We start from the raw sequence: 55,886 nt of genomic DNA, 5'->3' as shown, positions 1-55,886 counted from the left end.
CGCGACGCGCGCCGCGGGTGGCTGCGGCGTGGCGGTCTGCCGCATGTGCGGCAATATGGCGCGTCGCATCACGGGAACGGTGCACCGGTGCGGAGTGTGTGCGCCGTGCCGGTGGTGCCCGGATCGGGCGGTGCGATGCATCGGCAAGCGCTGCGCGAATTGCGTACACTCTGAGTCTCGTTTCGGCAGGGCCGGGCGTATCGGTTCCGGTCCGCGTTCACTCAGGGCACGAAGATGATCGATTTACGCAGCGATACCGTGACACGTCCGAGCCAGGCGATGCTGGCCGCGATGACTGCCGCCGAAGTCGGCGACGACGTATGGGGCGACGACCCGACCGTGCTGCGCCTGCAGGCGGTGACGGCCGAGCGGGCCGGCAAGGAAGCCGGCCTGTTTTTCCCGAGCGGCACGCAGAGCAACCTGGCCGCGCTGATGGCCCATTGCGAACGCGGCGACGAATACATCGTCGGTCAGCTCGCGCACACGTACAAGTACGAAGGCGGCGGTGCGGCCGTGCTTGGCAGCATCCAGCCGCAGCCGATCGAGAACGCGCCCGACGGCACGCTGCCGCTCGCGAAGATCGCCGCGGCGATCAAGCCGCTCGACAATCACTTCGCCCGCACGCGCCTGCTCGCGCTCGAAAACACGATCGGCGGCCAGGTGTTGCCGGAAGGCTATGTCCAGGAAGCCGTCGCGCTCGCGCGCGCCCGCGGGCTGGCCACGCACCTCGACGGCGCGCGCGTGTGCAATGCGGCCGTTGCGTCCGGCCGTCCGATCGCTGAACTGTGTGCGTCGTTCGATACCGTGTCGATCTGCTTCTCGAAAGGGCTCGGCGCGCCGGTCGGTTCGGTGCTGGTCGGCAATCGCGCGCTGGTCGAACGCGCGCAGCGCTGGCGCAAGGTGCTGGGCGGCGGGATGCGCCAGTCGGGCATTCTCGCGGCGGCCTGTCTGTATGCGCTCGACCACAACGTCGAACGGCTGGCCGACGATCACGCGAACGCCGCGCATCTCGCCGCGGGCCTCGCGCGCATCGAGCCGGTGAAGGTGCTGTCGCATGCGACGAACATGGTGTTCGCGCAATTCCCCGAAGCCGATTGCGCGCCGCTCGAAGCGTGGCTCAAGGAACGCGGAATCCTCACGCAGATGCTGTACGCGTCGCGCTTCGTCACGCATTGCGACGTGTCGCGCGCGGACATCGATACCTTCATCGATGCGGTCGGCGCGTATTTCGCGCAGCGGCGCGCGTGAGGCGGAATGCGCCGGCCGGCGGAGGCGCCGGCGCGGCGCGAAGCGGGAGTGGGACGGCGACGTGGCGGTAGTGCCGCCCGTCTGTCGATATCGGGCGTGCCGGCGGATTACGCTTGCCGGGGCATGTCGGCGGGCGGCGTGCCGTCGCGGAACAGTGCTTTCAGCTGCGTGCGAAGTTCGGCGCTGTCGGTGTGCTGGTGCACCGAGACCGCATGCTGCACGGCGGCCTCCAGTAGCTCGTTGTCGGAGTCGGCGGAAATCGCGATCGAGCAGTGCATCGCGCTGGGAAACTCGCGGCAGTCGATATAGCGGCGGGACATGATGTTCTCCTCACGGGAAAGGGAACGGCCGAATATGCCTGATCGGCCGCGCGGCGCGTTCGCGAGGCCGATGAAAAAAGTATAGGCGGCGCGGCGGGGTTGTTCGTTGCCACGTGTGCCGCACCGCGTGCCGCGCTGGCGACGTCGGTCGCCAGCCGGTCACGGCAGCGGCGCGAGCAGCCGGCGCGCCGCTTCGACCACCCGCGCGGACAGCGACGCCATCGTCGGCGACTGCACGGTCCATGCGTGCCAGTACAGCGCGATATCGGTCGGATGCATGGGCGCGAGATCGACGAGCCCCTGCGCGTCGAGCGGTGCGCCGCCGATCAGCGGCTCCGGCACCATCGCGTAGCCGAGCCCGTGCCGCACCGCCGCGAAATGCGCGTGCGTGCCCGGCACGTAATGGCACGGATACGCGCCTTCGGGCAACCCGAATTTCTCCTTCAGGAACGTGGACTGCAGCGTGTCGCGCCGCGAATACGCGACGACGGGCGCATGGCGCGCGCTCGTGCGGTTCAGCCCGCGCGGAAACCAGCGTACCGCGAACGCGGCGGCCGCGAGCAGGCGGTAGCGCATCGTGCCGAGCGGCGTCGCGACGCAGCCGCGCATCGGTTTCGGCTCGGTCGTCACGCAACCGACGGCCATCCCGCTTTCGAGCAACGCGAACGTGTGATCCTGGTCTTCGACGATCAGTTCGAACAGGATGCGCTCGCCCGCGAGCACCGACGTCAGGGCGGGCAGGAACCAGGTGCCGAGGCTGTCGGAGTTCAGCGCGATCGTGACCGAGATCGGCGATTCGCGCTCGGCCGCGAGCGTGCTCTGCAGGTCGGCCTGCAGCAGCGCGACCCGGCGCAGGTGCTGCAGCACGCGCTGTCCGGCCACCGTCGGCCGGCACGGCCGCGTGCGCAGCACGAGCGGCGTGCCGAGGCTCGCCTCCAGCGCGCGCACGCGCTGCGTGACGGCGGACGCGGTCACGTGCAGGCGCACGGCGGCCTGCTCGAAGCTGCCGGTGTCGGCGACGGCCAGCAGCGCGGCGGCCTGCTTCGGATCGATCGTCATCGACATGTCGGCGCAATTCCTGTGAACGTAAGACGAGAACAGGCGGTAGTGTAAGGCAGCGCGCGCGACGCTCCGGCCGCGGCATGACGTCTCGCCGCCGGCGGCGCGCGTGTTTTGAACTACGCTGTATGAATGTGCGCCCCGCGCGCCGGCGATACACGCGGGCGGGTTGTCCGACCCGCACCCTCCATCCAACCGACACGCCCAGCCGACGGAGCGACTTCGCCATGATCTTCCGGCAACTCTTCGACCCGCAATCGTCGACCTACACGTACCTGCTTGCCGACCGCGCATCGGGCGAGGCGTTGCTGATCGATCCCGTGTTCGAGCAGGTGCGCCGCGATGTGGCGCTGCTCGACGAGCTCGGGCTGCGGCTCGTCGCCACCATCGACACACACGTGCACGCCGATCACGTGACGGGTGCGTGGCTGCTGAAGCAGCGCACCGGCAGCGCGATCGCGATTTCGGCCGCGAGCGGCGCGCAGGGTGCCGACCGCTACCTGAACGACGGCGATCGCTGCGCATTCGGCACGCGCTACCTGACCGTGCGCGCGACACCGGGCCATACGAGCGGCTGCATCAGCCTCGTGCTCGACGACGAATCGATGGCGTTCACCGGCGACTGCCTGCTGATTCGCGGCACCGGCCGCACCGATTTCCAGCAGGGCGACCCGCGCGCGCTGTATCGCGCGGTCCACGGTCGGCTTTTCACGCTGCCGGCCGCATGCCTGCTGTACCCCGTGCACGACTATCGCGGGTTGACGGTGACGAGCGTCGGCGAGGAGCGGCGCTTCAATCCGCGCCTCGGCGGCGATCTCAGCGAGGACGATTTCGCGGGCTACATGCGCAATCTCGGGCTCGCGCATCCGCGCCAGATCGACGTCGCGGTGCCCGCGAACCTTCAATGCGGCGTTGCCGCGAACGCGCCCGACGTGCAGGCGGCGCCCGACTGGGCGCCGCTCGTCTATACGTTCGCCGGGTTCTGGGAAATCGATCCGCAGTGGCTCGAGGATCACCTGTCGGCGGTACAGGTGGTCGACGTGCGCGAGCCGGACGAATTCACCGGCCCGCTCGGCCATCTGCCCGGCGCGACGCCGATTCCGCTCGGCGAACTGGCCGCGCGCACCGGCGAGCTTGCGCATGACCGGCCGATCGTGACCGTATGCCGCGCGGGCGGCCGCTCCGCGCAGGCGACCGTGATTCTGCTGAAAGCCGGTTTCGATGCCGTCGCGAACCTCGGCGGCGGGATGCTGCGCTGGCGCGGCGAAGGCCGCGTCGTGATGGACGGCCGGTCGTAGCGGCGCGGTGCGCGCGGAGCAAAAAAAATCGATCGGTCCGATGTCGAATCGGCCTGGCGCCGTTCGTCGTCAAGGTATCCGATCACGTGGCGCCGCATGACGCGGCGCCGAAACCCTGAGAGACCTCGCGATGATGCCGACGCTATACGCCCATCCTTTTTCCTCCTATTGCCAGAAGGCGCTGACCGCGCTGTACGAGAACGGCACGCCGTTCGCGTATCGCGTGCTCGCGCACGACGATCCGAAGCCGATGCAGGAACTGGCCGCGCTGTGGCCGCTGAAGCGCTTTCCGGTGCTCGTCGACGCGGGCCGCACCGTGATCGAGGCGACGATCATCGTCGAGTATCTCGATCTCTATCATCCGGGCCCCGTGCGGCTGGTGCCCGAGGACCGGCGCGCGGCGCTGGAAGTGCGGACGATGGATCGCTTCTTCGACAACTATGTGTCGACGCCGCAGCAGAAGGTCGTGTTCGATGCGCTGCGGCCGGCGCACGAGCGCGATGTGCGGGGCGTCGCCGATGCGCGCGCGATGCTCGAAACGTCGTACGCATGGCTGGATCGAACGATGGCCGATCGCGAATGGGCGGCCGGCGACCGCTTCAGCCTCGCCGACTGCGGCGCGGCGCCGTTCCTGTTCTATGCGGACTGGACGCACCGGATCGACCCGTCGTTCGCGAACGTGATCGCGTATCGCAAGCGGCTGCTTGCGCGGCCGTCGTTTGCGCGTGCGGTCGACGAGGCGCGGCCGTATCGTGCGTTCTTTCCGCTCGGCGCGCCCGATCGCGACTGACGAGCGCGGCCGCGGTTGCCGGCGCGGCGACGACCTGACCGGCGGCGCGCGCGGGGCGCGATGCCGCCGCGCAGGGCCGGCAGCGCGTGCCGGGGCGTCGTGACGACAGCAGCGGATGCATCGCGGCGCCGTCCCGTTACATTGTCGTGTGCTTGACCGACTGCGCGAGCGTCAGCAGTTCGTCGAACTGCGTGATCAGCTCGAAGCACAGCAGGAACGCGAGCGTATAGGCCGGTGCGGGAAAGCGCCGGATCGCCTCCAGCACCTGCGGCGCGAAGCGCGATCGGATCGCGTCGCGCGTCAGCAGCCACGCGATCGCGATGCCGATCGCGGCGCCGGCGATCAGGTCGGTCGGATAGTGATAGCCGAGATACGCGCGCGGCACGCAGATGAACACGACCGCGTACAGCAGCGCGAGCACGCCGGCGCGGCGCGCGATGATGAAGATGCCGGTCGCGATCGCCATCCACAGCATCGCGTGATCGCTCGGAAACGAACTCCAGGCCTGCAGCGTGGCCGCACGCAGTTCCTCGGACGGGAAGTGCAGATGCAGATCGGGGTTGTAGATCGGCCGCACGCGGAACGGCAGGACTTTCGCGAGCAGCCGGCCGAACGCGAGCGCGACGAGCCCGCTCGCGACGGTCGCGATGACCAGTTCGCGTTGCCGTTCGCGTTCCGGTCCCGGCTGGAACCACAGCCAGCACAGCACGGGGATGAGGATGAAGCCCTTGAACGTATAGAGGCCGGCGATCACGCGGATCGCGTGGTTCATCAGCGGTCCGAACGAGATGTGGGTGAGGAAGACCTGGATCGTGGTGTCGAAATTATTCATGTTCTGCGACCCCGGCGGACACGCAGCACATGACATGCGACCGACAGGGATCAGGAAGCGCGCTCGCACCGGAGCGCAATGGGGGGCAAGTATGTCACCGGTAATTTCGAAGAAAATGGGAAAAAATACCGGGATTCCCCTGAGAAAACGCGATTTTCCGATGGGGCCGGATTGGAAGTGACCGTGCGGCGCGGTCATGTCGAATCATCTGACGGTTGGGCGCGCGTTCTCTGCGCATCGCCGAAAATAATCTGTTGAACTGGACAATTCGGCGGGCCACCGAGGATCTTGCATCGGATGATCGAATGCGCGTCGCGTCTCGCGCGGATCTGCCGTGCCGCGCAGCACCGAACGAAAATAAAAAATAAAAAGAAAAGATGTGCAGGCCGTGTGGGCCTGCCCGCTTCGCATTTGCCAACAGTGCTTGCGCTGGGCGCTGCTCGCGGACTTCGTCGCGATGACGCGAAGCCGTGCCGCTGCGCGTCGAGGGCGCGACACGCAAGCGTCGTCGTGCGTGCCGTCAGCCGCGCCGGATGCCTTCCGGCAGCGCGCTGATGCGGCGCACTTCGGGCGAGTCGAGCCACGCGCGGGACGTCGCGCAGTCGACGAACATGTCGGTCGCATCTTCGCCCCAGAACAGGTCGCCGTCGAGCTCGAAGGTCGGCACGCCGAACACGCCGTGCGCGATCGCCTGATCGGTGTTCGCGCGCAACGCGTCCTTCGCCGGTTGGGCCTCGACGGCCGTCACGCCTTCCGGAAAGCCGACCGCCTCGCACAGCGCGGCGAAGCCCTCCGGCGTCGACACATCCTGGCCGTCGCGCCAGATATGCCGGAAGATTCGCCGGATCGCATCGGGCGTGTTGCCCATCGCGATCGCGAGACGCAGCGGCCGGATCGGGTTGAACGGATGCGCGGGCGGCATCCGGAATGGGATGCCGAGCTTGTCGGCGCGGTATTGCGCGTGGCGATAGGTGAAGATGCGCTTCGCGGCGATCTCGGCCGGCGCTTTCTGGCCCCAGTGCGTGAGCAGCGCGCCGAGCACGATCGGTTTCGGCTCGTATGCGACGGCAGGCGGCAATGGGTCGAACCGTTCCTGCTGCAGATACGCGAACGGCGAAACGAAATCGAAATACCAGGTGGCGGTGCGCGCGGTGTTCATCGTGGGGTTCCCTTGCGTGTCCGGACGGCGGTTGCATGTGCGGTGCCGACAGGCGGCGTGCCGCATGCGTCGACGGCCAGTGTCGCATGCGGCCGCCTTTTGCGCTGCCTCGTCGCCGCACGCGCGCGGCCGGCTATGGCTGGGCGGGGCTGTCCGGTATCGCGAATCGGGCGAGACTGTCGCGCACGGCTTGCGCATCGTAACGCGCGCCCGCGCCACCGAGCGCGACGGTCGCCTTCTGCGCGAGCGGCAACAGCATCGCGAGCGCCGCGGCCATCGCCGGCGCGGCGGCCAGCCGCGATATCGGACCGGACACCGTCAGCGCGCCGACGCAGTCGCCGGCCGCGCCGAACACTGGCACCGATGCCGACGCGGTTTCCGGGTCGCGCTCGCCGTACGACGCAGCCCACAACTGTTCGCGCACGTCGTTCCAGCGCGCATCGTGCGGCTCGGTGAACGCGAGCAGCACCTTCCCCGACGCCCCCTGGTGAACCGGAAACTCCTCGCCGACCCGGATCGACACGCGCACCGTGCGCGTCGGTTCGACGCGATAGAGCACCGAGCGCATGTCGCCATGGCGCACGTAGAACGATGCCGTCTCGCCGAGTTCGCGGCTCAGCGTCTCGAGCAACGGTTCGACGACCGGGCCGACCCGGAACGAGCGCTGATACAGCGCGGCAAGCCGCAACGGCTCGTGTCCGACCGCGTACTGGCCGTCGTCGAGCTTGCGCACGAAGCCGCCGTGCTCCAGCGCGGCGAGCAGGCGCAGGATCGTGCTCTTGTACAGCCCGGTGCGGCGCGACAGTTCCGCGAGCGACAGCCGGTCGTCGGTTTGCCCGAAAGCGTGGAGGATCGCGAACGCGCGATCCAGGACGGCGACGCCGCTGGAGGCTTCGGCCGACGCGTCGGGCATTTCGTCGGTGTGATCTGCGGGAGTCGAGGTCGGGGGCACGGCGCGTGGTTCCTTTGGGTGACGGTCGATCGACTATATCGTTCTGTCTGGCAGAACTCAAGTTCCGAAAAATCGCGATTTCACGGGTATACCCCGCTTACAGCCGATTCGACGTGCCTCTAAAGTTCCGTCAAACAGAACGATGTTCTTTCAGATAGAACTATGAGGTGTCGAATGAGCGTTGCCGGGTATTCGAAGGTGCTGGTCAGCGAGGTCGGACCGCGAGACGGCCTGCAGAGCATCAAGGCCGTGATGCAGACGGCCGACAAGTTGCGCTGGATCACCGCGCTCGCCGCAGCCGGTCTGCGCGAGATCGAGGTCGGGTCGTTCGTGCCCGCGCGGCTGTTGCCGCAGATGGCCGACGTCGGCGAAGTCGTCGCGCATGCGCTGACGATTCCCGGGCTGCACGTCGCCGCGCTCGCGCCGAACCTGCGCGGCGCCGAAAGCGCGTTCGAGGCGGGGATCCACAAGTTGACGCTGCCGGTATCGGTGACCGAAGCGCACTCGCTGGCGAACATCCGCAAGACGCCGGCGCAGATGATCGACGAGGTGCGCGCGATCGTCGCGCTGCGCGATGCGCGGTTTCCGTCGGTGCAGATCGAGGCAGGCGTGTCGGTCGCGTTCGGTTGCACGATCGCCGGCGCGGTCTCCGACGACGAGACGATCGCGATGGCGGCCGCGATGGCCGAATGCGGGGTCGACGAGATCGGTCTGTCCGATACGAGCGGCTACGCGAATCCGGCGCAGGTGCGCCGGCTGTTCGTGCGCTTGCAGCGCGAAGTCGGCGACAAGGCCGGTGGCGCGCACTTCCACAACACGCGCGGGCAGGGGCTCGCCAACGTCGTCGCGGCGCTCGACGCCGGCGTGACGACGATCGACGCGAGCCAGGGCGGTCTTGGCGGCTGCCCGTATGCGCCGGGCGCGACCGGCAACATCGTCACCGAGGATCTCGTGTTCCTGCTGGAGTCGATGGGCGTCGACACGGGCGTCGATGCCGACGCGCTGCTCGCCGCGCGCGCGATCCTGCACGCGGCCCTGCCCGGGGAGCCGCTGTATGGCCACGTGCCGGACGCGGGGCTGCCGAAGGGGTTCCGATACGCGGACGGCCGTGCGCCGGCGGCGGCCCAGCCGGAAGGCTGCGTGACGGGAGTTGCGCAATGAACGATCGCCAACCGGCTTCGCCGCTGCCGTACGAAGGCGTGCGCGTGATCGAGATGACGCACATGGTGATGGGCCCGACCTGCGGCATGCTGCTCGCGGATCTCGGCGCGGAAGTCATCAAGATCGAGCCGATCGCGGGCGACAGCACGCGTGCGCTGCGCGGTTCCGGCGCGGGCTTCTTCGGGATGTTCAACCGCAACAAGAAGAGTCTCGCGGTCGACGTGAAGGATCCGCGCGGTCTGGAGATTGTGCGGCGGCTCGTCGCGACGGCGGATGTCTTCAGCGAGAACTTCAAGAGCGGCACGATGGATCGGCTCGGTCTCGGTTACCCGGCGCTGTCCTCGCTGAATCCAAGCTTGGTGTACGTGTCGCACAAGGGTTTCCTGCCGGGGCCGTACGAACATCGCACCGCGCTCGACGAAGTGGTTCAGATGATGGGCGGTCTTGCCTACATGACAGGCCCCGAAGGCCGGCCGTTGCGCGCGGGCTCGAGCGTGAACGACATCATGGGCGGGATGTTCGGCGCGATCGGCGCGATGGCCGCGCTCGCGCAGCGCGAACGCACCGGCCGCGGCCAGCAGGTGCAGAGCGCGCTGTTCGAGAACAACGTGTTTCTCGTCGCGCAGCACATGATGCAGTTCGCGGTGACGGGGCAGGCCGCGTCGCCGATGCCGAGTCGCATTTCCGCGTGGGCCGTCTACGACGTGTTTGCCGTCAAGGATGGCGAACAGATTTTTCTCGCGGTGGTGTCCGACACGCAGTGGGCGCTGTTCTGCGACGCGTTCGGCTTCGCCGCATTGAAGGACGATGCGCGCCTTGCAACCAACAACCTGCGCGTGCAGGCCCGCGAGTGGCTGCTACCCGAACTGCGTGCCCGGCTCGCCGTGCATTCGGCTGAGGAGATCGGCGCGATCTTCGAGTCGATCGGCCTGCCGTATGCGCCGATCACGAAGCCGCAGGACCTGTTCGACGATCCTCACCTGGTCGCGACGGGCGGGCTCGAAGCCGTGACGCTGCCGGCCGACGCGAGCAGCGCCGGCCGGCCGGTCGACACGCACACCGCGCTGCTGCCGTTCACGCTCGCGGGCGAGCGCTTGCGGCTGCGCTCGGCGCCGCCCGCGCTCGGTCAGGACACCTGCGTGCTGCTCGGCGAGCTTGGCTATACGCCGGACGAGGCGCGAGCGCTGATCGAAGCCGGCGTCGTCGCCGGGCGGCACGCGCAAGGCGCGGACGGCCAACCGCCGGGCGTGCCGGCCGACACGCCCTCGCCGAACGAAGTGGCGAGCGCGTAGCGTCGCCGCGACCCAACGAACGAACAACGCATCCCGCCCGCGATCGCGCGGGCGCGGAGTGCCGCATCCACGGAGACAACCATGACATCCGCTTCCCCGGCGCTGGCCGCCGATCGCGAAACCGACGCGTCGATCGAGCAACGGGCCGTGCGCAAGGCCGCATGGCGCTTCATTCCACTGCTCGCGCTCGCGTACTTCTTCAACTACCTGGACCGCACGAGCGTCGGGTTCGCCGCGCTGACGATGAACCGCGATCTCGGCCTGACCGCGACGCAGTTCGGCTGGGGCGCGGGGATCATGTTCGCGGGCTATTGCGCGTTCGAAGTGCCGAGCAATCTCGCGCTGTACCGCTTCGGCGCGCGGCGCTGGCTCGCGCGCATCATGATCACGTGGGGGCTGATGGCGGCGGCGACCGCGCTCGCGACGGGGCCGACGAGTTTCTATGCGATCCGGCTGCTGCTCGGCATCGGCGAGGCCGGGTTCTTTCCGGGCGTGATCTTCTTCCTCGCGGTGTGGTTTCCGGCGAGTTACCGCACGCGCGTGCTTGCCTGGTTTACCGTGTCGACACCGCTGTCGTCGCTGATCGGCGGCCCGCTTTCGACCTGGCTGCTGCAGCTCGACGGTGCGCTGGGCCTCGCAGGCTGGAAGTGGATGTTCATCGTCGAAGGGCTGCCCGCGTGCGCGCTCGGCTTTCTCGTCCTGAAGCTGCTGTCGGATTCCCCGGCCACGGCCGCCTGGCTGTCGGACGACGAGCGTGCCGCGCTGCAGCGCGCGTTCGAGCGCGACGGCGCCGCCGCCGGCCGCAAGAAGCGCTTCGGCGTCGCGCTGCGAGACGTGCGCGTCTACGTGCTCGCGCTGATCTCGTTCGGCTTCACGATGGGCTCGTACGGCATCGGCATCTGGCTGCCGCAAATGCTGAAGGCGCACGGGATGTCCACGATGCAGACCGGCTGGCTGTCCGCGGTACCGTACTTCTTCGCGACGATCGCGTTGCTGTGGTGGGCGAAGCGGGTGGACCGGCGCGGCGGCCCGGTCGCAAACCTGGCGATCGGACTGTTCATCGGCGCGGTGGCGCTCGGCGTGTCGACCCATTTCCTGACGCTCGGGCCCGCGCTCGTCGGCATCACGCTCGCGCTGATCGGCACGATCGCCGGACGCACGATCTTCTATACGCTGCCTTCCCGCTTCCTGTCCGGCCAGGCCGCGGCCGGCGGGCTGGCGCTGATCAATTCGATCGGCGCGCTCGGCGGATTCGCGGGCCCGTATCTCGTCGGCTACCTGAAGGACAGCTTCGGCACCTTCACGGCCGGGATGCTCGGCCTTGCGATCGTCCTGGCGATCACGACGCTGCTCACGCTGTCGCTGTATGCATTCGACCGGAGCGAATGACATGACGATTTCGATCAAACGACGCCGCTTGATTGGCGCGGCCGCCGCCTCGCTCGCGCTGCCCGGGTGCGTCAATACGCGCGCACCGGCCCAACACGGATCTTCCCGCATGACGACCCAAGGCAACTATCTCGCGGTGCGCAACGACTGGCTCGCATCCGCGCTCGAACCCGCACTCGACCCGGATCTGCCGATCGTCGATGCGCACCATCACTTCTACGAGCGGCCGGGCTGGATCTACATGCTCGACGACTATCTGCAGGATGCGCGATCCGGCCACAACGTCCAGGCATCCGTCTACATGCAGGCGCTGACGCGCTATCGCGACGCGGGGCCGGCCGAACTGAAGCCTGTCGGCGAGACGGCTTACGTCGCCGGGGTGACGGAGCCGCTGCAACGGAGCGGTCCGGCCGTCGCGAAAGGCATCGTCGGGCATGCGGACCTGCGGCTCGGCGAGCGCGTGCGCGACGTGCTCGAAGCGCATGTCGACGCCGGTCGCGGACGCTTTCGCGGCATTCGACACCTGACCACCTGGGATGCCGATCCGTCGCTCGCCAATCCGTTATCGGCGGTGCCGCGCGGGCTGTTGCTCGATCCCGCGTACCGCGCCGGCGTCGCGCAGCTCGCGCCGCTCGGACTCTCGTACGACGCGTGGCTGTTCTTTCCTCAATTGCCCGAGCTGTTCGATCTGGCGAAGGCGAACCCCGACACGCGGATCGTCGTCAATCACTGCGGCGGCGTCGTACGGATCGCAAGCTATGCGGACCAGCGGCCGGAAGTGTTCAAGCGATGGTCTGCGTCGATGCGCGAACTGGCGCGGCTGCCGAACGTATTCGTGAAGGTCGGCGGCCTCGGCATGCGGATCAACGGCTTCGAGTTCGAGAAGGGCGCGCGGCCGCCGTCGTCCGAACAGCTCGCCGACGCATGGAAGCCGTGGATGCTCACGTGCATCGAGGCGTTCGGCGCCGAGCGCTGCATGTTCGAGAGCAATTTCCCGGTCGACAAGGGCTCGTATTCGTACGTGAACGGCTGGAACGCGTTCAAGCGGCTGACCGCGCATGCGAGCCCGAGCGAGCGCGATGCGCTGTTCCGCGGGACCGTCACGCACGCGTACCAGCTCGGCTGACGCGTACTGCGTCGTCGCCTCGCGCTAGCCCTTCTCGACCAACGCGGCGAGCCGGGCGAGCGCCATTTGCCAGCCGGCCTCGTTGTCGGCGGCCGGCACGCCGGGCGGCACACCGTCGTGCACCGCATCGACGCGTGTGCCGCCTGCTTCGTCGGACAGCGTGATCGTGACCGTCATCGCGCCGCGCAGCATCGGATCGTCGGTTTCGAACACGTCGATTTCGACGATCTGCTGGTCCGGCACGAGCGTCACGAAGCGGCCGTGATAGGTGTCGGTGTGCGCGGTGGTCTTGCCGGTGCCGTCCGACGGTTCGTCGTAGCTCAGCGACACGCGCAGCGCGCCGCCTTCGCGCGTGTCGTATGCGTGCACGCGGCACGTCATGCCGTCGGGCACCTTCCATTGTTCGACGGCGTGCGGATCGAGCAGCGCGCGATAGACGCGCCCGCGCGGCGCGTTCAGGTGCCGGCTGACCCGGGTCGAATGCGTGTGCATGTGCAGCATGTGGCCTCCCGCGGAATGCGCACGACGGTGCACGCCGGATGCAGGCGTGTCGTCATGCTTCCTTCAGGAATCCTAGGCGCGCGCGCGGCCGCATGCAATGGCCCGCGCATGCGGCCGCATTCAGCGCAACGCGGCCGCGAATTCGTCGAGCTGCCTGATGCAGATGTTCCAGCCCTCGAAAAAGCCGAGGGCCTCGTGGCGCTCGCGCGTCGCGGCATCAGGATGCATCACGCGCGCCTCGTAGCGGCAGCCGGCGGGGTCGTCGGCCATCGTGATGACGGCCGTGAAGCCCAGCCACGGCACCTGCGGCCGCCAGCCGCCCGTGAGCATCGACGTGAATGCGATTCGCGCTTCCGACACGATTTCGAGGAAGCAGCCGGGGTTGTCGCTCGTGCCGCCGTCGGGGCCGCGCATGAACGTGTGGAAGGCGCCGCCCGGGCGCAGGTCGAACGCGCGCACTTCGGTGGTCCACGGTTTCGGGCACCACCATTCCTTCAGCAATTCCGGGTCGGTCCATGCGCGCCAGAGTGCCTGGCGCGGCGCGCGCAGCGTGCGCGTGATGACAAGGTCATGGGTTTCGGCGGGGTCGACATGGCTGGTTGACATGCGCTTGCTCCTCCTGGTGACGGCGTTCGACGAATTCCACGAGGCGATCGGAGCGCGCTTCCCACTGCGCGCGCTGCGCGGCGAGCCACTGCTCGGCTTCCGCCAGCCGGCTGCCGACCAGCTCGCAGGTGCGCGAGCGGCCGGTTTTCCGGGTCGTGACGAGGCCGCTGCGCTCGAGCACCGCGAGATGCTTCATGAACGACGGCAGCGCCATGCCGAACGGCGCGGCCAGTTCCGAAACGGTTCGCCCGCCATTGCCGAGCGCGCCGACGATCGCGCAGCGTGTCGGATCGGCGAGGGCGTGGAATACGTCGCTGATACCGGGTTGAAAGTTAGCCATGTGGCTAAGCATAGGCGATGCAGCGGGATTTTTCGTCGCGTAGCATGATGGGGCGGGAACACGCGCCGATCGGGCTGGGCGCCGTGTTGCCCGACACCGGCCGCCGTTGCGCATGCATTCACCGCACGCCGGCATTCCATTCGATCCGGGCGCACGCCGGCCGAACGCGCCCCACCTGACATACCGGAGAGGGTATGACCGAACCCGTGACCGTGCGCCGCCTCGATGCGAGCGAAGCGCATGCGTGCATCGACGCGCTGGCCGATGTGCTGATCGATTGCGTCGAGGGGGGCGCGTCCGTCAGCTTCATGTTGCCGATCGAGCGCTCGACCGCCGTGGCGTTCTGGACGCGCGTCGCCGACGGCGTCGCGAGCGGCGAGCGCATCCTGCTGGTGGCCGAGGACGCCGCCGGCCGGATCGTCGGCACCGTCCAGGTCGTGACCGCGCAGCCGGAGAACCAGCCGCATCGCGCGGACATCGCGAAGATGCTCGTGTCCCGTCATGCACGCCGGCAGGGGATCGCGGCGCGGCTGATGACGGCTGCCGACGAAGCCGCGCGCGATGCTGGCAAGACCGTGCTCGTGCTCGACACGGTGACGGGCGGCGATGCCGAGCGTCTGTACGAGCGGGCGGGCTGGCAGCGCGTCGGCGTCGTGCCCAACTTCGCGCTGATGCCCGACGGCGCATTGTGCGCGACGACGTATTTTCACAAGCAGCTCGCGTAACCGGGCTGGATGCGTGCGCAAGCCGGTTAGCGATCGGCGCGCCTTGCGGCGGAGCGGGGCCGCGGTCAGGACGGCGGGCAGACACGAAAATCCGGCCGGCGACGGCGCCGCTCCGATATATTCGTGCTCGAACACGCCACGACCATGCCAACGGAAGGAATCGCTGCCTCGATGAAACGCTCCCATGTCGCCTTCGCCCTTACGGGCCTGCTGGTCGCGGTGCCGATTGCCGCCTACGCGCTCGTCAAGCCGCTGCGCGTCGTCGCGCCCGCGCTGCTTCCCGGCGTGTCGTGCCCCAGCGCGGACATCTGCACGGACGATGCCGCGACGTTCGGCGCCGCGCAGCAGCTCTATCGCGACGGTTATGCGCGCGCGGCGGCGGCCGTGGGCCCGTTTCGCGAGGCCCCGCGCGTCGTGTTCTGCTCGACGCGCGAGTGTGCCGACAAGTTCGGTCTCGGCGAACGCGCGGCACTGACGCTCGGGGATTTCGGCGTGGTCATCGCGCCGCGCGGCTGGCAGACCTACTTTCTCGCGCACGAACTGATTCATCACCGTCAGGCCGAAGTGTTCGGCAACCTCGCGGTCGCGACCAAGCCGCGCTGGCTGATCGAGGGGATGGCGTATGCGCTCAGCGACGATCCGCGTCATCCGCTGACGGAGCCGTTCGAGTCGTGGCGCGCGCGTTTCGGCGCGTGGCATGCGGCGCTGGGCGGACAGCCGATGTGGGATGCCGCAAGGGCGGTGGAATAGCGCGGGACGCGCTCACACGGCGGGCGAGCGCGAACCGCGTTGTCGGCGGATGTGTGCAGACGGGGCGACGCCGCTCATGCTTCGCCCCTGGAGAGTCAGCCCGCCGCCACGCGTCGTGCGCGGCGGGCCCGGTCGTCAGACCGTGGTGTCGATGATGCCCGGGATCTTCACGTCCGGGTTCACGTCCGCGTCGTAGTCGACGCCGGCGATCTCGAAGCCGAACAGTCGCAGGAACTCGGTCTTGTAGCCGGCGAAGTCGGTCATCTCGTACAGATTCTCGTTCGTCACCTTGTCCCACATGGCGACGACCTTGGCCTGCACTTGCGGATCGAGTTCCTTGTAGTCCGCGCGCAGGCGGCCTTCGTCGTCGATGTGCGGCGTCGCGCCGTACATGCTGTCCTTCAGAAGCCCGTACACCTGCTCGATGCAGCCTTCGTGCGTACCCTTTTCCTTCATCACCTTGAACAGCAGCGACAGGTAGAGCGGCATCATCGGGATCGCCGAGCTCGCCTGCGTGACGACGGCCTTCAGCACCGACACGCGGGCATCGCCGCCGTGCGCGGCCAGCTTGTCGCGGATCGACAGCACCTTCTTGTCGAGATCCTTCTTCGCTTCGCCGATCGAGCCGTTCCAGTAGATGTCGTGCGTGATCTGCTCGCCGAGATACGTGAACGCGGTCGTCTTCGCGCCGTCGGCCAGCACGCCGGCTTCAGCGAGCGCGTCGATCCACATCTGCCAGTCCTCGCCGCCCATCACGGCGACGGTGCCGTCGATCTCTTCCTGCGTCGCCGGCTCGAGCGAGACTTCGCGGATCACTTCCTTGTCGGTGTCGAGGCCGCGGAACGTGACCGACTTGCCGACCGGCTTCAGCGTCGAGCTGATCGTTTCGCCCGTCTTCGGATGCGTGCGGCGCGGTGCCGCGAGGCTGTAGACGACCAGATCGACCTTGCCGAGATCCTGCTTGATGGTGTCGATCGTGATCTGCTTGACCTTGTCGGAGAATGCGTCGCCGTTGATGCTGCGCGCATAGAGCCCCTTTTCCGCGGCGAATTTCTCGAACGCGGCGCTGTTGTACCAGCCGGCGGTGCCCGGCTTCGTTTCGCTGCCGGCACGTTCGAAGAACACGCCCAGCGTGTCCGCGCCCGAGCCGAACGCGGCCGAGATCCGGGCGGCGAGGCCATAGCCCGTCGACGCGCCGATCACGAGCACCTTCTTCGGGCCGTTGGCGATCGGGCCGTGCGAAGTCACGTAGTCGATCTGTTCCTTGACGTTGGCTTCGCAGCCGACCGGATGTGTCGTCACGCAGATGAAGCCACGCACGCGCGGTTTGATGATCATGAAAACCTCTAGTCAGAAAGGCGCGGACGGCCTGAAATCGGAAAAATCCCGCGCATTGTAATGGAAGCGGGCTGTCAGGGCGGGAAAGGCGGGCGGCGGCGGCATTCGCGGTTGCCCGGGGTCGGATCATCGAGGGCGGCGATTGACGTCGCCGCCAGTTATTTCTCTCTTGACAGAAATAACTGAAAAAACTAAATTTCCGGACATGGAACTCACACCGATTGCCGAACGATTCATTCTCCACTGGGGCGAAATGGGCTCGCGGTGGGGCGTCAACCGCACCGTCTCGCAGATTCATGCGCTGCTGTACCTGGCCGGAAGGCCGGTCGCGGCCGACGAGATCGCCGAGACGCTCAACGTCGCGCGCTCCAACGTCAGCACGAGCCTGAAGGAGCTGCAGGCGTGGCGGCTCGCGAAGGTCGTGCACGTGCTGGGCGATCGCCGCGACCACTTCGAGACGTCGACCGACATCTGGGAACTGTTCAAGCTGATCGTCGAAGGGCGGCGGCAGCGCGAGATCGAACCGACGCTCACGGTGCTGCGCGATTGCCTGACGAGCCCCGAGATCGCCAACGAGAGCCGCGAAACCGAACAGCGCATTCGCGACACGCTGCAGTTCGTCGAGACGCTCACGACCTGGTCGGACGAGATGCTGCGGCTCAAGCCCGACACGCTGATGAAGGCGCTCGGGATCGGCGCGAAGATCAGCCAGACGGTCAGGCGCAAGTCGTCGAAGTAGGCGGCACCGGACATGCGGGCACGCAGCCCGCTTTTTTTGGAATCTATATTTCTGTCATTACAGAAATAACTGTATATAGAGGATGAAAAAATGAACAAAATCGTGCTGTCGATCCGCCGGCATTGCGCATCGCGGAGCGCGACATGAACATCCTCGTCTGCGGCGCGAACGGCTTCATCGGGCGGGCGCTGGGCGCGCGGCTCGAGGCCGGCGGCCATCGCGTGCTGCGCGGCGTGCGGCATGCGGTCGGCCCGCACGACGTCGCGATCGACTTCGCGAAGGACGTCGATGCCGACGCGTGGCTCGCGCGACTGGATAGCGTCGACGTGGTGATCAACGCGGTCGGGATCCTCGCCGACCGGCGTGACGAGACGTTCGACACCGTGCATCGCGCGGCGCCCTGCGCGCTCTTCACCGCATGCTGCCGTGCCCGCGTGCGACACGTGATTCAGATCTCGGCGCTGGGCGTCGAGCGCGGCGACACGCCGTATTTCGCCAGCAAGTACGCGGCCGACACCTTCCTGCAGACGCTGCCGCTCGATTACCGGATCGTGCGTCCGGCGCTCGTCTACGGCACCGCCGGCACGTCCGCCCGGTTCTTCCGGATGCTCGCGAGCCTGCCCGTGCACGTGTTACCTGCGGGCGGCCATCAGCGGCTGCGCCCCGTGCACATCGACGATCTCGCCGAACTCGTCGCGCGGCTCGTCGATGCGCCGGCGGCCGGTGGACCGGTCATCGACGCGGTCGGTGGCGACGAAGTCGAGTATCGCGAGATGCTGAGCGTCTATCGCGCCGCGCTGGGCTTCCCGCCGGCGGCGCGCGTGACGCTGCCGGGCCCGCTGGTCGGCGCGGCGGCCGCGCTGCTCGGCACGATGCCGGGCGCGATGCTGACCCGCGATACGTGGACGATGCTGCGCGGCGGCAACACCGGCGATCCCGCCGCGCTCGCGGCCGTGCTCGACCGGCCGCCGCGCGGCCTGCGGGATTTCATCGGCGCGAACGCGAGCGCGGCCGCGGCCGTGGCCGCGCTGCGCTGCGATGCGCTCGCGATGTGGCGGCGGCCGCTGCTGCTCGGCGCGCTCGCGATCGTCTGGATCTGGACGGCCATCGTCAGCGCGTTCATTCATCCGCGGCACGACAGCCTCGCGATGCTCGCCCGCGTCCACCTGAGCGGACTGCCCGCGCTGATCGCGCTCTACGGCGCATGCGCGCTGGACTTCGCGTTCGGCGTGGCGACCGTCGCCGCGCCGTCCCGCCGTCTGTGGGCCGCGCAAGGCGCGCTGATCGTCGCGTATTCGGCCGTCATCGCGGTCACGATGCCCGGGCTGCTCGCCGAGCCGTTCGGCCCCGTGCTGAAGAACGTGCCGATTCTCGCGATCCTGTTGATCCTTTTTTCAGAAGAAGAACACGCATGAACATCTATCTCGTGATCAAGACGCTGCATATCCTGTCCTCGGTGCTGATGGTCGGCACGGGCTTCGGCACCGCGTTCTACCTGTTCTTCGCGAACCGCACGCGCTCGGTGCCGGCGATCGCCGCCGTGTCGCGCCTCGTGGTGCGCGCCGACTGGTGGTTCACGACGCCGGCCGTACTGTTCCAGCCCGCGTCCGGGCTGTGGCTCGCGCACACGGCCGGCTGGCCGTTGACGACGCCGTGGCTCATGGCGTCGATCGTGCTGTATGCGGTCGCGGGCGCGTGCTGGCTGCCGGTCGTGTGGCTGCAGATCGAGCTGGCCGCGATGGCGAAGCTCGCGCATGCGAATGGCGATGCCGATCTGCCGGCACGCTACTGGCGTTATGCGAAGCGCTGGGAGTTGCTCGGCTATCCGGCGTTCTTCGCGATGTTGAGCGTGTATTTCCTGATGGTGGTCAAGCCGATGTAAGCGCGCCGCCGGCGCACGGGAGCGGCGGCATGGCGTACGGGAAAGCAGTCGATCGATTCACGATGCACGCGAAAACAAAAGGAGTGCGAATCATGGGCTCAAGTGAACTGGTGCTGTACTTCGACGGGAGATGTCCGTTATGTGTCGCGGCGATACAGCGTCTTCGGGCCCGCGACGCGCGACAACAGCTGGCTTTCGTCGATATCGCCGGGCCGGGCTTCGATCCCGCTCCGCTGGGCGTCGACCTGCCCGCGCTGAATCGGGAGCTGCACATGCGCCTGCCGGACGGACGCATGCTGACCGGTGTGGACGGCATCCTGGCCGCCCATGCGCTGACCGGGCGAAGCCGGCTCGTCCGGCTGCTTCGCGTGCCGGTCGTGCGCAGTGCGCTGGCGCTGCTGTATCGCCGCGTCGCGCGCAACCGGCTTGCCGTCTCGCGCTGGCTCGGCTATCGCGCCGAAGCACCGTGCGACGGGGTGGCGTGCGGTATCGACCGAGCCGCCGAATCCGCAGCGGATCGTCCCGCACGTGATGACGTGCGCCGCATCGTGTTGGCCTGGATGTACGGCGCGGCGATCGCACATCTGCTCGTCGGCATTGCCGTTCCGTGGGTAGCCGGCACGCCGTGGTTCGACGCGTATCACAGCGTCATCGAGCGGCATTTCTGGGCGGGAATGGCGCCCGAACCGGCGCGCGCGCAGCAGATCTGGTGGATGGCGCTGATCGGTGAGACAGTGCAATGCGCGTCGGTCTGGATGCTGGCGCTCGTCCACCTCGGCAACCGGTTGCGCCGGCGGGAAGTGTGGGGGTGGCTGCTGGCCGGCCTGTTGATCTGGGCGCCGCAGGACATGCTGTTTTCATTGCAGGCACATGTATGGGGCCACGTCGCGATCGACGCGGCGGCACTCGTCGCGATGGTGCCGCCACTCGTCTGGCTCTGGAGGAGGGACAGCGTATGAACACCTTGCCCGCTTTCGATTGGGCGCTCATCCTGTTGATCGTGCAGGGCGCGATGGGCGCATTCGATACGCTCTATCACCACGAGTTCACGCAGGATCTGCCGCACCGCCCGCGCGCGCGGCTCGAACTGGCGATTCACGCGGTGCGCTCCGTGCTTTACGGTCTCGTGTTCGCGTCGATCGCGAACGTGGCCTTTCACGGTGCCTGGGTCGCGGCCATCGCGGCGGTGGTGGTGGTCGAGGTGGTGCTGACGTTGTGGGATTTCGTCGTCGAGGATCGGAGCCGCAAGCTGCCGGCGACCGAGCGCGTGCTGCACACGCTGCTGGCCGTTAACGGCGGTGCGCTGTTCGGGATGGTCGCGATACAGCTGGCCGCCTGGGCGCACGAACCGACCGCGCTGCAGGCGCTCGATCTCGGCTGGCGCGGCGGGTTGCTGAGCTTGTTTGCCGTCGGCGTGACGGTATCGGGAATCCGCGACGGGATCGCGGCCTGCCGGATCGCGCGACGCGCGCCGGCCGCCAATCCGTTCGCGGGGCACCCGCCGGGGAACGTGCTCGTCACCGGCGGGACCGGCTTCATCGGCGAAACCCTCGTGAACGGGCTGCTCGATGCAGGGCATACGGTCACGTTGCTGGCACGTGATCCGCTGCGCGCGGCCTACCAGTTTCACGGCCGTGTGCGCAGCGTGACGTCCGTCGAGCAGTTGCAGCCGCATGAGCGTTTCGACACGATCATCAATCTCGCGGGGGCGCCGGTGCTCGGCGCGCGCTGGAGCAAACGCCGGCAGGCATTGCTGCTCGCCAGCCGGGTTGGCGTCACGGAATCGCTGATGCGCTGGGTCGAGACCGCCGAGGTCAAGCCGCGCACGTGGATCCAGGCGTCGGCGATCGGCTACTACGGCGTGCGTCCTTCCGACGAGCCGCTCGACGAGAGCAGCAGCGCCGGCACTGGCTTCATGTCCGAGCTGTGCCGGCAGTGGGAGCAGTCCGCGCAGGCGCTCGAGCGTCACGGCGTTCGCTCGGTGGTGCTGCGGCTGGGCCTCGTGTTCGGCCCCGGTGGCGCGTTGCGCCCGATGCTGCTGCCGCATTACTTCGGGGTGGGCGGGCGATTCGGCGACGGCACGCAGGTGATGAGCTGGATCCACCGGGACGACGTGCTGCGAATCATCGCGCGCGCGATGGGGAATTCGGGCATGCGCGGCGTCTACAACGCGGTCGCACCCGCGCCGTTGACCCAGCGCGAGTTCGTGCAGGTCGTGTCGAAGGTGCTGCACCGCCCGGCGTGGCTGCACGTGCCGGCCGCGCCGCTGCGCATCGCGATGGGAGAGATGGCCGAGCTGCTGCTGGACGGGCAGCGGGTGATGTCGGCGCGGCTGCATCAGGACGGATTCGTGTTCCGGTTCCCGACGGCCGAGCATGCGCTGCGTGACCTGACGAATCGGCCGCACGCGGATTTTCCGCGCACGGCATGTCGTTTGCCGGGTGGTCGTGTATAAACTCGGCGGGAGTGCGTTCGGGCCGTTTCGCGCGTTCCGAACGCTTCGCATTCGACCTCACAAGGAGCCTGCATGCTGCACATCCTCGGCAAGATCCCGTCCATCAACGTCCGCAAGGTGCTGTGGCTGTGCACCGAACTCAACCTGCCGTTCGAACAGGAAGACTGGGGCGCGGGCTTTCGCACGACCAACGATCCGACCTACCTTGCGCTGAATCCGAACGGCCTCGTGCCGGTGATCAAGGACGACGACTTCGTGCTGTGGGAGTCGAACACGATCATCCGCTATCTCGCGAACCGCTATGGCGGCGACGCGCTCTATCCGGCCGAGCCGCGGGCGCGCGCGCGGGTCGACCAGTGGATCGACTGGCAGGGCACGGACCTGAATCGTTCGTGGGTCGGCGCGTTCCTCGGCCTCGTACGCAAGTCGCCCGATCACCAGGACCCGGCGGCGATCGCGCAGTCGATCGCGGGCTGGACGAAGCACATGCAGATCCTGAACGCGCAGCTCGAAGCGACCGGCGCATTCGTGGCCGGCGACCATTTCACGCTCGCCGACATTCCGATCGGCCTGTCGGTGAACCGCTGGTTCGGCACGCCGTTCGAGCACCCGGATTTCCCGGCGGTGAAGCGTTACATCGAGCGTCTGGCGACGCGCGAGGGCTTCAAGCAGTATGCGGGCAGCGCGAACCCGTAACGCATTGCATGTCGCGCGCGATGCGGCGGCTTGACCGCAGCCGCATCGCTGCCTTCCCGCGGCGCGTCACGTGCCGGACGCCGGTACGGCCTCGAGCACGCGCGCGAGAAACGCCTCGTGATTCCACGCGGATTCCGGCCGCGATAATCCAAGCCGCACGACCACCAGCTCGCGGCTCGGCACCACGCTCACGAACTGGCCTTCATGGCCGACCGCATGAAACGCATCGGCGGGCAGCGGGCGCGCGTGCGGATCGCGATCGTTGAACGGCTCCGGCACCTTGACCCACAGATGCGCGCCGAATTCTCCGCGCGTCGACAGCGGCGTCGCGCGCGTCAGGTAGCGCACCCAGCCTTCCGGCAGCCGCCGCTGCCCGTCCCACACCCCGTCCTGCAGCAGAAGTTGCCCGAAGCGCGCCCAGTCGCGCGCGCTCGCATACATGAACGACGCGCTGCCGAGCGTGCCGGCCGCATCGGGCTCGAACACCGCGCTGCGCATCCCGAGCGGCGCGAACAGCGCGCGGCGCGGAAAAGCGAGGTAGTTACTCTCGGTGCCGCCCATCGCCTCGCGCATCACGCGCGCGACGATCGCGCTCGTGCCGCTCGAGTAGTACCACTGCGTGCCGGGCTGCGCGGCGAGCGGCTTGGCCGACGCGAAGCGCGCGGTGTCCGGCTGCGTGAACAGCATCACGGCGACGTCGGACAGCGGGTCGTCGTAGTCCTCGTTGAATTGCAGGCCGCTCGTCATCCGCAGCAGCTCGTCGAACGTGATCGCCGCGCGCGGGTCGCCGACGTCGCGCCATTCGGGCAGCAGCGCCGACGCGTCCGGCGACAGCTTGTGCTGCGCGACGAGCATGCCGGCCAGCGCGGCCGTCACGGTCTTCGTCATCGACCAGCCGGGTAGCGGCGTATCGGCAGTGAAGCCGGGCGCATAGCGTTCGGCGATGATCTGGCCGCGCCACATCACGACGACCGCGCGGGTGCGCCGCGGCCGCGCCGGATCGGGTTCGTCGAACGCGCGGTCGAGCGCGGTCTGCAGCTTGCGAGCGTCGATGCCGGCGGGCGGTGCGGCCGGCGCCGCCGCCTGCACGGGCGGCGGATCGGGGACGGGCGGCAGCGCGGCCGGCAGCACGCCGGGCGACGGCCCGAGCGCGAGCGTGCAGCCGAGCCCGGGCCGGAAGTCCGCCTCGCGTTGCGCGAACCCGGCGAACGTTGCGACGGCCCGATGATGCTCGGGATCGATCGACGGCCGCACCAGTTTCAGCAGCGGGTGCACGCCAGCCATGATGTCGACGTCGATCACCGACGCGGCCGGACGGCCCGACACGAACACGCCGGAACACAGCGCCTTCGCGGCATAACCCGTCGCGATCGGGGCCAGCCGCGACAGCATGTAGCCCGTGTAGCCGGCCGCGGCGACGAGCGCGACGGCGGCACCGCGCAGGATCAGCGATTTGAAGGGGATCGTCATGCGCGAGCGTCCTCGGTGGCGTGCCGGCCGGCAACGATCCGGCAGTGTCGCAGGTTCGGGCGAGCGGTGGCAATCGCGGGGGCGACGACGCCGGGCGGCGTCGATCAGGCGGCATGGTGCCCGGCGTGTGCGAATCGCATGTGTCGATCGCGCGGGTTCGAACGGGCCGCAGTCGGCTCGTTCACGCGGTGCGTCATTGTGCGTTGTCGTTGTCCGAACGCAGTGTCCAGATCGTCGCGGTATTCGTGTTGTCGTCGACGGCCGCGAATTCCGGCTGGCCCTTGCTGCCGTGCCCGAACGCGAGGCCGAAGGCCGCTCCCGGCACGGTATCGACCTGCATCTGCGCGACGAAGTGTCCGGTCACCGTGAATTCGACGATCTCGCTCGGTTGCAGCGGGTCGGGGTTGACCGCGTCGCCGTTGGCGGTCACGAGATGGCCGTTCGGCGCGAGCGCCAGTGCGAGCGGGCCGTGCAGGTGCGCCGCGTCGAAGTAGATCATCCGTCCGACTCCGGCGTTGCGATTCGTCGACGCGGCGTTCTGGATCGCGAACACAGCGTTGTCGCCGGTGGAGGCGACATACAGCACGTCGATGTTCGGGTCGTACGCGAGGCCGGTCGGGCCGACGACCAGCGCGTTGGGATCGGTCCGGTTCACGTAGCCCGACGCGATGATCCGCGAACTCGGCAGCATCCTGACGCCGTTGTTGTCGATCGCCAGTTCGATCCGCGCGACCGTCCCGTTCAGCACGTTCGACACGAACGCGGTCACGCGCTGGCCACGGTCGATCACGGTCATGTCCCACGGCCCGTCGAGCAGCGTGCTGCTGGACAGTTGCGTGACCAGATTGCCTTGCGGACCGATGACGAGCAGCGAACCCGGGGGCACGACGGTCTTGCCGTCCGGCGCGGGAAGGTTGCCGACCAGCACGAAGCCGCTGCGCAGCACCGCGAGCGCGGTCGTCAGGCCGAGATTGCTGCCCTGGAAGAACGTCGTCGGCGTCTTGCCGGGCGACAGCTTCACGACCGTCGTGCCGGTGCCTTGCGCGTTCGACGCCGCGTTGAAGTTGGACACGACGACGTCGCCCGGTTTGAGCGTGCTCCAGCTCGGCACGCCGCGCGGCACGAAGGCGATGCCGTACGGATTGACGTCGCCGTTGGCGGGCACGGTCGACGCGGTGACCGACGAGACCGGCAGGATGACGTCGTTGCCGCCGGCCCACGCGAACGCCGACGACAACGCGACCAGCCCGGCGCCGCAAGCCGCGCGGCATAGCGTGCGCGTCATCGTGCGGCAGGCGTGGGCGAGGAGCGGCGGGTGAATGGCAAGGGCGGGCGAACGACAGGAGGGGAGAGGGTCCATGGCATGACTCCGGTTGGTGATCGCGAGCAGTCATCCCGGCTGCCGGCCTGCGCAGCTGACGGATGTCCGGTGCGGATCCGCGGTCTTGCCGTGCGAATCCGCACTCGGAATAAACGGACTGCGACGGCCGGATATTCCATCCGGCGAACGACATGACACGCAAGCTGGCGTGCATTGTTCACCGCGATCGCGACACGGCCTGACAAGTTGAAATCCGACCCGCCGTCGGCCGATAATCGTCCGGCATCGTTCCCAGTCAAACCGCAATCGCAAAATCGGAAAGCGCCATGTCCTACGACAACAACAACCCGTTCGCCCGGATCCTGCGCGGCGAACTGCCGTGCGTGAAGGTCGCCGAAGACGACGCGACGCTCGCGATCATGGATCTCATGCCGCAGGCCGACGGTCACGTGCTCGTGATCCCGAAGGAGCCGGCCGCGCAGATCTTCGAGCTGTCCGGCGACGCGGCGGCGGCCGGCATCCGCATGACGCAGCGTGTCGCGGCGGCCGTGCGCGCGGCGCTCGGGCCGGACGGCGTGTTCATCGGTCAGTTCAACGGCGCGGCGGCGGGCCAGACGGTCCCGCACGTGCATTTCCACGTGATTCCGCGCTGGGAAGGCGTCGACCTGCGGATGCACGCGCGCGACATCGCCGACGCGGCCACGCTCGAATCGCTCGCCGAGCGCATCCGCGCGCGTTTCGTGTAACGCCTGTACGGCTCGTGATTCGGGCAGCGCCAGCGGGCGCGTGCGGCGACGCCGTTCGCGCCTGTTTCAGCGGTCACACCACGTAACACGTGTAACCGCTCGCGAAACTCGTCCTGGCGGCTCCGGCGCTAGACTCCGCGCATTCGCATTGCCGCATCGAGCGACAGGAAGCGCCAGTCGCCTCTTCGTGCCGGCCGTCACGGGTTGCGACGGCACGGCTTTCGCGCGATGCGACGTCTCCTCTTCGCCGGGAATCGAGCCATGTACAAAGTTCTCATCACATTTGCGCTGATCGGCGGCCTGTCCGGCTGCTATGTCGCGCCGCCTTACGGCTATGCGCCCGCGCCGGTCTATTACGGCTATGCGCCGGCCTATTACGCACCGCCCGTCAGCGTCGGGATCGGCGGCAACTTCCGCATTCGCTGACCCGGCGGCGGTCGCGGGCGCCGCCCGCACGTCGATCGAGCGCGTCGTTCGACGCGCCGCCGCCGCCTCTCGCAGGGAAAACTCGCGCGCCGCATGACGGCGCGCGTGCGCATCGCCCGCCCGGGTTCCTATACTTCACAGGAAAGCCCACTCCGGCGAGGCAAGCCATGGCCGTTACGCGCAAGGTCGCAATCGTTGCGAGCGTCTCCACGCTCGTCTATCTGGGGCTCGCCGTGCTCGGCATCGGCGGGTTCGCCGCCTTCTTCTCACATCCGCCCCTGATCGCCATTGCCGTCGCGACGCTCGCGCTTGCCGTCGTCGCGATGTTTACCGAAGGCAACCTGAGCGCCGGCGAACGCGAGAACCGCGACAATCGCTGGGTGCTCGCGGCCTTCGGCGCGAGCGGGTTCCTGCTCGCGTATTTGCCGGCGCTGACCGACCGCCTCGAAGTGTGGACCTTCGGCGGCGACACGGTGCGCTGGATCGGCGTCGCGCTGTACGTCGCGGGCGGCGTGCTGCGCCTCTGGCCCGTGTTCGTGCTCGGCAAGCGCTTCAGCGGGCTCGTCGCGATCCAGCCGGGCCACACGCTGGTGACGGACGGCATCTACAGCAAGATCCGCAACCCGAGCTATCTCGGCCTGCTCGTCAATGCGGCCGGCTGGGCGTTGGCGTTCCGCTCGGGCGTCGGGCTGCTGCTCGTCGCGTTGACGTTGATTCCGCTCGTCGCGCGCATCCGTTCCGAGGAAGCGCTGCTGCGCACGCAATTCGGCGCCGAATACGACGCGTATTGCGCGCACACCTGGCGGCTGATTCCGGGCGTGTACTGACCCTCGTTCGACGCGAACGACCGGGCGATTCCGCCGGCTCGCGGCATGCCGCCGATGTGTTGCCACGTGTGTCCGAACCCGCGCGACGGGCACGTTCCGCATCGCCGAAAAACGGGGCTTGACCATGACCGAAGCCCCTGCCGGCGGGCGTTCCCGGCGGTTTTCGGCAAGCTTTTCCGGTCCGCTTTCGGTAAACAACTTGTTACCAGAATGTCGACGGCACGCAGGCTCGACCGGTGCTATTCTTCGCCGCAAGCTCATTGAAATGAATTGGTCCGGGATTCGGCACAATGCCGGCATCGACGCCGATCGATTCAGATCGTCGTATCGAGCGGACCTTCGATAACCAGATTGCGAACAAGGAAGAATACGGGAATGTGGAAGAAAATCGCCCCCGCTCTCGTCGTCGCCGTGCTGACCGGCGCGACCGCAGTGCCGGCATTGGCCGGTGACATGAACAACGCGCTCGGCGGCGCGCTCGGCGGGGTTGCCGGCGCAGCGGTCGGCGGCGCGGTCGGCGGCAGCACCGGCTCCGTGATCGGTGGCGCGATCGGCGGCGGCGCAGGTGGTGCCGTGACGTCGAACCGTCGCGAGCGCACCGGCGCGATCATCGGCGGCGCACTCGGTGGCGGCGCGGGTACCGCGGCCGGCAACGCGATGGGCGGCCGCACGGGCGGCCTGCTGGGCGCGGCCGTCGGCGGCGGCGCCGGCGCGGCGCTCGGCGGCAACCTGTCGCGCAACTCGTATGACCGCGGCGGCGATTATGGCGATCGCGGCCATCGTCACCGCAAGCATCGCCACCACCGCGACTGGGACTGATCGCCGCGGGCGCGGCACGGTGCGCGGCCTGCGCACCGGCGCGCCCGACGCGTCGGCACCCGATCCGACAGCCGGCCCGGCGGCCTCAGCCGGGCCGCCATCGCCGACAAGACCGGCGGCCTTCACCCCCTTAGGCAGTTCATGCCCGGCCCCGCTCGACGGGTTGGCGCGCTCTCTCCCGCTTCACCTTTCCCGCTTGTAGACGACATCGCCAGTTGCATCGACATGCAACCGCGCAGGGTCGGCCATCCCCATTTCGCCATCGCCGATCGACGGATTGCCGTCCGGTCATCAGGATTTCCCTGAGGCGCCGACGCGTCCACGGCACGCGTTGTCGGGCCATCGCGCGCCACGGCGGGTAGTGGGAAATCGAATGGATGTCATCGCAACATTTAATTGGTCGATCCGGATCGACTTCGCTATCGTCAACGCTGCCCGCGTACGGAATCGAACCGTGCCGTCCCTCGTGCCCCGCCGCATGACCCCGAGTGTCCGGGGCCCGGCCGCCGGACCCGCAAGCATGGGGCGCCCCGCCCGCTGAACCGGGCGGGCCCGTCGCGAAGCCTGGCCGACCGAACGAAGGCGCCCGCGCTTTCAAGCCACCCCGGCAACGATGTCCCGCCGTCGCATGCGTGCCCCACGCGCGTGCCGCGCCTGCCGTTGCGACCCGGGGCCGGACCAACCCATTGCCTGGATGCTTTATGTCTAAGACAACGTATTACGCGCCGCATGGCGGCCACCCGCCGCAGACCGATCTGCTGACCGATCGCGCGATGTTCACCGAGGCGTACGCGGTCATTCCGAAGGGAGTGATGCGCGACATCGTCACGAGCTGGCTGCCGTTCTGGACCAACACGCGCCTGTGGGTGATCGCGCGTCCGCTGTCGGGTTTCGCCGAAACCTTCTCGCAGTACATCGTCGAAGTGAATCCGGGCGGCGGCAGCGACAAGCCCGAGCAGGACAAGAACGCCGAAGCCGTGCTGTTCGTCGTCGAAGGCGAGGCCGAACTGACGCTGCAGGGCAAGCAGCACACGCTGAAGCCGGGCGGCTACGCGTTCATCCCGCCGGGCGCCGACTGGACGCTGCACAACGTCAGCGATGCCGCCGTGCGTTTCCACTGGATCCGCAAGCACTATCAGGTCGTCGACGGCATTGCGCTGCCGGAAGCGTTCGTGACCAACGAGCAGGACGTCGAGCCGATCCCGATGCCGGGCACCAACGGCGCATGGGTGACGACGCGCTTCGTCGACATGAGCGACATGCGTCACGACATGCACGTGAACATCGTGACGTTCGAGCCGGGCGGCGTGATTCCGTTCGCCGAGACGCACGTGATGGAGCACGGCCTGTACGTGCTGGAAGGCAAGGCCGTCTATCGCCTGAATCAGGACTGGGTCGAGGTGGAAGCGGGCGATTTCATGTGGCTGCGCGCGTTCTGCCCGCAGGCATGTTATTCGGGCGGCCCCGGCCGCTTCCGTTACCTGCTGTACAAGGATGTGAACCGTCACATGAATCTGACGCTGAATCCGGCGCGCTAAGCGGTCGCGCACGTCGGACACGAAAACCCGCTGGTGCATGCCGGCGGGTTTTTTTATTGATGCCGCCGCGCGATGCAGTGGACGTGGCGGCCGGGCCGTCGTCGCACGCTACGCGTCGAGCGTTGAGGCGGCCAGCCTCGCGACCTGCAGCCGCGTATCGGGCGGCAGGCCGTCCTCGATCAGCCAGACCGCCGACAAACCGGCCCACGCAAGAATCCACTGCAGCAACCGGCGGCGGTCGAGTTGCGCAGCCTCGGCGACGAGCGCGACGCGCCGCGCGAAGCGGGCGGGATCGACGGCGATGTCGTGTGCGGGATTGCAGAACAGGTTCGCGTAATCGAACGCGCGGTCGCCGCGCAAACCCTTCGGGTCGATCGCCAGCCAGCCGCGATCGCCGAAGTGCAGCACGTTGCCGTGATGGATGTCGCCGTGCAGCACGACGTCGTCGTCGACGGGCGGCGCGGCCAGCAGCCGGCGCGCCGCCGTGGCCGAACGCCGCAGCGTGTCATCGCCGGTGTCATGCGACAGCAGCGCGTGGAACCAGTCGGTCAGCGGCACGACCTCGGGCGCTGCCGGTGCGCGATGCGCGTGCAGCCGCGCGACCGCGCGGCATGCGATCCGGATCGCATCGTCGTCGTGGCCCGCGGCGGACAGGCCGACGAGCGTCGGCGCCGGCTGCGCGCGTTCGAGCAGCACCGCGTCGCTGTCGTGCAGCCACACGCGCGCGGCGCCATCCCCGTTCCACCAGGTCATCAGCGCATTGCCGCGGCGCTCTTCGTCGCAGGTCGCGACCTTGAGCATCGCGGGGCGCGCGTGCCAGACGACGGGCAGCACGCCGCCGCTCGCGGTCAGGATCGGGCCGCCGTCGGGAACGAGATCCCACAGGCGCAGGTACGTGTCGAACATGCAGACGATGGTACAGGCGAACCGGCTCGTGCGCCGCGCGGGCTACCCGGCACGGCTGCCGCGCAACCATTCCTAAATAAAATTTAGCCAGCCAAACTTAGGCTAAAGAGTGTTCCGGTATCCCGGTATCCCTTCGACAATGCGCGCCTTCCGTGATCGACGGGCGCCTGTTGCGCGCCCGCGTTCGCCGCATTGAAGAAGGAGCCTGCATGACCGACCACACCGCCAACCCTCCAACGCCACCGGCCCCGCCTCCCGCATCGCCGCGCCGCCGCGCATGGCGCATCTTCGCCGGCGCGCTCTTCGGCCTGACGCTCGCGTGCGCGGGCATCGGCGCATGGACGATCGATCGCATCTGGACGCAGTTGCCATCCGTCGAGCACCTGGCCGTCTACCGGCCCGCGCTGCCGCTGCGGATTTTCTCGCGCGACGGCGAACTGCTGGCCGAGTACGGCGTCGAGCGCCGCGAATTCGTGCCGCTCGAACGCATTCCGCCGCTCATGCGGCACGCGCTGCTCGCGGCCGAGGACGCGAAGTTCTACCAGCACGGCGCGGTCGATATCGGCGGCCTCGCGCGCGCGACGTTCGCGAACGTCGTGACCGGACAGCCGGGGCAGGGCGGCAGCACGATCACGATGCAGGTCGCGCGCAACTTCTACCTGACGCGCGACAAGGTGCTGAGCCGCAAGCTCGCCGAGATCCTGATGGCCATCAAGCTCGAGCGCGAGTACAGCAAGGACAAGCTGCTCGAGCTTTACATGAACCAGATCTATCTCGGCGAGCGCGCGTATGGTTTCGCGGCGGCCGCGAACGTGTATTTCGGCAAGCCGCTCGACGCGCTGAGCGCGGGCGAAGCGGCCGTGCTGGCCGGATTGCCGAAGGCGCCGTCCGCCTTCAATCCGGTCGTCAATCCGGCGCGCGCGACCGCGCGCCGCAACTACGTGCTCGGCCGCATGCATGCGCTCGGCGAACTCGACGAGGCGACCTATCGCGCGGCGGTCGACGCGCCGATCGCGCTGGCGACCACGCCGCCGCCCGGCATCATCGCGGCGCCGTACGTCGCGGAGCGCGCGCGCCGGATGATGGTCGAGCGCTTTCACGACGACGCCTATACGCTCGGCCTCGACGTGACCACGACGATCTCGATGCGCGACCAGCGCGCGGCCGAAGCCGCGCTCCAGCGCACGCTGAGCCGGCAGCCGCGCGCGAGGCGCGATGCGCGCAGCGGGCTCGAAGGCGCGCTCGTGTCGCTGGATGCGGCGACGGGCGACATGCTCGCGCTCGTCGGCGGCGCGGATTTCAACCGCAACGTGTTCGACCACGCATTGCAGGCGTATCGCCAGCCGGGTTCGAGCTTCAAGCCGTTCGTCTATTCGGCGGCGCTGGAGAAGGGCTACTTTCCGGGCGTGCTGGTCGACGACACGCAGCGCACGCTGACCCATGAGGAAACCGGCGCGCGGCCGTGGCGCCCACGCAATTTCGGCAACCGCTACGAGGGCTTCATTCCGGTGCGGCGCGGGCTCGTGCGCTCGAAGAACCTGGTCGCGGTCAGCCTGATGCAGGCCACCGACGCGCGCTACGTGCAGCAGCACGCGGTGCATTTTGGCTTCGACGCGCAGCGCAATCCGGCGTCGCTGCCGCTCGCGCTCGGCGCGGGCGCGGTGACGCCGCTCGAACTCGCGAGTGCGTACAGCGTGTTCGCGAACGGCGGGACGCGGATGGAGCCGCGCCTGATCCTGTCGGTGAAGCAGCGTCACGGCGGCGCGATGTACGAGGCGACGACGCCTGAAGGCGCGCGCGTCGTGTCGGCGCGCAACGCGTTCATGATGGACAGCATGCTGCGCGACGTCGTGAAGGCCGGCACCGCGCGTGGCGCGCTCGCCTTGCGCCGCGACGACGCAGCCGGCAAGACGGGCACGTCGAACGGATCGAAGGATGTCTGGTTCGCCGGCTACTCGTCGGGCATCGTCGCGGTCGCGTGGCTCGGCTACGACACGCCGCGCCCGATGGGGCGCGCGACCGGCGCGACGCTCGCGCTGCCGGTCTGGCTCGACTACATGAAGACGGCCGTCGACGGACGCACGCCGGTTGCTGCGACGCCGCCGCAGGACGTCGCGCTCGTCGACGGCGATTTCGTGTACGCCGAATACACGCGCGGCACGTGCACGGCCGACGTGCCGTCGTACATCCGCAGCCGCTTCGCGTGCGGCGGCGCGCCGGCGGCGGAGGCGCCGGATGCTTCGGGCGAACAGGGCAGGCCCGACGAGCCGATGCCCGCGGCCGTCGATGCGGCCGAGCGCGAACGCGTGCTCGACCTGTTCCGTACCGAAGACTGAGGCGCGCGATGCATACGCTGTATCTGATCGCGATCGTCGCGGAGGCGATGTCGGGCGCGCTGATGGGCATGCGGCGCGGGATGGACCGCTTCGGGCTCGCGCTCGTCGGCGCGGTGACGGCGCTCGGTGGCGGCACGGTGCGCGACGTGCTGCTCGGCCACTATCCGCTCGGCTGGATCGCGCATCCCGAATATCTGGTGATCACGCTCGTCGCGGCGACCGTCGCGTCGTGGGCCGCGCGGCACGTCGCGCGGATGAAGACGCTGTTCGTCACCGTCGACGCGATCGGTCTCGCGGCGTTCACGATCATCGGCTGCGATATCGGCGCGGCGACGGGCAGCGCGCCGATCATCGTCGTGCTGGCCGGCGCGATCACCGGCGTGTGCGGCGGGATGCTGCGCGACCTGCTGTGCAACGAGATGCCGCTGATCCTGCGCGAGGAACTGTATGCGAGCGTCGCGTTCTTCACGGGCACGCTGTACGTCGGGAGCCAGCATCTCGGTATCGATGCCGGGTTGGCGTCGATGGTCGCACTGGCGGCGGGCTTCACGACGCGCATGCTTGCGGTGCGGCTCGGATGGAAAATGCGGACGTTCGGCGTCGCGGACGTCGAGCATTGAGCGAGATTGCCGCACGGATGCGACGACACGCGTGCGCTACGCCGGCACCATGACTGGTGGCGACCCGTCACCCGTTTCAACCATCTTCACCGCGAATCCGTAGCACTGCGCGATATGTGCGGGCGTCATCACGTCGCGCGGCGCGCCGTGCGCGACGATCGTGCCGTCCGCGAGCATCGCGATCGTATCCGCGTGCCGCGCGGCGAGGTTCGGATCGTGGACGATCGCGAGCACGCCGAGCCGCCATTCGCGCGCAACGGTGCGCACGGTGTCGAGCAACCGGTGCTGATGCGCGAGATCGAGCGCGGCGGTCGGTTCGTCGAGCAGCAGGTAGCGCGGGCCGTTTTCCGTCGCGTCGTCGTCCGGCCACAGCTGCGCGAGCACGCGCGCGAACTGCACGCGTGCAAGCTCGCCGCCGGACAGCGTCGTGACGTCGCGGCCGACGAGCGTCTCGGCGCCCGCGCGTTCGAGCGCCTGCCACGCAATGTCGCGATCGCGTTGTGCGATCACGTGCCGCGCGCCGCTGCGTCGTGCATGCGGATAGCGGCCGAGCAGCACGATTTCGTCGACGCTGAACGGAAACGCCGGTTGCGCGGCCTGCGGAAGCACGGCGCGCAGGCACGCGAGCCGCGGTGCGTCGATGCGCGCGAGCGGTTCGCCGTTCAGCGCGATGTCGCCGGTCACGCGCACGCCGTGCGGCGCGACGCTGCCGGTCAGTTCGCCCGCCAAGGTCTTCAGCAGCGTGCTCTTGCCTGCGCCGTTGCGGCCGAGCAGCGCGGTCACGCGGCCGGGTTCGATCGACAGCGACAGGTTGTGCAGAACGATGCGGTGCCGGCGGGCGACGTCGAGATGTTGGGCGGTCAGCATGATGAGCGCATGAAGGATCAGCCGCCGAGTGCGCCGCGGCTTTTCCACAGCAGCGCGAGAAAGAACGGCGCGCCGAGCAGCGCGGTGAGCACGCCGAGCGGAATCTCGGCGGGCGCGGCGGCGGTGCGCGCGGCGAGATCGGCGGCGAGCGTCAGCAGCGCGCCGAGCAATGCGGCGCCGGGCAGCACCACGCGCTGGTCGGGGCCGCACGCGAGGCGCACGCAGTGCGGCGCGACGAGGCCGATGAAACCGATGATGCCCGCGCACGATACGAGCGCGCCGACCGTGAGCGCGACCGCGATGAGCACGCGCCGTTTGAGCTGCTGCACCGGCACGCCGAGATGCAACGCCTCGGTTTCGCCAAGCTGCAATGCATTGAGCGCGTCACGGTCGCGCACGAGCAGCCCGCAGCCGATCGCGACGCACGGCGCGACGGCCGCCAGCGCGGGCCATTGCGCGCCGCCGAGGCTGCCGAGGCTCCAGAAGGTCAGCGAGCGCAGTTGCGCGTCGTCGGCGACAAACGTGAGCAACCCGATCGCCGCGCCGACCAGCGCGTTGATCGCGATGCCGGCGAGCAGCAGCAGCGGCAGCGCGAGCCGGCCGCGCGACGCGGCGAGCCGGTAGACGAGCGCCGCGACCGCGAGCGCGCCCGCGAACGCGGCGACGGGCAGCGCGACCGCTCCTGCATGCGCGGCGAACAGCGCGGGGCCGAGCACGATCGTCGTCGTTGCGCCGAGCGCCGCGCCGCTCGACACGCCGACGAGCCCCGGATCGGCGAGCGGGTTGCGGAACAGCGCCTGCATCGCGGCGCCGGCCGCGCCGAAGCCGCCGCCGACCAGCAGCGCGAGTACGACGCGCGGCGCGCGGATGTCGACCAGCACCGCGCGTGCCTGTTGCGCGGCCGGGTCGCCGCTCAGCGCGGCCCAGGCTTCCGCGAATGGAATGCGATATGCGCCCACGCACAGCGCGACGATGGACATGGCGCACACGAGGATAGCGAGCGCGGCCAGCGCGAAGGGCGCGATGCGGCGTGTCGCGCCGACGCGTGCGGCGCCCGTGCGCGCTACGTGCGACCGCGCGGGGAAAGGTGAAGCGTGAGCGGGCATCGTGTCGATCCGGAATCAGGCGAGCGCATCCGACAGGCGCCGGTGCAGGGTCGTGACGGCGAGCGGCAGGCGCGGGCCGAAGCCGAGCAGGAACAGCGCATCGAGCGACACGACGCGCCGTGCGCGGCCGGCCGGCGTCGCGCCGAAGCCGGGTGCGGCGAGCAGCGCGTCGCGGCCGCCGACCGCCGCGAGCCCTTCGTCGGAGATCAGCACGACGTCGGGTGCGGCGGCAGCCAGCGCCTCGGTCGTCAGCGGCTTGTAGTGATCGAAGCCCTGCATCGCGTTGCGCGCGCCCGCGTAGCGGAGCATCGCGTCGGCGGCCGTGCGCTGGCCGGCGACGAGCGCCTGGTTGCCCGTATGGTTCAGCACGAACAGCACGCGCGGCGGCTGCGCGCCGCCGGGCACGCGCGTGGCGATCGCGTCGCGGGCGGCCTGCCAGTCGCGATCGAAGCGCTGCAGCAGCGCGGTGCCCGCGTCGCGCACGTCGAGCGCCTGTGCAACGCCGCTGATCTTCGCGCGCACCGAGTCGACGTCATGCCGCTCGTTGAACGTCGTCACCGCGACACCCGCGCTTTTCACTTGCGCGATCGCGGCAGGCGGGCCGGCTTCCGCCGACGCGAGCACGAGATCGGGGCGCAGCGACAGCAGCCCCTCGGCCGACAATGCGCGCTGATAGCCGACCTTCGGCAGGCGTTTCGCGGCGTCCGGGTACGTGCAGGTCGTGTCGGTGCCGACGAGCCGGTAACCGCGCGCGTCGGCGCCGCCGAGCGCGAACGCGGTTTCCGCGAGCGCGCCGCCGATCACGACGACGCGCTTTTGCGCGGCTTGCGGGCGCGCTCGGCCGGGCAGCGCGCCCGCGAGCGCACCGGCGACCGCGCTCGCGAGCACGACGCGGCGACGCGGCAGGAACGATTGCGCGCTCACCGTGCGTCTCCGCGCGCCGCCGACGGCAGCGTCGCGACGAGCGCGCGCCAGTCGTCGCGTTCGACCTGACCCGGCTTGCGCTCGCCGAACAGCAGCGCGACGTGGTCGCCCTGCCGGTCGAACAGCTCGAGCGACGTGACGATGCCGTCGCTCGTCGGCTTCTTCACGACCCACGCGGCGGCGATCAGGTCCTCGCGCACATGCAGGTTGAAGCCCGGGTCGAGCACGTTGATCCACGCGCCGACCTCGCGCACGTTCGCGACGGGGCCCGTGTGGATCTGGATCAAGCCCGCATTGCCGACGAATACCATGATCGGCTGGCCGCTCGACGCGGCCCGTTCGAGCACGTGACGCAGCGCGTGCGCCGCTTCGACCGGATACGCATATTGCGGATCGGCGAGGCGCAGCGCCTGCATGCGGCTCACGCCGAAGCGCTGCGTGATGCCGAAGAACTGATGCGTGTCGGTCATCGCGTCCCACGCGGCGCGAAAGCCCGCGACGTCGATCTCGGTGTCCGCGCGCTCGGGCGTTTTCGGCGCGGCGGGCGCGACGTCGAGCCCCGGCGTTTGCGACGCCGCGCGCCAGCGTTCGACGAACGCGTCGTACGCCGCGTGATCGCTGTGCGCGCGCAGGTAAACCTTGTGGATCGCGTGACCTTGCGCGTCGAAGAACTGCAGGCTCTTGAGCGGACCGTGCGCGGTTTCGTCGCGCACCGCGAACGCCGACGCCCAGTGGCGGTAGAAGATGCGCAGGTCGATGTCGCCGAGCGCGAGGCCGACCGGGCCGTCATGGCTCATCTGCGCATATTCGCCGTCTTTCTCGTGGACGGCCGTGTCGTTGCGCGTGAGCGCCATCACGCGGCCGAGGCGCGGCATTTCCTCGAACATCGCCGGAAAGCGCGCGTCGAGCCGCACGACGTGTTCGCCGACGAACGCGGCGAGCGCCTCGCCTTCGCTGACGCCGAGCGCTTGCGCGACGTCGCGGTTGCGCAACTGGCGCTCGGTCTTGAGTTTGATGAACGCGTCGCGCAACGCGGCGGGCGCGCGGGCCGGCGTGGCCGGCTGACCGGGAAGGGCGGATTGCATCATGTCGGACTCCTTCAAGTAACGGTTGGGGTGGCAGCGCGGGCGGCGCGCATCAGAAATCGACCTTCATGCTGACGGCGACGGTGCGGCCTGACGACGTATATGCATCGAGCACCTGCGAATCGGCGGCGGTCCCGCGTACGTCCGACCAGTTCCAGTACTTCCGGTCGAACAGGTTGCGGATGCCGATCGTCGCGCTCACGTGCTTGTTGAAGCGGTAGCCGCCGCGCAGGTCGACGACGAACGACGACGGCGGCGAGAAGCACGTCTTGTTCGAACAGTCGGACTTGTCGATGTCCTTGTCGCGTTTCGCGGCCTGGAACAGCAGGTCGGTCTGCACGAACCAGCGTTCGCCGGGTTCGTAGCGCACGCCGAACACCGCCGAGAACGGAGTGACCGTGTTCAGCGGCTGGCTCGCCGCGCCGTCGTTCTGCGTCGAGCCCTTCGTGAACGCCATCGCTGTCTTCAGCGTGATGCCGTTCGGCATCGCCCATTCGGCGCGGCCTTCGAGGCCGTGGATGCGCGCGTCGGCGAAGTTCACGTACTGGAATACGAACGGATCGGCCGGGCGGCCGCTGCCGGCGATCGTCGTGCGCGAGATGAAGTTGCGGTAGCGGCCCGTGAACGCGGCCGCGCTGTAGCGCACGATGCCGTAGCCGGTGCCGGCCTTGCCGCGCAGGCCGGCTTCGAACGTGTCGCTCGTCTCGGGCTTCAGGTTCGGATTGCCGATCGACGTGTAGCCGTACACGGGGTTCGAGAAGCTGCTGTTCACCTGGTCGGGCGTCGGCGCGCGGAAGCCGTGCGCGTACTGCGCGTACGGAATGACCGCGGGCGTGATCTCGTAGAGCACCGCGACGCGCGGCGACACTTCATTCGCGCTCGTCGACACCGCGGTGCCGGTGAACAGCGGATCGTTCCGCGTCGGGCTCAGGCGGTACGTGTCGAAGCGCAGCCCCGGCGTGACGAGCAGGCGGCCATAGCCGATCCGGTCCTGCACGAACGCGCCGAACAGCGTGTAGTCGGTGTCGGGGAACGCCTTGTTCGGGAACGCCTCGCCCACGCCCGGCACCGTGCCGTCGCGCAGGTTCGTCACGCGCGACACGCTGCCGTCGACGCCATACAGCAGCTTGTGCGCGAACGGGCCGGTCGCGAAGCCGCTTTCGGCGAACGCGGCGCCGCCGAACGTGCGCTCCTTGTACTGGTTGTCGCGGGAGCGCGAAGGCTGCCGGCCGCGCGTCTCGAACGCGTACTGGTCCTGTTTCGCGTCCTGGTAGTAAAACTGTGCATGGGCGGTCTGGAACCAGCGGAACGCATCGTCGCGGAAGTCGTAGTCGACGCTGAAGCGGTTGCGCTCGAGCCGGTCGTTCGTCGTGAGGCCGAGCGTGGTCGGCGCATTGATCGCGGACAGCACGTCGGTGCTCACGCGCCGCTGCACGGTTTCCGCGGTGAACCTGATCGAGTCGCGCGTGGTGGGTGTCAGCACGAGCTTGCCGAGCAGCGATTCCGAATAGACGTCCTGCGGATTCGACGTGGTGCGCAGCGTGCTCACCGAGTTGTTGCCGCCGCGCGTGTCGACCTCGTGGCCGCGCCGGCCGTCGGCGATGATCATCCCCTGTACGCGATCGTTGCCGCCCGCGGCCGACACGGTCGCGCCGACGCTGCGGTCGGCCGAGTCGTAGCTCGGCCTGAACGAGAAGTAGGTGGGTTTGCCGTAGATCGACAGCAGGTCGCGCGGATCCTTCGTGATGAAGTTCACCGCGCCGGTCAGCCCGTCGCTGCCGTACAGCGCCGATGCCGGCCCGCGCAGGATCTCGATGCGCTTGAGCATGTCGAGATCGGCGTAGTCGCCGCGGCCGGCTTCGAGCGGGCCGAACGAAAACGCGTTCGGCAGGCGGATGCCGTCTTCCATCAGCAGCACGCGATTGCCTTCGAGGCCGCGGATGTTGATGCTCGAATCGCCGTCGCGGCCGCCGCCGAGCGCGGCGCTGCCGGGGCGGTACGCGGTGCGGCGCACCGTGACGCCCGGCTCGTAGCGCAGCGCATCCTTGATGTTGGTGGCCTGCTGTTCTTCGAGATCGTCGTCGGTGATCGCCGACACGGACGCGGCCGTGCGGCTCGCGGCGGTGGCGGTGCGGGTGGCCGTGACGGTGACGGGGTCGAGCAGCGCCGCATCGCCGCGCATGGACGCGGCGGCGATCAGGACGGCAGGTGGCGGGTTGGCGCCTTGCGGCGGCGAATCGGCATGAGCCGGGGCGGCGGACAGGCCGAACGCGCCGAACAGCGCGGCACAGATCGGCTGCCGCGCGAGTGGATGGCAATGCACAGGTGGTCTCCCATTGACGATGACTAGCCCGAAGGCTGGCTGGGTGACGCGTTCACCTGGCTGGCCCGTTCGCGCGCGACTGGCGGCGAACGGCGAATTGAAAGGGAATTGATAATTTCTCCAGTGTAAATGAGAATTATTATCAATACAAGGACGAAAAGCGGCGCGTGCGGACGCGCGCCGTCGGCGCGGATCGGGCGAGCCGCGCGCGGCGAGACATGCGGTGAAAGCAGGCTGGCCCTAGGCCAGCGATTCGATACGAATCAGCAGGTTGCGCGCATGCGCGATGAACGCATCGTGCGTCGCGCGATCGCCGTGGCCTTCGAAGCCGGCCTGTTCGGCGAACGCGAGCTGTTCGGCGTAGAGGTCGACGAGCGCGCTGCGTGTGTCGGGCGGCAGCGCTCGGATCATCGAGACGAGCAGCAGTTCCTGCGCGCGCAGCATGCCGGACAGCGATTGGGCGTTCATGCCGACCTCCTCGAACGACGCGGCGGCGTGCCGCTCATTTCATAGTAGGTGGTCGGCGCGCGCAGCGGAAATCAGCCGGCGGCCGTCGCCGTCCGTGCGTCGCGCACGACCTGCGCGACGCGCTCGACGAATTCGGCGTCGACGCTCGACAGCGCTTCGCGCTTGCCGTCGGGCATCTCGACCATCAGGCGGTAGGTGATGTCCTGCGTGGTCCAAGCGAGATAGCCGACGACCGCGAGCATCACGCCGACGACCAGCGCGGCGCTCGATGCGCCGATGCCGCCTGCGACGGCGGTGGCCACGCCGATCAGCGAGATCAGCCAGGGCACGAGGCGATTTTTCGGAATCTTGACGACATCGACGTTGCGGATGTCACGCAGCGGGAAGACCTGCCCGGCGGCCGACAGGCCGTTGCGGGTGACCATCACGCCGCGTTCGTTGAATGCGTTTTCCATCGTGTGTTGCGTGGACGAAAACGCGCAGCGTAGCAGACTTCGTTGCCGCGTCAAACGAGACCGAGTGCCGCACGATGCGTGCGGGCCGGCCGCGATGCGGGCAACGGCGGGTGATGGCGAGTAACGAGGGGAATCAGAACTGCAGCCGGCCGTCGCCGTACAGGCGGCCCGGCACGTGCGACGCCACGACCTCGGCGATTTCCTCGTCGGTCGATTCGGCCGGCACGATCTGGCGCCGCGCGGGTGCGTCGAGATGCATCGTCCATTCGACGAGCCGGTACGGGCGGCCCCACGGGCGCTGCATTTCGACCGACACGCGGCAGCTCTGGACCGGCAGCGAATGCCGGCGCGTCAGAATCGCGTGCAGATGGCTGAAAACGGTATCTTCGATCATCTTGGGCTCCGATCCTGTCTTGTGGGCAGTTGATGGCGGTGCCGTAGTGGGTCTCAAAAAAAAAGCCGCCGATGCTCAGGCGGCCAACAGGGGGGGTGAGAGCATCCTCTCAGCCCAGAATTAAGCGAAACTTAAAAGCCCATAAAAAAGCGCCCCGCGTGGAGCGGGGCGCTTCTTGCCGTCGTCGTCCGCGACATGCGCGGACGAGTTAAGCGGATGCTTTAGAACTTGTGACGGATACCGACGCGAGCGGCCAGCTGGTTCGACGAACCGTTGCCCGACGTGCTGAAGTAGCTCGTGCTCGAACCGATCTGCGCTTGCACGCCGTTGCCCGACGCCTTTTGGTAGACGACCAGGCCGTACACGTCCGTACGCTTGCTGAGCGCGTAGTCGAGGCCCAGGTTGCCCTGGTTCCAGTGCGCCGAGTTGCCGCTTTGCGTTGCGTTCGTGTACGTGTAGCCCGCTGCTGCCGACAGGGCCGGCGTGATCGCGTACTTCACGCCTGCTTCATACGCGTTGTAGAACGTGCCCGACGCGCCAGCCGCGATCGGGGTGAACTGCGTGCGCGTCCAGAGCAGCCATGCCGTTGCCGGGCCGAAGATGTAGCGGCCGCCGACGCCGTACGTGCGCAGGTCGCGGATGTTCGTCAGCGCGATGTTCGCGATCGACGTCGAGAATGCCGGCGTCGACTGGCTCGGGAAGCGGATGTCCGTGTATGCGGCGCCGAGTGCGAACGGGCCGTTCGCGTAGTTCAGGCCGAAGCTGTATGCGCGCGACGAACCGGCCGTCGTCGTGGTGCCCGTCGTCGTCGACGGTGCGCCGGCGAAGTCGGTCGAGTTCGAGAAGCCGTACAACGCGCCGAACGTGAAGCCGGCGTAGTTCGCGCTCTGGAACTTCACCGAGTTGTTGATGCGGCTCGACGTGAGCTGGTCGATGTCGTTCACGTGGTACGCGTAGTTACCCGCGACCGTGTTGCCGCCCGTCGAGTAGTTCGAACCGAGGATGTCGGTCGAGAACGAGTACTGGCGGCCGAACGTGACCGTGCCGTATTGCGACTGGCTCAGGCCGACGTAGGCTTGACGGCCGAAGATCGCGCCGCCCTGGCCGATCGTGCCGTTGCCGCTGTTGAAGCCGTTTTCGAGCACGAAGATCGCCTTCAGGCCGCCACCGAGGTCTTCGGTGCCGCGCAGGCCCCAACGGCTGCCCTGGGCCACGCCGTCGTCGTACTTGAACAGCTTGCCGCTGCCGCCGTTCGCGGTCTTGCTGTGGTTCACGTAGCTGATACCGGCATCGATGACGCCATACAGGGTCACGCTGCTTTGTGCGTGTGCCGCGCCGGCCGTTGCTGCGAGGATGGCGATGGTCAACAGTTTCTTGTTCAAAGGATTCTCCGAGCGAATAAATGGCGTGTCCAGTTGCGGTTCCGGCGCTCTCTATGGGCGCTTTCACGGACCGGTCGCAACTTTATCGGCGGGCCACGTAATGAATGTGACAGGCTTTGTCATATGACGAATCTGTGGTGCCGAAGCGACACTGGATTCTGCCCGGTTGTACAGCGGGGAGTTATACCGATTTCGGCTGAGATTCGATCGGGATCCGGAATATGCACATGAAATAAGCTTGGTTGGTGCCGTTCCGGCCCCGTGCCACGATGCGCGCTTCAACAACGACACGGGACAAGAGGACACCATGCGACGTTCGATCCTGACCGGCCTCGGCGCACTTGCCGCGGCGCTGGCCTTTGTCGCGCCCGGCGCGCACGCCGACTCCCAGACGCTGAAGATCGGCACGATGAGCGGCCCCGACGCGCAGATCTGGACCGAGGTGACGAAAGTCGCCGCACGCGAAGGCCTCGCGATCAAGGTCATCGAATTCAACGACTACGTGCAGCCGAACGCGGCGCTCGATTCGGGCGACCTCGACGCGAACGGTTTCCAGCACCAGCCGTTTCTCGACAGCCAGATCAAGCAGCGCGGCTACCGGATCGTCAACGTCGGGCTGACCTACACGGCGCCGATGGGTTTCTATTCGAAGAAGCTCAAGTCGTTGAAGGATTTGCCGACCGGCGCGAAGGTCGGGATCCAGAACGATCCGTCGAACGGCAACCGCGCGCTGCTGCTGCTGCAGAAATACGGCGTGATCAAGCTGAAGGCGGGCGCTGGCACGAACGGCGTGAACGCGACGCCGCTCGACGTCGCCGAGAATCCGAAGAAGATCAGGATCGTCGAGCTCGACGCCGCGCAACTGCCGCGCGCGCTGCCCGATCTCGATGCCGCGTCGATCAACACCGACTACGCGGTGAAGGCCGGGCTCACGCCGGTGAAGGATGCGATCGCGATCGAGGATCTGCGCGGGCCGTACGCGAACCTGATCGCGGTGCGCGCGCAGGACAAGGACAAGCCGTGGGTGAAGAAACTCGTCGCGGCTTATGAATCGGACGACGTGCGCAAGTTCATCGACCAGAAGTTCGGCGGTGCGATCGTGCCGGCGTTCTGAACGTCGGCCGTCGCCGGGCATCGCGCCGGACCGAAAAGCAAATCGCCCGCGCAAGCGGGCGATTTCGTTGGCGCGCCGCGATGCGGCGCACGGGCCGGCCGCTCGGCCGGCTCGGGGGCTCAGGCCGACAGCAGCGACCCGGTACGGATCGGCGTCGCGCCGGCGATCCGCGCGACTTCCATCCCGGCGGTCGCGAAGCGCACGACCTGGCGCGCGTACAGCACGCCCGACACGCTGCTCTTCAGCGTGATCACGCGATCGGTCAGCGGATCGACGATGTCGGCGACGTCCTGGCCGGCCTCGATCCACGCGCCGACCGGCGTGCGGAATACGATCACGCCCGACACCGGCGCGACGAGCGGATCGGTGCCCGCGAGCGGCGTGGCCGGATGCGCGAGCGGCGGCAGCGGCGCCGGCGTGCCGTCGATGACGCCGCGCTCGGTCAGGTATTCGACGATCGCTTGCGAATCTTTCTCCGCAAGCTCGTACGACACGTCGCGCTCGCTGCGCAGTTCGACCGTGACGGAAATCGCGCCGTTCGGGATCGGGAAACGATCGCCGAACCGGCTGCGCAGATCGGACCAGCAGAAGCTGTGGATCTCGTCGAACGGATTGCCGACCGAATTCAGCGCGAGCAGCGACGCCTGCGCGTCCAGATAGCGCGCCAGCGGCTCGACGTCTTCCCACAGATCGGGGTTCGTATACAGATGCATCACTGCGTCGTTGTCGCAATGCAGGTCGAGCACGATGTCGGCGTCGAACGACAGTTTCTGCAGCGCGAGGCGCTGCGATTCGAGCTCAGTGCGCGGCTTCTGTTCGTCGAGCGCCTCGCGCATCGCGGCGCGTACCGCGGCGACGTTGCGCTGCGCGTCGTTCGTCAGCCGGTCTTCGATGCGCGGCATCACGAGCGCTGCGAGATCGTGGAAATTGCGGTTGAAGTTCTGCATCGAGCCGAGCTCGAAGCGGCCGAGGTGATCGCCGAACACGTGCTGCGACAGGCCGATCGGGTTCGGCACAGGGACGATGACCACCTCGCCGCGCAGCTTGCCGGCCGTCTCGAGCGCGGCGATCTTGCGGCGCAGCAGCGCGGCGACCAGCATGCCGGGCAGTTCGTCCGCGTGCAGCGACGACTGGATGTAGACCTTCTTCCCGCCGCGCGGGCCGTAGTGGAAGCTCGTGATCTGGCGTTCGGTGCCGACGGCGGGGGAAATCAGCGGATGGGTCTGCGTTTGCATGATGAGGGGAGGGCGGCGCAGCCGCGAGTGATCCGGTATGCGTGGAAGATCGATTGTACGTTGCCTTCCGCGAACCTATCAAACCGCGTACATGGCAAGTCGATTTCCCTTACGAATCATCGGGTTGTTGCGTAAAAAATAACGTCGCCGCGGCCCTTCGCTCACGCGTGCCACGCGGTCTTTCGGCGCGCGCGGGCAAAAAAAACGGGCTCCTTCCGGAGCCCGTCTGCGCGGATGCGAAGCGCGCGTTGCGCGGTGTTACTTGCCGTACACGTCGAAATCGAAGTACTTCTTCGCGATCTTGTCGTACGTGCCGTCCTTGCGCATGCCGGCGATCGCGCCGTCGATCTTCGCCTTCAGGTCGGTGTCTTCCTTGCGCAGGCCGATACCGGCGCCGTTGCCGAGCGTCTTCGGATCGTCGATGTCCTTGCCGGCGAAATCGAAGCTCGCGCCGCGCGGCGTCTTCAGGAAGCCGATTTCAGCCTGCACCGCGTCCTGCAGCGCGCCGTCCAGACGGCCGGAGATCAGGTCCGCGTAGACCTGGTCCTGGTTCTGGTAAGGCACGACGTTCACGCCCTTCGGGGCCCAGTACGTCTTCGCGTAGGTTTCCTGAATCGTGCCCTGCTCGACGCCGACCGACTTGCCCTTCAGCGATTCGGCCGTCGGCATCAGGCCGGCGCCCTTCTTCGCGACGAGGCGCGTCGGCGTGTTGAACAGCTTCGACGAGAACGCGATCTGTTCCTGGCGCGCCGGCGTCATCGACATCGACGACAGGACGCCGTCGAACTTGCGTGCCTTCAGCGCCGGGATCATCCCGTCGAAGTCGTTTTCGATCCACACGCACTTCGCGTTCATGCGGCGGCAGATTTCGTTGCCGAGGTCGACGTCGAAGCCGACCACCTTGCCGTCGGCGCCTTTCGATTCGAAAGGCGGGTAGCTTGCATCGACGCCGAAGCGCACGGTCGTCCAGTCCTTCGCGTATGCAGTGCCGGCCGATACGGCGAGCAGGGCTACGGTCACAGCCGCAAGAATCTTTTTCACTCGGTGACTCCTCGTTTTGTTCGATGGGTGCGCGGTTGTGCCGCGCCGTAAGCCTTCGGTCCGGCGCGGCTTCGCGTCGGACTGTCCGTTTCGCTGCCCGATGCGGGCGCGCGACGTGCGCAAGATTATCAAGACAAAATACCGGCAGGGCGCCTAGGACATGCCCCGATACCGGACCCGACGGCCGCGCATGCTGCGCGCGACCGTTTCAGACGAAGGAACGATTCAACCGAGCGTTTCGTTGACCGCGCGCTGCAGACAGGTGACGAATTGCGACACGGCCGGCGTCGGCAGCAGGTCGCGGCGCGCGATGATCGACAGGTCGAAGCGCGGCATGCTTTCGTCGAGGTCGGCCGTGCGAACCCCGAGCGGCGCCACCATCGCGGCCAGCGGGCGCGTGAAGCAGCCGATCACGTCGGAGCGCGCGACGAGCCCGAGCGTCACCGCGAACGACATCGGCGAGCGCAGCAGGCGCTTCGGCAGCGGCAGCCCGCGCGCCTCGAACATGCCGACCATCACGCTGTGCGGGAATTGCTCGGCCCCGACCGTGACGATCCATTCGGCGTCGAGCAATTCCTCTAACCGGCGCGCGTGCGCGAGCGGGTGGCCTTCGCGCATCACGACGGTGAATTCGGTCGACAGCAGCGGCACTTGCGTGAGATCGCGGTCGAGCGCGGGCACATGGTGCATCGCAGCGATGTCGAGCGTGCCGTTGCGCAATTGCGCGAGCGCGTCCGGCACCGTCACTTCCTCCAGATGCAGGCTCACGTTCGGCATCGACCGGCGGAAGGCGGTGACCGCGTGCGGCAGCGCGGTCAGCGCGATCGACGGCATCGTGCCGACCGCGACCCGTCCGGACATTTCCCCTTTCACCTGCTCGACGGCCTCGACGGTGCGGCGCATGTCGCCGAGCAACTGCTCGGCGCGCGGCAGCAGCGCATGGCCGCACGCGGTCAGCTCTACGCCGCGCACGCTGCGCGCGAGCAGTTCCGCGTTCAGCGCCGTTTCCAGCTCGCGGATCGTATGCGTGATCGCGGGCTGCGTGACGCCGAGTTCGCGCGCGGCGGCGCGCAGGCTCTTGTGATGCGCGGCGGAGACGAACGCCTGGAGCTGCGCGATGTTCAGGTGGTTTCGGATGCGGGTCATCGATCGGTTCGGATCTGGCGGCGGGCCGGGGCGCCGGCGCGAAGATCGATAGGGTAGCGCGCCGCGACGGCGAACGCCGGGCGGAACAAAAACCGCGAGGCGCGGCGCGGCGATCAGGATTGCAGATGACGGTGCGTGCGGTGCGTGACGTTGCCGAGATGCGCCGCGCGCGACGACACACCGCGTGAAGTTATCGTGGCGGCCCGGTGTGTCAGGCAAGCGCCAGTTCGACGGCCGCGAGCGTGCGGCGGCGGATCCAGCCGCTCGCGAGCCGGATCGCGAGCCAGTACGGCAGAAACAGCAGGCGCGTGCGCGTGCTCGGACAGTGCACGAAGGTTTCGGTGCGCAGCAGGCGCGTGCCGGACGACAGTCCGACGACCTCGAACCGCAGCACCAGCTTCGCGTCGCGCGGATCGTCGTGCCGGACGAAGGCCGCGGCGTCGTCGATCGTCCGCACGTCGGGCGTCGGGCGCCAGAAGCGTCCGATGAGCCCCAGCGACAGCGACGTGTCGTCGCGATGCAGCAGCGTGAACGTATCGAAGCCAAAGCGTTCGCGTGCGGCTTCGGCGGGGCGGTTGCCCAGCGCACGCGCGATGGCCGCCGGCGATTCGCGCACGGCAAGCAACGCGTCGATGACCGGATCGGCGCGCATGTCGAGCGCGGCCACGGCGTCGATGATGCGCGACGGCGGCGCGTCGATCGGCCGCGATTCATGAACTTCGACGAAGCCGAACGACGGGATGAACGGCGGCTTGCTCGCCGCCGTCCGCGTGTCTGATTCAGAGACGATGCCGAACGGATTCATGGTCGTTCCGGAGGACAAAATGTGATCGTAGCACCGCGTTCGGACTCGCGGGGCGCCGCGCCGCTCGCCGCCTTCCGTCTCGCCGGACAGCGCGCCGCAACGCCGGCCGCATCGACAAAAAAGGCCCGGAAACGTGCGTTTCCAGGCCGCGAGACCATCGACGACGATGGTGGAGGAGACGGTGTCGTCCCGATGCGCGCCGTCCTTCTGCCGGCGACGTCGCGCACGATGCGCGGTCAGATCGCCCAGCCGCCGAGATAGAACGTGACGAGCACGGCCGCGATGAGCACGGTGCCGACGTTGAGCTTGCGGAATTCGCCGCTGGCGATGCGACCGATCACGAGCGTCGAGAAGCCGAGCATGATGCCGGTCACGATGTTCGCGGTCAGCACGATGAACACCGCGCACACGAGGCCCGACATCGCATCGACCATGTCGTCCATGTGCAGCTTGCTCACGCTGCCGAGCATCAGCAGGCCGACGTACATCAGCGCCGGGGCCGTAGCGTACGACGGCACGAGGCCCGCGAGCGGCGAGAAGAACATCACGACCAGGAACAGCACGCCGACCACCGCGGCCGCGAGGCCCGTCTTCGCACCGGCGGCCACGCCGACGCTGGACTCGATGTAGGCCGCGGCCGGTGCACCGCCGAGGAAGCCGGAGAAGATCGAGCTGATCGAATCGGCGGTCAGCGCGCGGCCGCCGTTGATGATGCGGCCGTTCTCGTCGAGCTGGCCCGCCTGGCCCGCGACCGCGCGGATCGTGCCGGTCGCGTCGAACACGGCGGTCATCACGAGCGCGAGTACGCTCGGCAGCACGGCCATCGACAGCGCGCCCTTGATGTCCATCGCGCCGATCAGCGATGCGTGGCCCGGTGCGCTCAGCGACGGCAGCGCGAAGATGCCGCGATACTTCACGGCCGGATCGAACACGAGGCCGATCAGCGAGATCGCGACCACGACGAGCAGGATGCCGCCGGGCACGCGACGCTTTTCGAGCCCGAAGATCGCGGCCAGGCCGACGACGGACATGATGACCGGGAACGCGGTGATCTGGCCGAGCGAGACCGGCAGGCCGGCGCCCGGATTCTTGATCACGAGGCCGACGTCGTTCGACGCGATCAGCAGCAGGAACAGGCCGATGCCGATCCCGGTGCCGTGCGCGACGCCCGCGGGCAGGTTGCGCAGGATCCACGAACGCACGCCGGTGACCGAAATGCCCGTGAACACGAGGCCCATCAGGAACACGGCGCCGAGCGCGACGGTCGGATGCAGGCCCTTGCCGAGCACGAGGCCGAACGCGGTGAACGCCGTCAGCGAGATCGCGCAGCCGATCGCGATCGGCAGCTTCGCCCACAGGCCCATCAGCAGCGAACCGAACGCGGTGGTGAGGCAGACCGCGACGAATACCGCGCTCGTGTCGAAGCCGGCCTTGCCGAACATGCCGGGCACGACGAACACGGAATAGACCATCGCGAGGAAAGTGGTCACGCCCGCGACGATTTCGCGACGCTGCGTGCTGCCGCGCGACGAAATGCCGAAGTACCGGTCGATGACTCCCTTGGTGCCGAAGTCCGTTTCTTCCGCGCCGACGCCGACCGTCGGCTGCACCGGGGTATCACTCATGAGCTTGCTCCTTTATCAGCATGCTGAAACGGCCTGTGGCAGGCCGTCGTCAGGGTGTCTCGTATCTGGTTGAAATTATCGGCAGCGTCGTGGGGACGCATCACGCGTGATTCGTGTCGTCGTCCGCGCGTCGAAGGGCGCGCGTGTGCCGCGTCGTACGACGCGTGGCGTGGTCGACCCCGTCACGTGTGCTTTGCCGTAGCGAAGGTTAGGCGAACGGCCCATCACGTCCCATTGGGGGAAGAGCATGCAGCGCATGTCGCAGCGCTTATATCGGCGTGCAACGGGGCTTCGTCGTCGCGGAACGCGTGTATACGCCTAGTTCGAATCCGTTAAGGCGATTATTTGAACGCCGGGTCGGCGGGCAGGGCGGAAGCGGGCGAGGCATCGGGGATTACGAATGTCTTTCATCGAGGCCGAGCAGGCGCGTGAATACGGCCGCGCGTGACGCGCCGCGCCGCCGTGCGCAACGTGAGTCCGGATGATACCGGGGCCGCGCGCGTGACCGGATCGATGACGATGCATGCGTCGGGCATCCGATCGGTAAATGCAGGATCACTGATCAAACGGACGTGGTGATGAGCACGCTGACGGCGGCGTCCGCGCTTCGGGATGCCGCCGCGCGTTACTTCAGGAACACGTATCGCGCGAAATACGGAAAGCGGCCGATCGCATGCTCGGTCGCACACGTCGCCTCCGGCGGTGTGCCGCCCACGGTATCGAGCCGCTGGACGAAGCGCACGCCGGCGAGCGTGCCGGTTGCGGCCGGTGTCGCGGCGAGCAGGAGCTGCGGAATGCTGCCCGGGCGCGCGCCGGGCGCTTCCGCGAGCTTCTTGCCGGTGATGCGGCTGCCGTCGAGCGTTTCCCACGACGGCCCCGCGCCGTGCCGGACGACGAGCGCGCCGGTGGCGTCGAACAGCATTGCCTCCGGGCGCTGGAATGCCCATGCGAGCCGGTGTCCGGCGTCGTATTCGCATGCGTAGATCTGAACGCCGGTCGCGGTCGTCGAGAGCACGGGCGACGCCGGCTGGGGCGGCACGAGACCGGTTGCATCGTCGGCGTAGGCCGGCAAGGTGCAGGCCGCGAACGAAAGGCCGGCCGCGATGGCCCGCAGCATGTCGCGTGTCGGAAAGCGGCTTGGCATGGCGGGGCGTCCTTTCAGGTCGGGTGACGGTCGTGCGGAGTCGATCGTGTAAACGGTAGGCGGCGATTGCGCAGGCTGCAATTCGGAAATGGCAATCGCGGCGATAGTCGCCGCGATTGCAAGGGAAGGGATGTGCGCGGCCGCTCGTCGCGGCGGTCGAGCGGATGTGGCTCAGGCCGCGCCGGCCGGCGCAGGAGCGTGTTCCGCGATCAGGCGCTCGGCCTTCAGTGCGTCCCACAGGCTTGCCGGAATCGGCGCCGACGCGAGCCGCAGGTTCTCGTCGATGCGATCGGGCCGGCTCGCGCCGGGGATCACGGCGGCGACGGCCGGATGCGCGAGCGAGAACTGCAGCGCCACCGCGCGGACGTCGACGCCGAACTGCTCGCTGATCTGCCGGATGCGCGCGACGCGGCCGAGCATCTCCTGCGTGGCCGGCTGGTATTCGAAGTGCGTGCCGCCCGCGAGCACGCCGGAGTTGTACGGGCCGCCGACGATGATGCCGAGGCCGCGCGCCGCGCTTTCCGGCATCAGCCGTTCGAGCGCGCCCGCATGGTCGAGCAGCGTGTAGCGGCCGGCGAGCAGGAAGCCGTCCGGGTCCGAGCGCTCGAGCGCGAGCTCGCACGGCTCGATCCGGTTCACGCCGAGGCCCCAGCCCTTGATGACCTTCTCGTCGCGCAGCCGCGTGAGTGCCTTGGCCGCACCCGACATCGCGACGTCGAACACCTCGAGCCAGCGCTCGCCGTGGAAGTCGATCGCCGGATCGTGGATCCACACGGTATCGAGGCAGTCGGTGCGCAGCCGCTCGAGGCTCGCCTCGATCGAGCGCAGCGTGCCGTCTTCCGCGTAGTCGTAGACGACCTTGTTCGGCAGCCCATGGCGGAACAGCCCGCCCTTCTCGCCGAGATCGCGCTGCGACGCATCCTCGTGCTCGTCGAGCACGAGGCGGCCAACCTTCGTGCCGAGCGAATATTCGTCGCGCGGGCGGCCGGCGAGCGCTTCACCGAGGCGCAGCTCGGCGAGGCCGGCGCCGTACAGCGGCGCCGCGTCGAAGTAGCGGATACCGCTTTCCCAGGCCGCGTCGACGGTCGCCAGCGCTTCCTCGTTCGGGATGTCCCGAAACATGTTGCCCAGCGGCGCGGTGCCGAAACCCACGCGGGAAGGGGACGTGATTCTCATGTCGGACTCCTGTCGATCGCTCAGGCCGCGGCCTGCGCGAGCGTCGGATAGTCGGTCAGGCCGCGTGCGCCGCCGCCGAACAGCGTGTTGCGGTCGTGCGGCGTGAGCGCGGCGCCGGTACGCAGGCGCTCGGGCAGGTCGGGGTTCGCGACGAACGGGCGGCCGAAGGCGACGAGGTCGGCCCAGCCGGCGGCGATCGCTTCGCGCGCGCGCTCGGCGGTGTACGCGCCGGCGTAGATCAGCACGCCCGGATACGCGGCACGCAGCTGCTGCTTGAATTCGACCGGCATCAGCGGCGCGTCGTCCCAGTCGGCTTCCGCGATGTGCAGGTAGCCGACGCCAAGTTCGCCGAGCAGCTTCGCGGCGGCGAGGTAGGTCGTCTCGGGATCGTCGTCGACGCAGCCGTTCAGCGTGGTCAGCGGCGCGAGGCGGATGCCGACGCGCGACGCGTCGCCGGTGCCTTCGATCAGCGCCTGCGCGACTTCGCGCAGGAAGCGCAGCCGGTTTTCGAGCGAGCCGCCGTACGCGTCGGTGCGCGTGTTCGCGTTCGAGTCGATGAACTGGTTCACGAGATAGCCGTTCGCGCCGTGCAGCTCGACGCCGTCGAAGCCGGCTTCGATCGCGTTGCGCGCGGCGGCACGGTATTGATCGACGATCTCGCGGATTTCGTCGACGGACAACGCGCGCGGCTCGGAGGCCTGCACGAAGCCCGGCGTGCTGCCGTCTTCACCGGCGACGAACACGTTCACGCCCTTCGCCTGGAGCGGCGACGACGACACGGGTTGCCGGCCGCCGAGCAGGCTCGTGTGGCTCAGCCGGCCGACGTGCCAGAGCTGCGCGAAGATGCGGCCGTGCGCGGCGTGGACGGCGTCAGTCACCTTGCGCCAGCCGGCGACCTGCGACGGCGTGTGGATGCCGGGCGTCCATGCGTAGCCCTTGCCGAGCGGCGCGATGTAGGTGCCTTCGCTGACGATCAGGCCCGCGCTCGCGCGCTGCGCGTAATACGCGGCCATCAGTTCGTTGGCTTCGTCGCCGGGCTGGCTGGCGCGCGAACGCGTCATCGGCGGCATCACGATGCGGTTCGGCAGTGTCAGCGAACCGAATTGCAGCGGTTGAAAAAGCGGGTCCTGGGTCATGATGGATTCCTGTCGGTGCCGCGGCCGGCTGGCCGCGGACGGTTCGATTGAGGGGGCGGTGCGTTCAGTCCCACGTCGGCGCGAGGCCGACCGGGTCGACTTCGCGGCCGTTGCGCTCGAGCGCGGCGATCTGCGCCATGTCCTCGTCGGTCAGGCGCAGCGTCTGCGCGAGCAGGTTGCTTGCGAGGTTTTCGCGCTTCGTCGACGACGGGATCACCGAGTAGCCGAGCTGCAGCGCCCAGGCCAGCGCGACCTGCGCCGGCGTCGCGTCATGACGTTGCGCGATCGCGCCGATCACCGGATCGCCGAGCACCTTGCCGTATGCGAGCGTCATGTACGACGTCACGTGGATGCCTTCGCCGTTCAGGAACTCGACCAGCTTGCGGTTCTGCAGGTACGGGCTCAGTTCGATCTGGTTCGTCGCGATCGCATCCTTGCCGACCACCGCGATCGCTTCCTTCGTCAGTTCGATGTTGAAGTTCGAGATGCCGATCCGGCGTGTGAGGCCCTTTGCCTTCGCGTCGGCGAGCGCGGTCATGAACGCCTTGACCGACACGCCGCTTTCCGGAGCCGGCCAGTGGATCAGCGTCAGGTCGACGTAGTCGGTGCGCAGCTTGCGCAGGCTTTCCTCGAGGCTGGCGACCAGTTTTTCCGGCGCGTAGTTGTCGACCCAGATCTTCGTCGTGAGGAACAGGTCTTCGCGGCGCACGCCCGATGCGGCGATCGCTTCGCCGACTTCGGCTTCGTTGCCGTAGATCTGCGCGGTGTCGATCGCGCGATAGCCGACTTCGAGGCCGTTGCGGACCGAGTCGATGACAACCTGGCCTTGCAGGCGGAAAGTGCCGAGGCCGAATGCGGGAATGTTGCTCATCTTGTGTTCCTGGAAGAGGTGGACCGATTGCGTTATGGAAGCCATTCTGGCGTCCTGGACTGATGAGATAAACGCCTCTAGAGGTCAAAAATATTTGATTTGAAGTCAAATATCGGTCGTGAATCGGGCTGGCTGGCGGCGTGCCGGCCTCAGGCGGTGCCCGCCAGCGCGCTCGCAGCGGCATTCGCATGGAACACCGGCAGCACGTCCGACGCGATTTCGGCCATCGTCTCGTCGAGCGGGCGGCGGTTGCGGCGGAAATGCAGGCCGATGTGCTGCACGCCCGCGTCGCGCATCGCCGCGAGTTCCTCCGTCAGCGCGATGCGTCCGGCGCGCGCGCCGAAGCGGTGCCGTTGCAGCGGCTCGTGCGGATCGTCCGCGAGGTCGAGGTGGATGAAGCTCACGTACGGCTTGCTGCCGGCCACCGCGCGCCAGTTCGCGACGCGCTGCACGTGATCGGCCGGCGTGCCCGGATACGCGAGGCAGCCGTCCATGTGCTCGCCGATCCAGGCGGGCGTTTGCTGCGCGAGACCGGCGACGAGCAGCGGCACCGGCGAGCGCGCGGCGGGCAGCACGTCGAGGCCGGGCGGCAGATGCGCACGCGCGCCGTCGCGCAGCAGCGCGATCTGGTCGCGGAAGTTCGCGCCGCGCGACGCGAAGTCGCGGCCGAACAGCGGATATTCGACCGGCCGGTCGCCGCTCGCGACGCCGAGCAGCAGGCGTCCCCGGCTGAGTTCCTGGATCGTCGCGGCCGATTTCAGCGTGAGCAGCGGTTCGCGCAGCGGCAGCACGACGGCCGCCGTGCCGAGCAGGATGTCGCGCGTGATGCCGGCGAGGTAGCCGAGATACGAGAAGGTCTCGAACACTTGCGCGGCGTCGCCGAACGACGGGTCGTACACCGGCACGTCGCGCACCCAGAGCGCGCGGAAGCCGAGCGTGTCGGCCAGTTGCGCGAGCTCCGCGTGGATTTCCAGGTCGGGCACGCCGGGGCGGCGGCCGTCATGCTGGCGCTTCGCGTCGCCGGCCGGCGACCAGTCGTTGTCGAGCGGCAGTTCGATGCCGATGCTGAAGCCGCCGTCGGCGAGCTTGTCGAGTGAAGTGGACATGGTCGGGCGTCTCCGTTCAGATGGCGCGCAGGCTGCCTGCGAGCCGGTAGAAGTCCAGCGACGACGCGGTGAAGAACGCGCGCGACGTGCCGGCGGCGAAATCGTCGAGGTGCACGACCGTCGCGCGGTCGGCTTCCTGCCACGAGATCGCGTAGGTCTCGCCGGCGACGTGCTGCCACGTGAAGGCGACTTCGCCCGTCGCGCCGGCGTACGCGCCTTCGGTGATCTCGTAGCGCATGTGGAGGCCGTCCTCGTCATACGCGTTGAGGGCGGCGAGGCCGTCGTAACGGACTTCGAAAGTCTTGCCGGCGAACGGCGGACGTCGGGTCGATGCGTTCATGCTGGGCGGCTCCTGCAAACAAGTGACGTTCAATGGGCGAGTTCGACGGGTTCGGCCGTGCGTTCGGGCAGGCCCTGGCCGCGGTCGAGGCGGCCGCTCAGCGCGGTCAGCGCGAACGCGCCGAGCGTGACGACGGCGGCGATCCACGGCGTATGGCCGAGGCCGACGTTCGCGACGATCAGGCCGCCGAGCGACGAGCCGCCGGCGACGCCGAGGTTGAACGCGGCGATGTTGAAGCCCGATGCGACGTCGGTGGCGTCCGGCGCGAAGTGGCGCGCCTGCTTGACGACGTACACCTGCAGGCCCGGCACGTTGCCGAATGCGACGGCGCCCCACGCGAGCATCGTCAGCACCGCGAGCCACTTCACGTGCACCGTGAAGGTCAGCGCGAGCAACACGATCGCGAGCAGCAGGAAGATCTGCTTGAGCGCCTTGACCGGGCCGACGCGGTCGGCGAGCTTGCCGCCCCACACGTT

At 68.3% G+C, this 55,886-nt stretch carries 56 protein-coding genes (1 of these 56 running past the window's edge); 23 read left to right on the top strand and 33 right to left on the bottom strand.

The features are described from left to right. The first annotated feature begins 234 nt into the window (after positions 1–234). Positions 235–1,248, top strand: a complete 1,014-nt coding sequence (ltaE, locus tag WS87_RS27875; RefSeq protein WP_059815110.1) for a low-specificity L-threonine aldolase — start codon at positions 235–237, stop codon at positions 1,246–1,248. Positions 1,249–1,355: 107 nt separating this feature from the next. Here ltaE and WS87_RS27870 read toward each other — a convergent pair whose 3' ends face one another. Next, positions 1,356–1,568, bottom strand: a complete 213-nt coding sequence (locus tag WS87_RS27870) for a DUF1059 domain-containing protein (RefSeq protein WP_059528699.1) — start codon at positions 1,566–1,568, stop codon at positions 1,356–1,358. Positions 1,569–1,727: 159 nt separating this feature from the next. Continuing rightward, positions 1,728–2,633 (bottom strand): HTH-type transcriptional regulator ArgP, encoded by a 906-nt coding sequence (locus WS87_RS27865; RefSeq protein ID WP_059815107.1) that lies wholly within the window; start codon positions 2,631–2,633, stop codon positions 1,728–1,730. A gap of 221 nt (positions 2,634–2,854) precedes the next feature. Here WS87_RS27865 and WS87_RS27860 point away from each other — a divergent pair, with 221 nt between their 5' ends. Both WS87_RS27860 and WS87_RS27855 read left to right on the top strand, forming a co-directional pair. Then, complete coding sequence (locus WS87_RS27860; RefSeq protein WP_059815104.1) at positions 2,855–3,925, top strand: MBL fold metallo-hydrolase; 1,071 nt, start codon at positions 2,855–2,857, stop codon at positions 3,923–3,925. A 130-nt stretch (positions 3,926–4,055) separates the two neighbouring features. Beyond that, positions 4,056–4,715 (top strand): glutathione S-transferase family protein, encoded by a 660-nt coding sequence (locus WS87_RS27855; RefSeq protein ID WP_059815100.1) that lies wholly within the window; start codon positions 4,056–4,058, stop codon positions 4,713–4,715. A gap of 136 nt (positions 4,716–4,851) precedes the next feature. On the opposite strand, the gene WS87_RS27850 is transcribed toward WS87_RS27855, so the two are convergent. The 3 genes from WS87_RS27850 to WS87_RS27840 form a co-directional block, all read right to left on the bottom strand. Then, positions 4,852–5,547 (bottom strand): phosphatase PAP2 family protein, encoded by a 696-nt coding sequence (locus WS87_RS27850; protein WP_059689305.1) that lies wholly within the window; start codon positions 5,545–5,547, stop codon positions 4,852–4,854. Positions 5,548–6,067: 520 nt separating this feature from the next. Further along, positions 6,068–6,706, bottom strand: a complete 639-nt coding sequence (locus WS87_RS27845; RefSeq protein ID WP_059815096.1) for a 2-hydroxychromene-2-carboxylate isomerase — start codon at positions 6,704–6,706, stop codon at positions 6,068–6,070. A 133-nt stretch (positions 6,707–6,839) separates the two neighbouring features. Beyond that, positions 6,840–7,619: an IclR family transcriptional regulator gene (locus tag WS87_RS27840; protein ID WP_059528685.1), complete on the bottom strand. Its 780-nt coding sequence runs from the start codon at positions 7,617–7,619 to the stop codon at positions 6,840–6,842. A 213-nt stretch (positions 7,620–7,832) separates the two neighbouring features. Here WS87_RS27840 and WS87_RS27835 point away from each other — a divergent pair, with 213 nt between their 5' ends. The 4 genes from WS87_RS27835 to WS87_RS27820 all read left to right on the top strand — a co-directional run bounded on the left by WS87_RS27835 (position 7,833) and on the right by WS87_RS27820 (position 12,626). Next, on the top strand, positions 7,833–8,819 hold the full coding sequence (locus tag WS87_RS27835) for a hydroxymethylglutaryl-CoA lyase (protein WP_059815093.1): 987 nt from the start codon (positions 7,833–7,835) through the stop codon (positions 8,817–8,819). Continuing rightward, on the top strand, positions 8,816–10,111 hold the full coding sequence (locus WS87_RS27830) for a CaiB/BaiF CoA transferase family protein (RefSeq protein WP_059815090.1): 1,296 nt from the start codon (positions 8,816–8,818) through the stop codon (positions 10,109–10,111). Before WS87_RS27835 ends, WS87_RS27830 begins: the two co-directional genes overlap by 4 nt. A gap of 81 nt (positions 10,112–10,192) precedes the next feature. Continuing rightward, positions 10,193–11,500 carry an MFS transporter gene (locus WS87_RS27825; RefSeq protein ID WP_059815087.1) on the top strand — a complete coding sequence of 436 codons (1,308 nt, stop codon included), beginning with the start codon at positions 10,193–10,195 and terminating at the stop codon, positions 11,498–11,500. A 1-nt stretch (position 11,501) separates the two neighbouring features. Then, positions 11,502–12,626: an amidohydrolase family protein gene (locus tag WS87_RS27820; protein ID WP_059815083.1), complete on the top strand. Its 1,125-nt coding sequence runs from the start codon at positions 11,502–11,504 to the stop codon at positions 12,624–12,626. A gap of 24 nt (positions 12,627–12,650) precedes the next feature. Here the strand turns inward: WS87_RS27820 and WS87_RS27815 are convergent, their stop codons facing one another. The 3 genes from WS87_RS27815 to WS87_RS27805 form a co-directional block, all read right to left on the bottom strand. Beyond that, entirely contained in the window at positions 12,651–13,127 is a 477-nt protein-coding gene (locus WS87_RS27815) for an SRPBCC family protein (RefSeq protein ID WP_059689312.1), read from the bottom strand. A 120-nt stretch (positions 13,128–13,247) separates the two neighbouring features. After that, a complete protein-coding gene (locus WS87_RS27810) occupies positions 13,248–13,733 on the bottom strand; it encodes an SRPBCC family protein (RefSeq protein ID WP_059815079.1) in 486 nt (161 codons plus the stop codon). Next, positions 13,696–14,073 carry an ArsR/SmtB family transcription factor gene (locus WS87_RS27805; RefSeq protein WP_059815076.1) on the bottom strand — a complete coding sequence of 126 codons (378 nt, stop codon included), beginning with the start codon at positions 14,071–14,073 and terminating at the stop codon, positions 13,696–13,698. The genes WS87_RS27810 and WS87_RS27805 overlap by 38 nt, the downstream gene beginning before the upstream one ends. A gap of 194 nt (positions 14,074–14,267) precedes the next feature. Here WS87_RS27805 and WS87_RS27800 point away from each other — a divergent pair, with 194 nt between their 5' ends. Both WS87_RS27800 and WS87_RS27795 read left to right on the top strand, forming a co-directional pair. After that, on the top strand, positions 14,268–14,798 hold the full coding sequence (locus tag WS87_RS27800; RefSeq protein WP_059815071.1) for a GNAT family N-acetyltransferase: 531 nt from the start codon (positions 14,268–14,270) through the stop codon (positions 14,796–14,798). Between the two features lie 171 nt (positions 14,799–14,969). Then, on the top strand, positions 14,970–15,548 hold the full coding sequence (locus WS87_RS27795) for a hypothetical protein (protein WP_059815068.1): 579 nt from the start codon (positions 14,970–14,972) through the stop codon (positions 15,546–15,548). Between the two features lie 135 nt (positions 15,549–15,683). Here the strand turns inward: WS87_RS27795 and fabV are convergent, their stop codons facing one another. Next, positions 15,684–16,886 carry an enoyl-ACP reductase FabV gene (fabV, locus tag WS87_RS27790; protein ID WP_059467255.1) on the bottom strand — a complete coding sequence of 401 codons (1,203 nt, stop codon included), beginning with the start codon at positions 16,884–16,886 and terminating at the stop codon, positions 15,684–15,686. 205 nt (positions 16,887–17,091) lie between these two features. Between fabV and WS87_RS27785 the strand changes: the two genes are divergently transcribed. From WS87_RS27785 to WS87_RS27760, 6 genes are all read left to right on the top strand, one after another. Next, positions 17,092–17,625: a GbsR/MarR family transcriptional regulator gene (locus WS87_RS27785; RefSeq protein WP_047902276.1), complete on the top strand. Its 534-nt coding sequence runs from the start codon at positions 17,092–17,094 to the stop codon at positions 17,623–17,625. Positions 17,626–17,768: 143 nt separating this feature from the next. Beyond that, positions 17,769–19,040, top strand: coding sequence for an SDR family oxidoreductase (locus WS87_RS27780; RefSeq protein ID WP_059815256.1), 1,272 nt, complete (start codon positions 17,769–17,771; stop codon positions 19,038–19,040). Continuing rightward, complete coding sequence (locus WS87_RS27775; protein WP_059815062.1) at positions 19,037–19,507, top strand: DUF2269 family protein; 471 nt, start codon at positions 19,037–19,039, stop codon at positions 19,505–19,507. The genes WS87_RS27780 and WS87_RS27775 overlap by 4 nt, the downstream gene beginning before the upstream one ends. 92 nt (positions 19,508–19,599) lie before the next feature. Next, positions 19,600–20,466: a thiol-disulfide oxidoreductase DCC family protein gene (locus tag WS87_RS27770; protein WP_059815059.1), complete on the top strand. Its 867-nt coding sequence runs from the start codon at positions 19,600–19,602 to the stop codon at positions 20,464–20,466. Next, a complete protein-coding gene (locus WS87_RS27765; RefSeq protein ID WP_059815054.1) occupies positions 20,463–21,962 on the top strand; it encodes a TIGR01777 family oxidoreductase in 1,500 nt (499 codons plus the stop codon). Before WS87_RS27770 ends, WS87_RS27765 begins: the two co-directional genes overlap by 4 nt. Before the next feature lie 72 nt (positions 21,963–22,034). Next, a complete protein-coding gene (locus WS87_RS27760; RefSeq protein ID WP_059528655.1) occupies positions 22,035–22,658 on the top strand; it encodes a glutathione S-transferase family protein in 624 nt (207 codons plus the stop codon). A 66-nt stretch (positions 22,659–22,724) separates the two neighbouring features. On the opposite strand, the gene WS87_RS27755 is transcribed toward WS87_RS27760, so the two are convergent. Both WS87_RS27755 and WS87_RS27750 read right to left on the bottom strand, forming a co-directional pair. Then, entirely contained in the window at positions 22,725–24,128 is a 1,404-nt protein-coding gene (locus WS87_RS27755) for a serine hydrolase domain-containing protein (protein WP_059815051.1), read from the bottom strand. A 193-nt stretch (positions 24,129–24,321) separates the two neighbouring features. Continuing rightward, positions 24,322–25,488 carry a hypothetical protein gene (locus WS87_RS27750; protein ID WP_179952349.1) on the bottom strand — a complete coding sequence of 389 codons (1,167 nt, stop codon included), beginning with the start codon at positions 25,486–25,488 and terminating at the stop codon, positions 24,322–24,324. A 287-nt stretch (positions 25,489–25,775) separates the two neighbouring features. On the opposite strand from WS87_RS27750, the gene WS87_RS27745 reads away from it, so the two are divergent. The 5 genes from WS87_RS27745 to WS87_RS27725 all read left to right on the top strand — a co-directional run bounded on the left by WS87_RS27745 (position 25,776) and on the right by WS87_RS27725 (position 29,805). Next, positions 25,776–26,195 carry an HIT family protein gene (locus WS87_RS27745; RefSeq protein WP_059815048.1) on the top strand — a complete coding sequence of 140 codons (420 nt, stop codon included), beginning with the start codon at positions 25,776–25,778 and terminating at the stop codon, positions 26,193–26,195. 261 nt (positions 26,196–26,456) lie between these two features. Next, the gene (locus WS87_RS34070; protein ID WP_175908542.1) at positions 26,457–26,621 is read left to right on the top strand and encodes a hypothetical protein; all 165 of its coding nucleotides are present in this window, start codon (positions 26,457–26,459) and stop codon (positions 26,619–26,621) included. Positions 26,622–26,788: 167 nt separating this feature from the next. Then, positions 26,789–27,448, top strand: coding sequence for a methyltransferase family protein (locus WS87_RS27740; RefSeq protein WP_059815045.1), 660 nt, complete (start codon positions 26,789–26,791; stop codon positions 27,446–27,448). A gap of 375 nt (positions 27,449–27,823) precedes the next feature. After that, positions 27,824–28,267: a hypothetical protein gene (locus WS87_RS27735; protein ID WP_059528642.1), complete on the top strand. Its 444-nt coding sequence runs from the start codon at positions 27,824–27,826 to the stop codon at positions 28,265–28,267. A gap of 701 nt (positions 28,268–28,968) precedes the next feature. Further along, positions 28,969–29,805 (top strand): bifunctional allantoicase/(S)-ureidoglycine aminohydrolase, encoded by an 837-nt coding sequence (locus WS87_RS27725; RefSeq protein ID WP_059608096.1) that lies wholly within the window; start codon positions 28,969–28,971, stop codon positions 29,803–29,805. A 108-nt stretch (positions 29,806–29,913) separates the two neighbouring features. On the opposite strand, the gene WS87_RS27720 is transcribed toward WS87_RS27725, so the two are convergent. After that, entirely contained in the window at positions 29,914–30,711 is a 798-nt protein-coding gene (locus WS87_RS27720) for an aminoglycoside phosphotransferase family protein (RefSeq protein WP_059815041.1), read from the bottom strand. Positions 30,712–30,920: 209 nt separating this feature from the next. On the opposite strand from WS87_RS27720, the gene WS87_RS27715 reads away from it, so the two are divergent. Beyond that, the gene (locus WS87_RS27715) at positions 30,921–33,047 is read left to right on the top strand and encodes a penicillin-binding protein 1A (RefSeq protein WP_059815039.1); all 2,127 of its coding nucleotides are present in this window, start codon (positions 30,921–30,923) and stop codon (positions 33,045–33,047) included. 8 nt (positions 33,048–33,055) lie between these two features. After that, positions 33,056–33,667 carry a trimeric intracellular cation channel family protein gene (locus WS87_RS27710; RefSeq protein WP_059815035.1) on the top strand — a complete coding sequence of 204 codons (612 nt, stop codon included), beginning with the start codon at positions 33,056–33,058 and terminating at the stop codon, positions 33,665–33,667. A gap of 36 nt (positions 33,668–33,703) precedes the next feature. Here the strand turns inward: WS87_RS27710 and WS87_RS27705 are convergent, their stop codons facing one another. The 9 genes from WS87_RS27705 to WS87_RS27665 all read right to left on the bottom strand — a co-directional run bounded on the left by WS87_RS27705 (position 33,704) and on the right by WS87_RS27665 (position 42,671). Next, on the bottom strand, positions 33,704–34,534 hold the full coding sequence (locus tag WS87_RS27705) for a heme ABC transporter ATP-binding protein (RefSeq protein ID WP_059815250.1): 831 nt from the start codon (positions 34,532–34,534) through the stop codon (positions 33,704–33,706). A 17-nt stretch (positions 34,535–34,551) separates the two neighbouring features. Continuing rightward, positions 34,552–35,640, bottom strand: coding sequence for a FecCD family ABC transporter permease (locus WS87_RS27700; RefSeq protein ID WP_059815031.1), 1,089 nt, complete (start codon positions 35,638–35,640; stop codon positions 34,552–34,554). Positions 35,641–35,655: 15 nt separating this feature from the next. Next, positions 35,656–36,564 (bottom strand): heme/hemin ABC transporter substrate-binding protein, encoded by a 909-nt coding sequence (locus WS87_RS27695; RefSeq protein ID WP_059815028.1) that lies wholly within the window; start codon positions 36,562–36,564, stop codon positions 35,656–35,658. Beyond that, complete coding sequence (locus tag WS87_RS27690; RefSeq protein ID WP_059815024.1) at positions 36,561–37,652, bottom strand: hemin-degrading factor; 1,092 nt, start codon at positions 37,650–37,652, stop codon at positions 36,561–36,563. The genes WS87_RS27695 and WS87_RS27690 overlap by 4 nt, the downstream gene beginning before the upstream one ends. 49 nt (positions 37,653–37,701) lie before the next feature. Continuing rightward, positions 37,702–39,972, bottom strand: a complete 2,271-nt coding sequence (locus WS87_RS27685) for a TonB-dependent hemoglobin/transferrin/lactoferrin family receptor (protein ID WP_059815021.1) — start codon at positions 39,970–39,972, stop codon at positions 37,702–37,704. 240 nt (positions 39,973–40,212) lie between these two features. Continuing rightward, entirely contained in the window at positions 40,213–40,440 is a 228-nt protein-coding gene (locus tag WS87_RS27680; protein ID WP_059528614.1) for a hypothetical protein, read from the bottom strand. A 71-nt stretch (positions 40,441–40,511) separates the two neighbouring features. Continuing rightward, positions 40,512–40,895: a DUF6232 family protein gene (locus tag WS87_RS27675; protein ID WP_059528611.1), complete on the bottom strand. Its 384-nt coding sequence runs from the start codon at positions 40,893–40,895 to the stop codon at positions 40,512–40,514. Positions 40,896–41,028: 133 nt separating this feature from the next. Continuing rightward, positions 41,029–41,289 (bottom strand): DUF2866 domain-containing protein, encoded by a 261-nt coding sequence (locus WS87_RS27670; RefSeq protein WP_059528608.1) that lies wholly within the window; start codon positions 41,287–41,289, stop codon positions 41,029–41,031. Positions 41,290–41,510: 221 nt separating this feature from the next. Then, positions 41,511–42,671 (bottom strand): porin, encoded by a 1,161-nt coding sequence (locus WS87_RS27665; RefSeq protein ID WP_059467242.1) that lies wholly within the window; start codon positions 42,669–42,671, stop codon positions 41,511–41,513. 307 nt (positions 42,672–42,978) lie between these two features. On the opposite strand from WS87_RS27665, the gene WS87_RS27660 reads away from it, so the two are divergent. Beyond that, positions 42,979–43,785 carry a MetQ/NlpA family ABC transporter substrate-binding protein gene (locus WS87_RS27660; RefSeq protein ID WP_059815017.1) on the top strand — a complete coding sequence of 269 codons (807 nt, stop codon included), beginning with the start codon at positions 42,979–42,981 and terminating at the stop codon, positions 43,783–43,785. Positions 43,786–43,904: 119 nt separating this feature from the next. Here the strand turns inward: WS87_RS27660 and WS87_RS27655 are convergent, their stop codons facing one another. The 12 genes from WS87_RS27655 to WS87_RS27600 form a co-directional block, all read right to left on the bottom strand. After that, complete coding sequence (locus WS87_RS27655; protein ID WP_059815013.1) at positions 43,905–45,020, bottom strand: succinylglutamate desuccinylase/aspartoacylase family protein; 1,116 nt, start codon at positions 45,018–45,020, stop codon at positions 43,905–43,907. A gap of 258 nt (positions 45,021–45,278) precedes the next feature. Continuing rightward, on the bottom strand, positions 45,279–46,061 hold the full coding sequence (locus tag WS87_RS27650; RefSeq protein ID WP_059528597.1) for an ABC transporter substrate-binding protein: 783 nt from the start codon (positions 46,059–46,061) through the stop codon (positions 45,279–45,281). A gap of 225 nt (positions 46,062–46,286) precedes the next feature. Then, the gene (locus WS87_RS27645) at positions 46,287–47,207 is read right to left on the bottom strand and encodes a LysR family transcriptional regulator (RefSeq protein ID WP_059815008.1); all 921 of its coding nucleotides are present in this window, start codon (positions 47,205–47,207) and stop codon (positions 46,287–46,289) included. 211 nt (positions 47,208–47,418) lie between these two features. Then, a complete protein-coding gene (locus tag WS87_RS27640) occupies positions 47,419–48,012 on the bottom strand; it encodes a hypothetical protein (protein ID WP_059528591.1) in 594 nt (197 codons plus the stop codon). 236 nt (positions 48,013–48,248) lie between these two features. After that, positions 48,249–49,637 carry an NCS2 family permease gene (locus WS87_RS27635; protein ID WP_059815004.1) on the bottom strand — a complete coding sequence of 463 codons (1,389 nt, stop codon included), beginning with the start codon at positions 49,635–49,637 and terminating at the stop codon, positions 48,249–48,251. A 625-nt stretch (positions 49,638–50,262) separates the two neighbouring features. Beyond that, positions 50,263–50,781: a DUF3455 domain-containing protein gene (locus tag WS87_RS27630; protein WP_059815001.1), complete on the bottom strand. Its 519-nt coding sequence runs from the start codon at positions 50,779–50,781 to the stop codon at positions 50,263–50,265. Positions 50,782–50,952: 171 nt separating this feature from the next. Further along, positions 50,953–51,957, bottom strand: coding sequence for an aldo/keto reductase (locus WS87_RS27625; RefSeq protein ID WP_059814997.1), 1,005 nt, complete (start codon positions 51,955–51,957; stop codon positions 50,953–50,955). A 20-nt stretch (positions 51,958–51,977) separates the two neighbouring features. Further along, positions 51,978–53,093 (bottom strand): alkene reductase, encoded by a 1,116-nt coding sequence (locus WS87_RS27620; protein WP_059814993.1) that lies wholly within the window; start codon positions 53,091–53,093, stop codon positions 51,978–51,980. Positions 53,094–53,157: 64 nt separating this feature from the next. Beyond that, positions 53,158–53,964, bottom strand: coding sequence for a 2,5-didehydrogluconate reductase DkgB (gene dkgB, locus WS87_RS27615; protein ID WP_059814988.1), 807 nt, complete (start codon positions 53,962–53,964; stop codon positions 53,158–53,160). A gap of 149 nt (positions 53,965–54,113) precedes the next feature. Beyond that, the gene (locus WS87_RS27610) at positions 54,114–55,070 is read right to left on the bottom strand and encodes an LLM class oxidoreductase (RefSeq protein WP_059814985.1); all 957 of its coding nucleotides are present in this window, start codon (positions 55,068–55,070) and stop codon (positions 54,114–54,116) included. A gap of 16 nt (positions 55,071–55,086) precedes the next feature. Then, positions 55,087–55,410 carry a MoaF-related domain-containing protein gene (locus WS87_RS27605; protein ID WP_059528556.1) on the bottom strand — a complete coding sequence of 108 codons (324 nt, stop codon included), beginning with the start codon at positions 55,408–55,410 and terminating at the stop codon, positions 55,087–55,089. Positions 55,411–55,439: 29 nt separating this feature from the next. Further along, positions 55,440–55,886, bottom strand: partial view of an MFS transporter gene (locus WS87_RS27600; RefSeq protein WP_059528553.1) — the 3' end only. The gene runs 756 nt beyond the window's last position; 447 of the gene's 1,203 nt are visible here — the last part of the coding sequence; its start codon lies off the right edge, out of view — the gene reads right to left on this strand; its stop codon occupies positions 55,440–55,442.

The organism is Burkholderia sp. MSMB0856 (genome assembly GCF_001524645.2).
Classification (GTDB): domain Bacteria; phylum Pseudomonadota; class Gammaproteobacteria; order Burkholderiales; family Burkholderiaceae; genus Burkholderia; species Burkholderia diffusa.
The sequence above is the reverse complement of the archived record's forward strand: the minus strand, read 5'-3'. Positions and strand labels throughout refer to the sequence as shown.

Coding starts and splice junctions, on each gene's coding strand:
- ltaE (WP_059815110.1), top strand. CDS start 235: ATGATCGATTTACGCAGCGATACCGTGACACGTCCGAGCCAGGCGATG.
- WS87_RS27870 (WP_059528699.1), bottom strand. CDS start 1,568: ATGTCCCGCCGCTATATCGACTGCCGCGAGTTTCCCAGCGCGATGCAC.
- WS87_RS27865 (WP_059815107.1), bottom strand. CDS start 2,633: ATGTCGATGACGATCGATCCGAAGCAGGCCGCCGCGCTGCTGGCCGTC.
- WS87_RS27860 (WP_059815104.1), top strand. CDS start 2,855: ATGATCTTCCGGCAACTCTTCGACCCGCAATCGTCGACCTACACGTAC.
- WS87_RS27855 (WP_059815100.1), top strand. CDS start 4,056: ATGATGCCGACGCTATACGCCCATCCTTTTTCCTCCTATTGCCAGAAG.
- WS87_RS27850 (WP_059689305.1), bottom strand. CDS start 5,547: ATGAATAATTTCGACACCACGATCCAGGTCTTCCTCACCCACATCTCG.
- WS87_RS27845 (WP_059815096.1), bottom strand. CDS start 6,706: ATGAACACCGCGCGCACCGCCACCTGGTATTTCGATTTCGTTTCGCCG.
- WS87_RS27840 (WP_059528685.1), bottom strand. CDS start 7,619: ATGCCCGACGCGTCGGCCGAAGCCTCCAGCGGCGTCGCCGTCCTGGAT.
- WS87_RS27835 (WP_059815093.1), top strand. CDS start 7,833: ATGAGCGTTGCCGGGTATTCGAAGGTGCTGGTCAGCGAGGTCGGACCG.
- WS87_RS27830 (WP_059815090.1), top strand. CDS start 8,816: ATGAACGATCGCCAACCGGCTTCGCCGCTGCCGTACGAAGGCGTGCGC.
- WS87_RS27825 (WP_059815087.1), top strand. CDS start 10,193: ATGACATCCGCTTCCCCGGCGCTGGCCGCCGATCGCGAAACCGACGCG.
- WS87_RS27820 (WP_059815083.1), top strand. CDS start 11,502: ATGACGATTTCGATCAAACGACGCCGCTTGATTGGCGCGGCCGCCGCC.
- WS87_RS27815 (WP_059689312.1), bottom strand. CDS start 13,127: ATGCTGCACATGCACACGCATTCGACCCGGGTCAGCCGGCACCTGAAC.
- WS87_RS27810 (WP_059815079.1), bottom strand. CDS start 13,733: ATGTCAACCAGCCATGTCGACCCCGCCGAAACCCATGACCTTGTCATC.
- WS87_RS27805 (WP_059815076.1), bottom strand. CDS start 14,073: ATGGCTAACTTTCAACCCGGTATCAGCGACGTATTCCACGCCCTCGCC.
- WS87_RS27800 (WP_059815071.1), top strand. CDS start 14,268: ATGACCGAACCCGTGACCGTGCGCCGCCTCGATGCGAGCGAAGCGCAT.
- WS87_RS27795 (WP_059815068.1), top strand. CDS start 14,970: ATGAAACGCTCCCATGTCGCCTTCGCCCTTACGGGCCTGCTGGTCGCG.
- fabV (WP_059467255.1), bottom strand. CDS start 16,886: ATGATCATCAAACCGCGCGTGCGTGGCTTCATCTGCGTGACGACACAT.
- WS87_RS27785 (WP_047902276.1), top strand. CDS start 17,092: ATGGAACTCACACCGATTGCCGAACGATTCATTCTCCACTGGGGCGAA.
- WS87_RS27780 (WP_059815256.1), top strand. CDS start 17,769: ATGAACATCCTCGTCTGCGGCGCGAACGGCTTCATCGGGCGGGCGCTG.
- WS87_RS27775 (WP_059815062.1), top strand. CDS start 19,037: ATGAACATCTATCTCGTGATCAAGACGCTGCATATCCTGTCCTCGGTG.
- WS87_RS27770 (WP_059815059.1), top strand. CDS start 19,600: ATGGGCTCAAGTGAACTGGTGCTGTACTTCGACGGGAGATGTCCGTTA.
- WS87_RS27765 (WP_059815054.1), top strand. CDS start 20,463: ATGAACACCTTGCCCGCTTTCGATTGGGCGCTCATCCTGTTGATCGTG.
- WS87_RS27760 (WP_059528655.1), top strand. CDS start 22,035: ATGCTGCACATCCTCGGCAAGATCCCGTCCATCAACGTCCGCAAGGTG.
- WS87_RS27755 (WP_059815051.1), bottom strand. CDS start 24,128: ATGACGATCCCCTTCAAATCGCTGATCCTGCGCGGTGCCGCCGTCGCG.
- WS87_RS27750 (WP_179952349.1), bottom strand. CDS start 25,488: ATGGACCCTCTCCCCTCCTGTCGTTCGCCCGCCCTTGCCATTCACCCG.
- WS87_RS27745 (WP_059815048.1), top strand. CDS start 25,776: ATGTCCTACGACAACAACAACCCGTTCGCCCGGATCCTGCGCGGCGAA.
- WS87_RS34070 (WP_175908542.1), top strand. CDS start 26,457: ATGTACAAAGTTCTCATCACATTTGCGCTGATCGGCGGCCTGTCCGGC.
- WS87_RS27740 (WP_059815045.1), top strand. CDS start 26,789: ATGGCCGTTACGCGCAAGGTCGCAATCGTTGCGAGCGTCTCCACGCTC.
- WS87_RS27735 (WP_059528642.1), top strand. CDS start 27,824: ATGTGGAAGAAAATCGCCCCCGCTCTCGTCGTCGCCGTGCTGACCGGC.
- WS87_RS27725 (WP_059608096.1), top strand. CDS start 28,969: ATGTCTAAGACAACGTATTACGCGCCGCATGGCGGCCACCCGCCGCAG.
- WS87_RS27720 (WP_059815041.1), bottom strand. CDS start 30,711: ATGTTCGACACGTACCTGCGCCTGTGGGATCTCGTTCCCGACGGCGGC.
- WS87_RS27715 (WP_059815039.1), top strand. CDS start 30,921: ATGACCGACCACACCGCCAACCCTCCAACGCCACCGGCCCCGCCTCCC.
- WS87_RS27710 (WP_059815035.1), top strand. CDS start 33,056: ATGCATACGCTGTATCTGATCGCGATCGTCGCGGAGGCGATGTCGGGC.
- WS87_RS27705 (WP_059815250.1), bottom strand. CDS start 34,534: ATGCTGACCGCCCAACATCTCGACGTCGCCCGCCGGCACCGCATCGTT.
- WS87_RS27700 (WP_059815031.1), bottom strand. CDS start 35,640: ATGCCCGCTCACGCTTCACCTTTCCCCGCGCGGTCGCACGTAGCGCGC.
- WS87_RS27690 (WP_059815024.1), bottom strand. CDS start 37,652: ATGATGCAATCCGCCCTTCCCGGTCAGCCGGCCACGCCGGCCCGCGCG.
- WS87_RS27680 (WP_059528614.1), bottom strand. CDS start 40,440: ATGAACGCCCAATCGCTGTCCGGCATGCTGCGCGCGCAGGAACTGCTG.
- WS87_RS27675 (WP_059528611.1), bottom strand. CDS start 40,895: ATGGAAAACGCATTCAACGAACGCGGCGTGATGGTCACCCGCAACGGC.
- WS87_RS27670 (WP_059528608.1), bottom strand. CDS start 41,289: ATGATCGAAGATACCGTTTTCAGCCATCTGCACGCGATTCTGACGCGC.
- WS87_RS27660 (WP_059815017.1), top strand. CDS start 42,979: ATGCGACGTTCGATCCTGACCGGCCTCGGCGCACTTGCCGCGGCGCTG.
- WS87_RS27655 (WP_059815013.1), bottom strand. CDS start 45,020: ATGCAAACGCAGACCCATCCGCTGATTTCCCCCGCCGTCGGCACCGAA.
- WS87_RS27645 (WP_059815008.1), bottom strand. CDS start 47,207: ATGACCCGCATCCGAAACCACCTGAACATCGCGCAGCTCCAGGCGTTC.
- WS87_RS27640 (WP_059528591.1), bottom strand. CDS start 48,012: ATGAATCCGTTCGGCATCGTCTCTGAATCAGACACGCGGACGGCGGCG.
- WS87_RS27635 (WP_059815004.1), bottom strand. CDS start 49,637: ATGAGTGATACCCCGGTGCAGCCGACGGTCGGCGTCGGCGCGGAAGAA.
- WS87_RS27630 (WP_059815001.1), bottom strand. CDS start 50,781: ATGCCAAGCCGCTTTCCGACACGCGACATGCTGCGGGCCATCGCGGCC.
- WS87_RS27625 (WP_059814997.1), bottom strand. CDS start 51,957: ATGAGAATCACGTCCCCTTCCCGCGTGGGTTTCGGCACCGCGCCGCTG.
- WS87_RS27620 (WP_059814993.1), bottom strand. CDS start 53,093: ATGACCCAGGACCCGCTTTTTCAACCGCTGCAATTCGGTTCGCTGACA.
- dkgB (WP_059814988.1), bottom strand. CDS start 53,964: ATGAGCAACATTCCCGCATTCGGCCTCGGCACTTTCCGCCTGCAAGGC.
- WS87_RS27610 (WP_059814985.1), bottom strand. CDS start 55,070: ATGTCCACTTCACTCGACAAGCTCGCCGACGGCGGCTTCAGCATCGGC.
- WS87_RS27605 (WP_059528556.1), bottom strand. CDS start 55,410: ATGAACGCATCGACCCGACGTCCGCCGTTCGCCGGCAAGACTTTCGAA.